This window comes from Streptomyces sp. NPDC021622, from assembly GCF_040640795.1.
Lineage (GTDB): Bacteria > Actinomycetota > Actinomycetes > Streptomycetales > Streptomycetaceae > Streptomyces.
On sequence record NZ_JBFACK010000003.1, the window covers coordinates 572,326 to 629,572 of the forward strand.

Consider the following 57,247-nt stretch of genomic DNA (forward strand, 5'->3'; position numbering starts at 1 on the left):
ATCCCCCTGCGCGAGTTGGCCGCCGACCCCTGGATAGTCGGAGACGCCCGGAGCTGCTGCGGCGCGGTGACCCGTTCGGTCTGCGCGGCGGGAGGCTTCACCCCGGAGATCCGTCACGCGGTGAACGACTGGCAGTCCCTGGCGGCGCTGGTGGAAGCAGGCGCGGGCGTAGCCCTGATCCCCCGCCTCCTCCAACCCCTGCACCGCCCCGGCCTGACCCTCCGCACCCCCGAAGGCGAACCCCCCGCCCGCCACGTCTTCGCGGCGATCCGCACGGGCGCGGAGCAGGACCCGCTGCTGAGGGCGACCTTGACCCACCTGACCCAGGCGGCAGCCACCTTTCAGGCGACAGCTCCCGCGCACTCCGCCCCCGCCCTCACCTCGAACCACAACAACTTCCCTCCACTGCCGAAGAGTTGATCTCCGAGCGGCCACCCGCCCCAAGCATCAGCACACTGCCGTACGAGGAAGAGCCCGCGCCCACCGTCGGAGTCGGTCGGCGGCACGGGAGCCCCGAAGGCACCAGGAGGCTTGTCGAAGGGAGCGGGAATGAGCGGACTGCTGTCCCACACCCCGACACGAAGCCGCCCGGCCCGCACGGACCGCAACCGCAGCGAGGCGGGACCTTTCGTATGCCGATAGGCGTTGGTCACCATCTCGGACGCCAAGAGCTCGGCCACGTCGAGCAGTTCACTCATCCCGTGCCCGGTGAGCGCGGCACGCAGAGTCATGCGGGCGACGCGGGGTGCTCGTGGATCGTGGGGCAGGTGAAGCGCGTACGACCAGCCTTGGGGCGGGACTACGGTGAGCATGAGTACCTCCTGGAGGGGCGGGACTTGGCTCACTCGGCGGCCGCAACTCAGCGGTGGCAGTACTGCAAGAATTTGCTGGGCATGCAGTGCTCTTCCGGCTTATGAGCCACGGCAGTTGGAGTGAGGTGAGATTCACCGTAGCCCCAGGAATGGCCTATATTCCATCGTCAGACAGAAAGGGAGGCCATCACCACTCCTGTGAGTGACACAGCCCCTCCTGTCAGACCCTGAAGGGAGTCCGATGCCGCCCAGCAAGTCACCCACCCTGCGGCAGCAGCGACTAGGCGCCGAGCTGCGGAAACTACGGGAGCGCGCAGGCCTCTCCACGGTCCAGGCAGCAGCCCTGCTGGGCGTCAACCAGTCGCGGATCAGCAACATCGAGGCAGGTCGGTACGCCGTGGGCGCCGAGCGCGTGCGGACCATCGCCCGCAACTACGCCTGCGCAGAGGAGCCATTGATCGACGCCCTCGTCGGCATGACGGGTGGGCGCACTCGCGGCTGGTGGGAGGAGTACCGCGAGCAACTCCCGAACGCCGCACTCGACCTCGTCGAGCTGGAACATCACGCCTCAGCCCTGCGCGTGGCCCAAGCGCTCCACATCCCCGGGCTGCTGCAGACCACCCAACACGCTCGCGCCCTCTTCGGCGACGCGGTCCCCTCTCTCCTGCCGCACGAGATCGAGCACCGGCTCTCCTACCGCATCAAGCGCCAGGCCGTGTTGTACGGGGACGAGCCACTCGCTTACACCGCACTCATCCACGAGGCGGCGCTGCACATGTGTGTGGGGGGTCCAGACATCGCGTCCGAGCAGCTCTCCCACCTCGCCGAGATGAGCGAACGCGACAACATCACGATCCTCGTCATCCCTTTCGGGCGGGGTGCTTTCCCCGGCTCAGGGCAAGGTGTCGACTACGCGTACGGCCCTATTGCCCAACTCGACACAGTGCAGCTCGACACCGACCATGGCAGCGAATTCCTGGACGCAGCCGCCCAGTTGGAACGCTACACAATCGTCTTGGACCGACTCGAGAAGCTCGCGTTGCCCGCCGAGGAATCCCGCCACCTCATCCAGCACACAGCCCACGACGCCTGAAGGGACCACACCCTTATGCCCGCCCCGCACACACTCGCCTGGCAGAAGTCCTCGTACAGCTCCGAGGCCTCCTCCTGCGTCTACATAGCCGCAACCCCGGACGGCACCATCCACCTCCGCGAAAGCGACATCCCAGACGTCATCCTGACCACCACCCCGGACCGCCTCCGCACCCTCATACGCACCCTCAAGACGACCCGACACTGAGGCTGCCCCATGCCCGAACTGCGTTGGCAGAAGTCGACCCACAGCCCCGACGGGTCCAACTGCGTCTACATAGCCGCCACCGCCGAAGGCACAATCCGCCTCCGCGAAAGCGACGACGACCCGGACGTCACCCTCACAACAACCCCCGACCGCCTCCACGCCCTGATACGCACCCTCAAGGCAACCCCCAACTAGCCCCCCGGCAGCGGGGACACCCCGCTCACCCCAAGTGCGTATCCCCGAGCGAGATCAACAACCGCCGCAACACCCCATCCAGCACCCGGCAGTCATCAGCCGACAACGCCCCCAACATCCGCTCCTCGTTGGCGACATGATCCACCACCGCCCGGTCGACCAACTCCAGCCCCGCCTCCGTCAGCCGCACACGAATCGCCCGGCGGTCGGCCGGATCAGGGTGGCGTTCGATCAAGCCCTTGCGTTCCAGCTTGTCCAGGCGGTTGGTGATCGCGCCTGATGTCACCATCGCGGACTTCAGGAGGCCGCCCGCCGTCAGTTCGTGAGGGGCGCCCACCCGGCGGAGGGTCGCCAGGACGTCGAACTCGGCGAACTCCAGGCCGTGTTCAGCGAAGATCGGTTTCATGCCTTTGCTCAGCAGGTGGTCCGCCCGCTTGATGCGGCCCACCAGGGCCATCGCGTCCAGGCCCGCGGCCGCCATGTCCGGGCGCTCGCGGCGCCACTGAGCCCGCAGCTCGTCGATGGCGTCGGTGGCGTCGGCGTCCGCCGCCTCGGGCCGTCGGTCCGTCTCCGTCTCCTGCTCAGCCGCCACGGCTGGCTCCTTCCTCGTCACCGAAGCCCCGGATCCGTCCACGCCTGCCGTCCACATATCTCAACGTTCAGATACTTGACGTTCGCAGACCCTGGGGTCCATATTTATCTCAACGTTGAGAATAACAGCGTTCAGGGGAAACGAGGGAACCGCTATGCCCACCACCGCCAGGACCATCAGCACCGCCACCACCACCCCCACCGGCAGCGCCGCCCGCGGGCCCCGCACCTCCGCCCTCGCCGCCGCGGGCCTCGCCGCCATCGGCCCCGCCACCTGGGGCACCACCTACGTCACGACCACCGAGCTGCTGCCCCCGGACCGCCCGCTGCTCGCCGCGGCGCTCCGCGCGCTGCCCGCCGGGCTCATCCTGCTCGCGCTCACCCGGCGGCTGCCCACCGGCGACTGGTGGTGGAAGGCCGGCGTCCTCGGCCTGCTCAACTTCGGGGCGTTCTTCCCGCTCCTCTTCTTCGGCGCCTACCACCTCCCCGGCGGCGTCGCCTCGACCATCAGCGCCGTCATGCCGCTGCTGGTCGCGGGATTCGGGATCGGGGTTCTGAAGGTACGGCCCACGCGTCGGACCCTCGCCGCCGGGCTCGTCGGAGTCGCGGGCGTCGCCCTCCTCGTACTGCGGGGCAACGCATCCGTCGACCTCGCGGGAATCGTGGCCATGCTGGTCGCCACGACGCTGATGGCCCTCGCCGTCGTACTGAGCAAGCGGTGGGGACGCCCGGAAGGCGTATCGCTGCTCGCCCTCACCGGGTGGCAACTGACCGCCGGTGGCTTGGTGTTGGCGCCCATCGCTCTCACCGCCGAAGGACTCCCCGACCACTTCACCGGCGCCAACCTCGCCGGCTACGCCTACCTCGGCATCATCGGCACCGCCATCGCCTACGCCCTCTGGTTCCGCGGCATCGAGCGCCTCCCCGCCTCGTCCGTGTCGTTCCTCGGACTCACCAACCCCGTCGTCGCCACCCTTGCCGGGCTGGTCCTGCTCGGGCAGACCCTCACCCTCTGGCAGGTGGGCGGGCTCGTCCTCGTCGTGGCGAGCGTCCTGGTCGGGCAGGGCCGCCGCAGCTCGGCCCGGCGACACCGGTAACCCCACCATCAAACCCACCACCCAAGGAGCAGTCCCCATGCGCATCACCGTCTTCGGAGCAGCCGGAAACGTCGGCAGCCGCGTCGTCACCGAGGCCCTCACCCGCGGCCACGAAGTCACCGCCGTCGTCCGCGACGCCGCCCGCTTCGGCGAGCTGCACCCGGGTGCCACCCACCGCACCGGCGACGCCCAAGTCCCCGAGCAGATCGCCGAGTTGAGCGCCGGCCAGGACCTCGTGGTGAACGCCACCAGACCCGCCCCCGGCCGCGAACCCGAACACGCCGCCATCAGCCGGGCGTTGCTCGCAGGACTCGCCAACATCAACGGCGTACGCCTGATGATCGTCGGCGGGGCCGGCAGCCTCACCGTGCCGGGCAAGGAAGGCGTCCTGGCGATCGACGACCCCGCCTACGTCCCCACCGCCTGGCGGCACATTGCCCTCGCCTCCAACGATCAGTACGACGCCGTACGCACCGCCGACACCGAGGTCGACTGGACGTATCTGAGCCCGTCCGCCCTGCTCGAGCCGGGCATCCGCACCGGCGTCTTCCGGCTCGGCACGGATGAGCTCATCGTCGACGCCGAAGGCAACTCCTCCCTCTCCATGGAGGACTTGGCGGTGGCGCTCCTGGACGAGGCCGAACTCCCCAAGCACCGGCGCACTCGCTTCACCGCCGGGTACTGAACGGCACAGAGCCCTCGGCCGCAGCCGCATGGTCAACCGCCGCGGCGGCCAGCGCCCGGATGATCGGGTGGGGCCGGGTGCCGTCGCCCGCGAGCTCGGGCTGGAACAAGGTGGCGAGGAAGAACGGGTGGTCCGGCAGCTCGGCCATACGCACGTCGCCCGCCTCGTCGACGCCGCTGAAGCGCAGCCCGTGCGCACGCAGCACATTCAGATAGGCCGGGCTGAGGCCATACGAGCAGTGGTACCGCTCGACAGTCCGCTCAGCGCCAAGGACATGCTCCGCCAACGAGCCTGCCACCACCTCGACCACGCCTTCGTGCCCGACCAGGGAGCAGGCCAGGGGGACGACGAGCAAGTCGTCCCCCTCCGGTCGGTTCTCCGCGTGGTCAACACCGGAGAGCCCGCACACGCCGCGCGCGAACTCCAGGAGCGCGTGCTGGAAACCACCACACGTGCCGAGGAACGGGATCCCCTGCTCACGCGCGGTGCGGGCCGCCGCGATCGCTCCGGCTTCGCTGCGATACGGACTTCCGGGCACAAGCCAAATGGCATCGAACCCGGTGAGGGCGTCGGCGGCTTCCGCGTCCTGGGTCGGGATCCAGTACGCGTCCAGGACCAGCTGGTCGCGCTGGGCCAGCGCGTCGAGAAGACCGGGGATACGAGTGTGGGCCCGCACGCCGGGCGAGCGGTCACCCACCAGCGCGAGGCGGGCTGTCGAAATGTTCACGTTCACGGGCTCAGGCATGCGAACATCCTGCCCCGGCAGGCGAGTTCAGCACCAACGATGATCCGTGACCCTCCCATTAGCAATACTGATGGCAATACTGATGGGCATGGATCCGCACCTTCTCCGTACGTTCGTTGCCGTGGCGCGCTGCGGTTCCTTCTCCGAGGCGGCTCGCGAACTGGGCTACACCCAGTCGGCGGTGTCCCAGCACATCGCCGCGCTCGAAAGCGACCTCGGAGCGGTCCTGCTGCAGCGGCGACCGGTCTCTCCGACAGGCGTTGGCGTGCGGCTCCTTGAGCACGCGGGGCCGCTGCTGTTGCGACTGGACGCCGCCCGCGCGGACATCGCGCGCCTCACTGCGGCGCCCGCAGCTGCCCGCATCGTCATCGGCGTCTCGCCTCTGGCCCTGACACCACAGCTCACCCGGACTCTTGCCGACATACGCCGGAGGCAACCCCTCTGGGAGATGACCGTACGCGTCGTGACCCGCGAGGTCATCACCCGCCAAGTCGCCACCGCAGCACTGGACATCGGCCTGGTCGACGGCGTGGCCGCGCCCAATGACCCACTCAACCTCCCCGATGTCGGCCAACTCACGACGATGGCTGTCACTGAGCAACGACCGGCCGTTGCTCTCCCCGCTCAGCACCCACTGGCAGGCCGGACCGGCCTCCGCCTGGTCGACCTCGCCGATGCCCGCTGGATCGACGCCCCCGACACCGCCATCCCACTGGCACAGCTGCGCTCCGCGAGCGGAACCGACGGCTTTCGCCCGTCCTTGCGCTACGAAGGAACCGACGTACGCGGCCTCCTCGCCCTCACCGCGGCAGGACACGGCCTAGCGCTACTGCCCCAGCCGACAATCGAGGGCATCCCCGGCATCAACGCGGTCCTGGTCTCCGCACCACGACTGGTACACCGCACCGAGGTCCTGCACAGCAACGCGGCGGACGGTCCCCCGTCACTCCTCGCGGCAGCGCTCAGGCGGGCCGCGGGATGACGTCGGCGAGCGGATCATCGAAGCTGACCAGCTCCGCGACCTGTCCGAGGATGGCGCGGTAGTGCTCCCGGTGATCGACTTCGGCGGTGGCCAGCGTGAGGATGGCAAGTCGCCTGCCCGCCGGGTGCGGAAGATGGGCGTGAATCTGGAGCAGCGGCTGCTGCGGGAGGCCGCTCCCGGGCGAGGGCGTGCGCACGGTCTCGCTTACGGACGCGGGCCCGCAGGGCAGTTCGACGTACTCGACGTGTGTGTGCCCCTCGGACGACGCGACGGCACGGGCGGCGGTGATGGCGGGCGGGGCGAGGGCGATGTCGCGCCAGGAGAGGGTGAGGAGGGAGAGCAGCAGCGGGCCGCCCGTTCCGCCGCCTACGTCGTCTCGATGCAGACCCACGGAGCAGTGGACTGTCCCGGCCTCGCGGAGTGCTTCCAATATCTGCCGCCCTGCTGAAAGTTGGGCGATGAGCTGCTGCCGCGCTGCGTCATCGGGAGCCGCGTCGAGGAGTGGGGCGAGGGCGGCGCGCAGCTTCTCGGTGGCTGGGGAGTCCTGCGGGGCCAGGAACACGTCGAGCGGGATGGCGTTGAAGCCGGCCGGTTCGACGAACCAGATGTCCGCGTCGGGGTCTTGGGCGGATTCGTGGAGGGTGAAGAAGGGGGTGGAGGTGTCGCTACTCATGGGGGCATGCCTCTTCAGGGGCTAGGCCGGGTAGATGCCGACGCGCCGGCCGCGCTCGATGTCCTCGGGGGTTGCGCCCCAGTCTGAGAAGTGGCGGCCGCCCTCGGCGCTCATCTGCTGGTGAAGGACTTGCAGACGCCGGGGTGCTTGGCCGCTGGCCGTTGGAGCGGCGATGAGCCCAATGAATCGGGGGTCACCGGCGAACCACACCACCTCGATCTGGGCCTTCAGCTTGGGCTTGGCGCGGAGGGCCAGCCTTCGGCTCCACCACTCCATACGCATGTGCTGGCCGAATACCAACGGCAGTTGCTGATCTGGATATGCCGGATTGGGGAACTCGAACCACCCGTGCTGACTGCCGACAACATCCGGGTACTTGGTCAGCCCATTCGGGACTCCCCGCAGTACCTGCCATGGGTACGTTCGGAGGATACGCAGCATGCGCAGCGCCGGGGGAAAGTACTTGAACTGGGTGTAGACACGGTAAAACCCGTAGAGGAAGTAGGGCATGAAGACCCAGACGACCCAATTGGGTGTGTAGGTCGAGATGCCCAGGAGCACGATCCAGCCTCCCGCCCAACCGATGAGTCCGAGCACGTTCATACACATGTGCCGCAGCCAAGCCAACCGGGTCGGCGGGTGGTCCCAGGCAGTGGCGAAGTCAGCAGGATTCATGAGGCGCTCTTTTCCGTCGAGAGAATCACGAGAAGGCATGGCGGGCGAGGCTCAGAACGCCACCGCTGTCGAGGCCCAGCCGTGCACCGTCGATCCCGGCGACGGCACCGTCCTTGACCTTGGTGTCGTCGCCGTCCATGGCGCTGTCGATCAGGCCGAAGTTCGCTGTGCCCACACCAATGGCCCCTGAACCGCCAGCTACCGCCTTGGCAGCCTTGGCTGGGTCACTCGCCCCCCGGACCATTCGCGCGATGAACCGGTTGTCCAGTGCTGCGATGGCCCGCGCCTCATCCATGGTCTTGCTGCCGATGGTGGCCATCTTCTGACCAAGGCTCATGGCTTGAGAGCCCCCACGCAGGGCATCCGCAGCCTCTCGACCTCCCTTCACGACAGCCACCAACCCCGGAACCATCCCCACCCCATCCGCCCCCACCGACACCGCATTGCTCCAAAAGTCCGCATCGAACTCCCGCTTGGTAACCCCGTCCATCAACGACGCCCGCACCTCCGGATCCGACACCCTCATCCCAAGCGCACCCGCACTCAACGCCGAAGACGCCAACATCAACGCCGCCACCATCGCGATCCCCAACGGACCGGAAAAGACGATCGCCACCAGGGCGACGACACCAGCCAGCGCACTAAGAATGTCCGGCAGGTTCTCCTTGACCCAGTCGGTCGCCTTGTCGAACCAGCCTGGTTCATTCGGCGCCAGCCGGTGCGTCGCGTCACGGATCTTGCCCGCCCGGTAATTGGCCCGCTTCTCGTGCTCGTCGGCCAGGTCCCGGGCCCGTTTCAGAATCCGGTCGAGTTCATCCTGAGCGTCCTGCACCTGCCCGTTGGCCCGTCGCAACGCCTTCTTCGCGTCGTCGTGCCGGGCCGCGCCCTCCTTGTCCAGGTCCGGGTCGTCACCCGCACGCTCGGCGCGCCCCTTCTCTGCTTCCAGGGCAACACGTGCGTCCTTCGCCGCCTGGTTCAGGCGTTTGGCCCGGCGCTGGAAATCGTCGAGTTCACCGTGCCAGCGGTTCAGGTGCCTGGCCGCTTTACCGATGGAATTGGCCGCGTCCTTAAGGTTTTTCGGGAGTGGACCATCCTCGATCTGCTCCCGGAAGGCGACGGCCGCGTCACCCTTCCAGTAGCTGCCGTCCATCAATCGAGTCACCACACCGTGCGTCTCATGGAGAGTCGCGGCGCAGTCGACCAGTTTCCGGCGCAGCGCCTTCACCGTGTCGGTGTCGCCCGGCACCGGGTTGAACCCGAGATCCGCGTAGTCAGGATTCGGGACCTCCGGAGAGGACTTCATGCCCTGCGGAAGCGGACCGTTGCGGCGGGCCGGCGAATTCGACGGGAGGGTCGTCGCGGCAGCGGGATCGTACGTCAAGCCACACCCCCAGAACCGCCACGCTTCCCCTTGCTCCTGCCCTTCTCCTTCAGGCACTCCTCCAGCGCCTTGTCGACCTCGCGGTAACTCTCCTTGCTCGCGTTGATGATCTTCGCGAGATCCTCGGTCTGCTCACCGATCTGTTCCGTGCCGTACTTCCAGTCGTCCTGAAAGTCCTCGCAGGCCCAGTCGAGGTCGTCCGTCCCGAGGCCCATGGTGGTCGCATCACCCAGCGCCCTGCTCATGCTCTTCAGCGAATCCCTCGATCTGTTGAGCAGCTTCATGAAGTGTTCGAGCTCATCACCGTCGACCACGAGCCGATCCGCCATCGCGCGCGCTTCTCCTCTGCTTGCGAATACGTAGACACTCACACTCACCGGTTGACGGACTGGATCTCCTGCACCACGACGTCCTGCGCCGCCCCGTACACCCCGTCCGGCAGACCGCCCCCGTCACCCGCCGTACTGGTCCAACTGATCTGCCAAGTCAGGGTGGCGTTCAGTTCGTACGAGCCGCCCTGCCCCGAGGCCCGCAAGTACCGCACGCCACACGGAGGCAGCGTCTGCGCCGACGTCCCCTTGGCCCGTGGCGCACCGATCCGCCCGCCTCTGATGGGGCACTCTCCCGAGGCCGGGAACGTCTCGGCATCCGCCGTGCCGGGATCGATCGTGAGGGAGACGGGCCGAGCGGTCGTGGTCGCGGAGAGCCCGGCCCCCGGAATGCTCGCGGTCACCGAGACCTTCTTGAACTTGGCCTTGTCCAGCCAGATCCAGGTCGGCAGATTGACCTTCGTGCCGCCGGGCGGCGCCATGGCGACTTCCGTGTCGGGGACGGGGAGTTCGTCGTACGCGTACGCGGCGAGAACCGCCGGGCTCACGGCGAGAGGCTCATCCGGCGCCTCCCCCTTGTCGACCCAGAACGGCGGCCGGTCGCAGGCCATCGCCTCGGGGTCGTCCTTGCGGTTGGGATTGACCACACGGGCCCAGAACATCCCCTCGCCCTGTTTGTCGAGGTTGTAATTCTTGTAGGGGTGACCGTCTTTGTAGTACGCGTCGAATACGTCCCCCAGAGCGGCGCCGATACCGACCATGAACGGGGCGCCGACACCGAGTCCACGCATTCCCTTGACCATCGCTTCGATTTCCTTGGGCGAGAACGCGGGCTCGTACCAGCACGCCGGAGGAGTCCAGTTGATGTCCGCAGAGGAGAGGTTGCCGGTCCTCCTGGCGGCCCTCGAATCTCCGTTGACGCTCGTCTGAATGCTCGTCCGGACAGTGATGGTCTTGCCCTGCGTGCCACCCCGAGCACTCCCGTGGCTTCCACCCAGGCTCTTGTCACCCGCGTACGCAAGATCGGACGACGCACCCGCAACCAGCGCCAGACCCACGAGCATCAGGGCCCGTCGAGGCAATCCGCTCAAGGCTGACACTTCTGCGCGCCTTCCTCGGAGGTCACGCTCGTCGCCTGCCAGACGCCGTTGTTGTTCTTCTCCATCCGCACGTTGTACGAGATGTAGTCATCCTTGTCGCCGGGGGTCTTCTTGACCGCCCCCGTCTTGCGGTTCGCGCTGTATGCCTTCGTCTCGTCGCCGCAGTAAGTGACAGCCGCGGCCCCGCCCTTGAGGAACGTGACTTGCTGGTCGTAGTACCGAGTCAGTCCCACCCACGTGACGCCTGCGTCATAGAACGACTGGACATACGTGGCAGCGCTGACGAGCGCGTCGCCCGCCGAGTAGAACTCCAGCGCCGGATGCTTCTTGGCATCGACGGTGATGGCCTCATCGATTGAGTTGATCACGCGCTCGTTGTCCGCAAGCACCGCATCCTTAACCGAATCCCCCGTCTCACCACCCTCGAAGACGTTGTCCACGCCCTTCGGCAGCTTGATCTCCGGCCGGTCGATGCCGTCGGCAGACGCTGTTGGGGACGGCGGCCTTCTCCCGCTCTCCCCCACGTCCGCCCCCGCGATCTTCTCCGCGCCCTTGTCCCCCTCGGCACCTCCTCCACACGCAGACAGCGAAAGCACCACGGCAACAGTGACGGCGGCCGCTGCGAACAGGTGGGGGCGACTGGGCATGTTCGGCTCCTGGCGAGGCAAGCGAGGCGAGGCGAAGACCCTCGGGAGCGAGCAAGCTATCCACGAGCCACTGCCGGTGCCAGCGGCATGTTCACCGGGCGTTAGGACATAACAGCACATTCAAGGGCCCCGAATTCACCCTTAGTTGGTAACTTCGCGCCGCCCTGAGCCCCGCACACAAAAGTGGCCGCACACCGCACCAAAGTGCGATCCACGGCCACCCTCACGCCGACGCGCGCGCTACCGAGCGGCCCGCCGCCCCTTCCCCGCCTTCGCCCCGTTCGGCCAGAGCCGAGGCCTCCGCTGCGCCGCCACATCCTCCAGCCAGCCCACGGCAACGATCATCAGCCCGATCAACGGCCACACCAGCACCGTCATCCACAGCATGTACGTCGAGTCCAGCGCCGAGCTCCACTGCTCGTCCTGCATGAACGGCAAGTCGTACGCCATGTCGATGATCGGCACCGTCGCCATGATCAGCAGGTTGTGCCAGAGGTAGATCGTGACCGCACGGTTGTTGGACAGCGTCACCAGCTTGTCCCATTTCCTCAAGCGGCCCGGCAGCTCCTGCCACGACGGCGAGTACTGGAACAGGATGACGACGAAACCGAAGGACCACGCCGCCTGCGCCAGCGGGATGTCGTTCAGGTCCCAGCCGTCCGGGCCCAGATGGCCCGACGCCCACCACAGGCCGAAGGCCATGATCAGTGCCGAGACGGACACCGCCACGTAGCGCGGCACGCGCGCCAGTACGCCCTCCTGGTGGGCGAAGCCAAGCACCCAGCAGCTGCCGTACACCGCGAAGTCCGACACCGCGTTGCCCGTCTCGCCGGGGATCTTCACGACGTCCGTGGCGAGCACCGCCGTCAGCGCCAGCGGCGCGAACAGCGTGACCCACGGGAGCCTGCGGAACGCCCACAGCAACAACGGCGAGGCGATCACGAACCACAAGTACGCGCGGATGTACCAGAGCGGGCCCGCGGCCTGCGCCGGCCAGGTGTCCTCCAGGAGGCCCGCCTTGTCCCCGATGTGCCAGGGGAACGGCGGGGCGCCTATCGGGAACACGTAATTGAGCATCGACACCAGGCCCCAGGTGTCCCCGTGGTCCGGGTCCTTGGTCACGTTCCAGCCGCCGTAGAACAGCAGGAACAGTGCCACCGCGCTGAACGCCCACATCGGCGGGAGCAGTCGGCGTATTCGGCCCCTGATCACGCCCCACGCCGGGCGCTTCAGCGAGCGTGCCATCAGCGCGCCCGCCAGCGCGAACATCACGCCCATCGACGGGAACAGGATCGTCAGCCAGGCCCAGCCGAACAGGTGGTAGATGACGACGCGGACCAGGGCCAGCGAGCGCAGTACGTCGAAGTAGCGGTCCCGGCCCGGCTTCTTGCCGGCAACGGGAGCGGATGCGGGAGCGGGCCCCGCAGGAGGCGCCGCCTGAGGCACCTGCGGCAGCGGTTGCGTGGGATAGGTCATGCGACGGGCCTCCGATCGGCGCCGCCCGCCCGCTGCTGCGGAATCGAGGGCGGCGATCCCAGCACTCCCGTACGCCGGAGCTTCTGCCAGCGCAGGCGGCCTCCGGTCAGGGCAGTGATCCAGGACTGCAGCAGCACGACGTACATCAGCTGCCGGTAGAGGATCTGCTGGAGGGGCAGCGAGATCAGATGGGTCATGCGCTCGCGGTCGAGCCGGAAGGCGTACGCCGCGCACACCGCCTGGATGGCGAGGACGCCGAGCCACGCGATGATCGTCTTCTGGGTGGGGCCGAAGACCAATCCGTAGAGGAGGAATACGTCGATCAGGGGCGCGAGGAGCGGTGCCAGGACCATGAACAGGGACACCAAGGGCATGCCGACCCTGCCGAAGCGGCCCGACGGGCCCGATTCGATCAGCGAGCGGCGGTGCTTCCAGATCGCCTGCATCGTGCCGTACGACCAGCGGTAGCGCTGGGACCACAGCTGCTGCACCGTCTCCGGTGCCTCGGTCCAGGCGCGCGCCTTCTCGGCGTACACGACCCGCCAGCCGTCCCGGTGCATCGCCATGGTGATGTCGGTGTCCTCGGCGAGCGTGTCGTCGCTCATGCCGCCGACCCGCTCAAGTGCCGAACGCCGGAAGGCTCCCACGGCGCCGGGGATGGTCGGCATGCAGCCGAGCATGTCGTACATCCGGCGGTCGAGGTTGAAGCCCATCACGTATTCGATGTGCTGCCACGCGCCGATGAGGGAGTCCCTGTTGCCGACCTTCGCGTTGCCCGCCACCGCGCCCACGCGCGGGTCGCCGAACGGCTGCACCAACTCGCGGACGGTGGACTGCTCGAAGACCGTGTCGCCGTCCATCATCACGATGAGGTCGAAGCGGGCGTTGGCGATCCCGCGGTTGAGCGCCGCGGGCTTGCCCGCGTTCTGCTGGCGTACGACGCGTACGTTCGGCAGGCGAAGGCCCTCGACGATCAGCGCGGTGCCGTCCGTCGAGCCGTCGTCGATGACGATGATCTCGATGGGGTGGTCGCTGGTCATGAGTGAACGGACGGTGGCCTCTATGCACTTGGCCTCGTTGTACGCCGGGACCAGGACCGAGACCGGTTCTGTGACGTCCGGGCCCCAGCGGAAGCCGCGTTTGCGGACCTTGCGCGCGTGCACCGCGGAGAGCAGCAGCATCAGGGCGAAGCGGGCCATCACGAGGAAGCCGATCACTGCCAGTGCGACGACGAGGCCGCCGGTGATCTGCTCCGAGGCGCCGACCAGGAAGACCCAGGCCTTGCCCTTCCACAGCTCTATGCCGGTGACCGGCGCGTGCGCGCTGCGCGTCTCCAGGGCCTCGGTGAGGTTGGTGAAGTGGTAGCCCTTGTCCTGCAGATCGGGCAGGAAGGTGTCGAGCGCGGCGACCGTCTGCGAGCGGTCGCCTCCGGAGTCGTGCATCAGGACGACGGCGCCCTTGCCGCCCTTGGGCGTGGCACGGCGGATGATCTCGTCGACGCCGGGGCGCCTCCAGTCCTCGCTGTCGGTGTTGTTGACGACGGTGAGATAGCCGCGGCTGCCTATGTACTTCGTGACCGGCCAGGACTTGTTGTCCATCGCGTCCGAGAAGGAGGAGTACGGGGGGCGGAACAGGGAGGTGCGGATGCCTGCCGCGCCCGCGAGGGCCAGCTGGTTCTGCGAGAGCTCCCAGTCGATGCGACTCGTGGACTGGTAGGAGAGGTCCGGGTGGTTGAACGTGTGCAGCCCGACCTCGTGGCCCTCGGCGACCATGCGTTCGACCAGGTCGGGGTAGCGCGACGCCATCGTGCCGGTGACGAAGAAGACGCCGTGCGCGTGGTGCTTCTTCAGTACGTCCAGGACCTTGGGGGTCCACTCCGGGTCCGGGCCGTCGTCGAAGGTGAGGACCAGGCGGTGGTCGGGGACGCTCAGCGTCTCCTCGTGACCGCCCCGGGTGTCGATGACCGGGCCGCCGCCTTCGAGGACCTCCTTGGGCACCTTGTCCGTGGCCGCGGGCGGGCGCACGCGGTGGTCGGCGAGGATCTCGCTGTGGGTGTACCCGCGCAGCATCAGCATCGCCATCAGGGCGACGAGAAGCAGCGAGGGCAGCAGATAGCGCAGGGGGAGTCTGCGCCGCCTGGTGACCCGCGCGGGCTTTGCGCGGCGGCGGCCGCCCCCGGACTGGGCGTGGCTGTTCCGGGCGCGGTTGGACCGGCCCCTGTTGGTGCGGGCGTTCATCGCTGTGCGGCCTCCGAGGGCTGCTGGTCAGCGCTTTGCGGGGACTGGTAGCCGACCGACTGGGCGCTCGTGGACTGCTGGTCGGCGGCGGGGTTCACCACGGGGACTTCGCCGCCGCCTCCCGCGCCGCCGCTGGAGGACTCGGTGGGGTCCGGATCCGTGGGCGGGTCCGTCGGCTCGGTCGGGTCCGGGTCGGGGTCGGGCGTGGTGGGCTTGTCCGTGGGGTCGGGATCGCCGCCGTCGTCCGTCGGGTCCGGGTCGGGCTTGCCGTCGTCCGTCGGGTCGGGGCCGGGGGACTCGCCGCCGGGCTTGGTGGTGTCGTCGTCCGGCTTCGTGGGGTCGGCGGGGTCGCTGCCGCCGGGCGCGGGCGCGGTGCCGCCGGCGTCCGTCGCGCCGGGCGACGGTGTCGCGCCGGGCGAGACCGAGGGGTCGGCCGAGTCCGCCGGGCCGTCGGGTGTGTCCACCTGGCTCGCCGGCTTGTCGTCCTTGGGCTTTACCGGCAGCCAGGGCGCGTTGGAGTTTCCCGAGAGCAGGGTGCTGACGATGATCACTGCGTAGACGGCGCAGGCGATGCCCACGATCACGCCTATGCGGCGGTACATCCGGCTGCGGCGGCCCGTCTCGTCGACGAAAACCGGCCCGTCCGGCGCGTCCTGGTCACTCTTGGCGGAGAAGTCCGCCAGCTGTCGCCCCACCCCGTCGATCTGAACGGTGACCTCGTTCGGATCATGGGTGTGTTCCGGTAGGGCATCTTCTCGCCAATTGTCCATGCGTACGCGCAACCCCCCACATAACCTGTCTCGGGCGCGCACGACTCCGGGCAACTCTGCCGTCCGGACCGGGCCCCCACCCGATCCGAGCGCCCCCCTATCACACCGTGCCCGGGCTATGAATGTAGCGCACGGCGGCGACAGTCGTACTAATCCGTCAGTCCAGACTCATCATGATGAGTGCATCTGTGGCCGGAACCCATCCGTCTTCGGGCCTTCGGAGCCATCCCTCGGCGGCGGCGAGCTCGGCGGCGGCCCTGCGCAGCGCGTCCACTCCTGGATGCACCAGGCCCTTCCGCCACACCAGCGACACCGGCGACAGGGGGACAGGGTCGGTCAAAGGCCGCAGAACGGCCCCGGGCATGGCCGGAAAGTCCACCACGGCGAGCACGGGGTTCCGGTTCTTGGCCATGATCCGCCCGAACTCCTCCTGGCCCACCGCGAGCGGCGCGGGCGGCGCCACCTCGATGCCGCGCCCCGCGAAGAGCCGGTGCGCCAGGTCGGTCCACTCCAGCGTCCGGTGATTGCCCGCCCCTGCATACACGCTCTCTCCGGCCAGCGCGTCCAGCGGCACCGCGTCGAGCTCGGCCAGCGGATGGCCGAGCGGCAGCAGCACCGCCATCGGCTCGTACCGCACGGGCTGCTGGTCGAGCCGCGCCCGCAGCGCCGGTTCGAGCCCTGCGTACCGCCCGAAGGACACATCGAGCCGCCCCGCGTCGATCTCCGCCGCGGCGTAGGTGAGGCCGCTCTCGAAGCGGGCCATCAGCTCGCATTCGGGGGCGAGTTCGCGGGCCCGCTCCAGGATCCGCCCGAAGACGAGCCCCGGGCTGTTCAGGTCCACCAGAAGGGGCCTGGCCGAAGCGGCCGCGCCGCCGCGGTCCCGGGGGAAGGCGGCCGCCAGATCGTCCTGCGCCTCCAGGACCCGCCGCGCGTACGGAAGCAGCCGTTCCCCCTCCGCCGTCAGCGTGACCTGCCGCGTCGTGCGCGCGAAGAGGCCGGCGCCCAACTCCCGCTCCAGGCGCCGCACATCACGGCTCAGCGCCTGCTGGGCGACGTACAGTCTGGCGGCGGCCCGGGTGAAGTGCAGCTCTTCGGCGACGACCACGAAGGCCCGCAGAAGGCGCGGGTCCACCAGGTCGCGTACGTCGCGCGAGAGCGGCCCCACCAGGTCATGAGATGTACGAGGCTCTCCGGTCACCCCGGGAACTTACAACGCAGGTGCGTGAATCGGCACCCAGAAGGTGTTGGACCGTGCGCCACCGCCCCGGTGATGGTGATCCCATGCCGCCCGCCGAACACCCCCGCCGCGTCCCCTACGCCCGCCTCTTCCACATACCCGGAGCCGTCGCCTTCACCGTCGGCAACCTCATCGCCCGCCTCCCCATGGGCATGTTCAGCGTGAGCGCCGTCATCATGATCGCCGGGGCCCGCGGTTCGTACGCGCTGGCCGGCGCCGTCACCGCGACGGGCCTCGCCGCGACCGCCGTGGTGGCCCCCTGGACGGCGCGCCTGGTCGACCGTCACGGCCAGGCGCGGATCGCCGTGCCGGCCACCGCGATCGCTGCGCTCGGATCGCTCTCCCTGCTGCTGTGCGTGCACTACGGAGCGCCCGACTGGACCCTGTTCGCCTCCTACATGGCGACGGCCACGACCCCCAACACCGGCGGCATGTCCCGGGCCCGGTGGGCGCATCTCCTGAAGGGCGACGCCAGGGCCCTGCACACCGCCAACTCCTTCGAACAGGCGGCGGACGAACTGTGCTTCATGCTCGGCCCCGTCGTCGCTGCCTTCCTGTGCGGGGCGTTCTTCCCGGAGGCAGGCACCCTCGTGGGCATCGTCCTGCTCCTGACAGGCGTGCTGCTCTTCGCCGCCCAGCGCACCACGGAGCCGCCGCTCCAGGAACGTACGGCCACGAAGGGGAAATCGCCCCTCCACGCGCGCGGGATGCCCACCCTGCTCGCCGCGTTCCTCGCCACCGGCGCCGTCTTCGGCTCGATGGAGGTCGTGACGATCGCGTACGCCGACGCCCAGGGCCACAAGTCCGCCGCGGGCGCGATCCTCGCCCTGCAGGCGGCGGGCTCCTGTGCGGCGGGCCTGCTCTACGGAGCCGTCGGACCGCGCGGTTCGCTGCGCCGCCGGCAGATCCTGTGCGCCGCCGCGATGGCGCTCCTGATGACCCTCCCCCTGCTCGCCGCCGCCCTCACCGGCTCGCTCCTGGTGCTCGCCGGGGCCCTTCTGGTCGCCGGGATGGCGACCGCCCCGACCATGGTCACCGGCATGACCGTCGTCCAACAGCTCACCCCCGAGGGGCGGTTGAACGAGGGCATGACCCTCGCCGTGACCGGCCTCCTCGGGGGCATCGCCTGCGGCGCGGCGGGCGGCGGCTGGGTGGTGGAGCACCTGAGCGCCACCACGGGTTACGCGGTCCCGGTCACCGCCGCGTGCTGCGCGCTGCTGCTCAGCATCGCGCGGGCTTCCGCCACGAGCACTCCAGATCGCCGCTCGGCTCGGCCGCACGCTTCGCACGCGGCTTGACCAGCACGGCCTTGTCCTCGGTCGACTTGGCGAGCGTCACCACGATCGCGTCCTCCAGGGCCTTCACCGAGGAGGGCAGGTAGTTGTTGAGGACGATGCTGAAGACGAGTTCCCGTCCGCCCGCGTCCTTCACGTACCCGGAGAGGGCGGACGCGCCCGTCAACGACCCTGTCTTCGCATGCGCGTTGAGGGCCGCCGGGGTCCCGCACATCCGCGAACGCAGCGTTCCCCCGACAGACTTGCCCGGGCCGCAGGCGACCGGCAGCGACTTGTACCAATCCCCGTACCAGGGCTCGCCCTTCGCCGAGAGAAGGAGCTTGATCAGCTGATCGGCGGGCGCGTTGTTCTTGCGTGAGAGTCCGGAGCCGTCGACGTGGCGCAGCTTGCCCGGATCGACTCCGGCCGTCTTCAAGTAGCCACTGATGGCGGCGATTCCGTCCGTCCAGTTTCCGGACCGACCGGTCGACTCGTACCCCATCGTCTTCGTGAGGTTCTCCGCGTGCATGTTGTTGGAGAGCTTCATGAAGGGGATCATCAGCTCCTTCAGCGGCATGGATTCGTGCTCGGCCAGCTGCCGCGCGCCCTTCGGGGTCGCGATCCCCGCCTTGGTGGGGCCGCTCACCCGCACCCCGTGGCCGGCGAGCGCGTCCCGGAAGATCGCGGCCGCGTAGCCGGTCGGCTCCCAGACGGCGATCCACTCCTTGGTGGCGTCGCCGCCCACGGGGACGGTTCCGGTGACGGTGATGGTGTTGGTGCCGTGCTCCCGCTCGATGGTGAGCGTGTCGTCGCCGCCCGCCGCGACCGTCTCGGCGCTGATGTCGACGTCCACGTAGTCGGTCTTCGGGGACACCGTCACCTTGGGCTTGTCCCCGGCCTTCGCTCCGGGCACGGCCTCGACGATGACCGTTCCGGTGTCGTAGTCGGTGTCCGGGGCGACGCTCAGCGCGGAGATCTGGGCGGCGTAGTACGCGAATTCGTCGTCACCCGCCCAGGTGTCGCCGATGCGCCGGTCGTCGAACCGGGTGTCGTCCGCGACCAGACGCCCCGAGACCCGCCGGACACCCGCGTCGGCGATCTTCGCGGCGAGCCGGTCGTAGTCCGCGACGAGCGTCGTCGGATCGCCGGTGCCGCGCAGATACAGATCGCCGGCGAGCACGGGTCCGTGCTGCTTGCCGTCGGTGAGGACATCGGTGGTGAAGCGGTGATCCGGGCCGAGCCGCTCCATGGCGGCCGCCGATGTGAGGAGTTTGGTGTTGGAGGCGGGCATCAGGCGGCCGCTGGGCAGGTGCTGGTAGAGCACGTCACCGGACGTGGCGTCGGCGACGACGACGCTCGCGGCGCCGCCCTCCATCCGGGGATCTCCGAGGATGGTGTCGATCGCCTCGGGCAGACCACTGCGGTCGGAGTCCGCCCCGGCCGGGGCACTCAGCGAGAGGGAGGCCGCCGCGAGGCCGAGCACGGCGGGCCAGATCCAGTGGCGCATACGGGTGTTGACGCGTCTCACGGGTCTACTCATGGCCCAGGAGCATCCCTGACTCCGGCGCCCGGCGACAGACCCCACTCCGCGGTCCTCCGCGGCCGGCGGCAGCGGACCTGCAGCGCGGCCGCCAGCAAGAGGGCCGGTGCCGGGTCGGCGGGGGCACCGGCAGCGCGGCGGCAGACCAGGGCGTCGGGGTCTTCGGGAGGCTGCTGAAGGCTGTAGCCCTCGGGGCAGGTGGGCCCCGCTTCCCCCTCGGGGCCTCGCTCGCCGGGAGGCCCGGCGGGTCCCGCTGGGCCCGCGGGTCCCGCCGGGCCCGCGGGACCCGAGGCACCGCCGTCACCCGCGGGACCGGGAGGGCCGTCGGACCCTGCCGAGCCGGCCGGCCCTTCGGGCCCCTGCTCGCCGTCCCGGCCGTCCACGCCCGGGGGTCCCGTCGGCCCTGGCTCTCCGGGTTCACCGGACTTCCCCGGCTCCCCGGGCTCGCCCGGATCTCCAGGGTCGCCCTGCTGCCCGCCGCTTCCGCGCGCGCCCTTCTCGCCCGGCTTCCCTTCCGAGCCGTCCGCACCGTCGGCCCCGTCCTCGCCGGGCGAACCGGGCGCCGTGACAGGCACGCGCACCCGGGCCAGCAGGTCGTCGATGGCGTCGGACGGGTCCGGCGCCGCGGGCGTGCCCCCCTGGGACCTGACCTGCGCACGCAGCGTGCGCACGTCCCGGGCGAGGGTGGACACGGCCTCGCCGCGCCGGTCCGCCTCCGCGGCGAGCTGGTCGGCACGGCGGTCACCCGCGTCGATACGGGCCCAGAGAATCGCCGCGACACCGGTGAGCGCGACCAGCACACAGACGAGAAAGACACTGCGCCAACGGCGGGCCAGGAGTCGCTCGAGCTGGATCACGGCGTGCCTCCGAGCCGTTGGTTGTCGATGAGAAGCCGTGCGATCTCGCTCTGGTCATGGGCGTGCAGGGCGTTTAACTCGGCCAGTTTCACGTCGCGTTCGGCGACCTGGCGCTCCAGCCGGTCCCGCTCGCTCTGGAGCTTCTCCGTCAGGCTGGAGAAGCCGGTGAGCGCGTTCTCCCCGCGCTTTCCGAGATACGCAGCCACAGCCGCGCCAAGCACCCCCAGACAGGCGAGAAAAGATCCGAAGAGAGTGACGGTGGCATCCAAAAGCGACTGCCTCCTGCTCTTGCGTACGCAGCCGTCCTCTGCCCCGCCGGCTGCTGTGAACCTCCACTCGGATGCAGTAACGAGTCACATGCCCAGAGGATGTGCCCCACCGATCCGTGCCCCGCACACGGAAAAAGCCCCCTGGCCGGTGGCCAGAGGGCTTTAACCTCACATGGGAATTGTGGAGATGGCGGGAATCGAACCCGCGTCCAACGGTGCTAAAGGAGGGCTTCTCCGAGCGCAGTTCGCTTCGATTTTCTCGGCCCCGGTGATCTCGCGAACAAGTCTCCGACGGGCCCAGCCACTGTTTGATTTCCCATCGAACCCCGTGACCGGGCTCGATGGTTTAGTTCCCTAGATTATGCCAGGATCCGGGTCGGGAACACTCCCGGGCTGACACCCATTAAGGGTCCTTCACTCACTGCTTATTAGGCAGCGAGGGCGAAGGACTGGGAATCGCTCTTAGAATTGGCGATTATTGGTTGCGACATATGGTTTACGAGATCATTGCCGCTTCCTCGGCTCGCTTCCCCTGCTTCGACATCCGCTGTCGAAACCGATCATCCCCATGTTGATTTTTCAATGCTTGCCCCTGCTGTGAGGAGCAAGGCCCATCGTACGTGACCAACGCACGACGATGCCAGCCAATTCCTGGCGACCTCAGGCGGCGAGCACCTCAGGCGCTCCGCTGGCGCCGCTTGACCGCCGCGATCGCGCGGTTCGTCTCGCGGGTGTCCTGCTTCTCACGCAGCGTCTGCCTCTTGTCGTACTCCTTCTTGCCCTTGGCAAGAGCGATCTCGACCTTGACCCGGCTGTCCTTGAAGTACAGGGACAGGGGCACGATCGTGTGACCCGTCTCCTGCGACTTGGACTCCAGCTTGTCGATCTCCGCCCGGTGCAGCAGGAGCTTGCGCTTCCGCGTGGCCGAGTGGTTGGTCCAGGTGCCCTGCACGTACTCCGGGACGTGGATGTTGTGCAGCCACGCCTCTCCGTTGTCGATCTGCACGAAGCCGTCCACCAGGGAGGCCCTGCCCATCCGCAGCGACTTGACCTCGGTGCCCATCAGGACGAGGCCACACTCGTACGTGTCGAGGATGTGGTAGTCGTGCCGCGCCTTCTTGTTCTGCGCGACCATCTTCCGGGCGGGGGCCTTCTCAGCGGCCTTCGCGGCCTTGCGCTTTACCTTTTCCTTCGCCATAGTGCGGCCATTTTCGCACTACGAGGGGGGTCCGAGGCCAGTCAATACTGTCTCGGCCCGGGTCTCCGCCCCGCCGTCGACCTCCAGGTCGGGGGTGATGCCCCGGCCGTCGACCGTTCGCCCCGAAGGAGTGCGGTAGTGCCCGACCGTCAGCTCGGCCACCGAGCCGTCGGGCAGCCGGCTCGGCATCTGGACCGAGCCCTTGCCGAAGGTCTTCGAGCCCACCACGACCGCCCGGCCGCGGTCCTGCAGCGCTCCCGTGAGCAGTTCCGCCGCGCTCATCGTGCCGCCGTCGACCAGCGTGACCACAGGTCTGGAGGTGTCCCCGCCCTGCTCGGCGTGGAGCGCCTTCTGCCGGCCGCGCACGTCGTACGTCGCCACCAGGCCGCCGTCGACAAGGCCGGACGCCGCGGTGACCGCCTCCGACACCAGGCCTCCGGAGTTCCCCCGCAGATCGAGCAGGATCCCGGCGCCCTCGGGGGCCTCGCGCACCGCTGAACGCACCCGCTCGCCCGACCCCTTGGTGAAAGCGTCGACCTTGATCAGTACGGCGCCGCCCGCGATCCGGGTGACCGTGACGGGGTCCGTGGAGAGGCGGGCCCGGTGCAGCGTCTCGCTCCACGCGCGCGTGCCCCGCTCCAGGTCCAGGGTGACGGGGGTGCCTGCGCGGTCGCCGCGCAGCAGGGACACCACCTCGGTGACGGGAAGCCCCGCCACGTGCCTGCCGTCGATGCTCGTGAGCCGGTCGCCCTCGCGTACGCCGGCCCGGTCGGCGGGGCCGCCGTGCTGGACGCGGGACACCTCGATGCGCCCGTCGGCCGCGCGCCTGGCCCACAGGCCGACTCCGGTGTAGGCGCCGTCGAGGGCCTGCTCGAACTCCTGGAACTCCCCGGGGGAGTACACCGAACCCCAGCGGTCACCGCTGCGGCTGACGGCGTCCTCCGCAGCCTTCTTGCCGGACTTGCCGTCGGCCATCGCCTCGGCGGCGGCGTCGGCCGCTTCGTCGGCGGTGTCGCCCGCGTCGCCGGACGAGGCGACGGAACGGGTCGCCGGGGAGGGCGACTTCCGGCCCTGCTGGGCGCCTTCGCTCCAGGATCCGGTGGCCGCGCCGGTGGCGAGGACAGTCGCGAAGACCAATGTCAGCGTGGCCCCACGGCGGATGCGGCGGGGCCGGGAGAGCCGGTCGCAGAACCGGTCGGGGCCTGACATGCCGGTGAGTCTAGGACAACGAAGGGCGCCGTACGGCCGGTTGAACCGTACGACGCCCTTACGTACAGGCGGGTCTTGTCACACCTTGAGGTACTTGCGCAACGCGAAGAACGCGGCCAGCGCGGGCATCAGCAGACCGATGGCGAGCACCAGCGGCAGCTTGGCCAGGACCGCGTCCCACCCGATGAAGTTGATCAGATTCAGCTTCTCGGAGAGCGCGAGACCGTGGTCGATGATGAAGTAACGGCCCACCAGGAGCATGCCGCAGGCGACACCGCCGCCGATGAGACCGGCGACGGCGGCCTCCATGATGAACGGCATCTGGATGTAGAAGCTGGACGCGCCGACCAGCCGCATGATGCCGGTTTCACGTCTGCGGCTGAACGCCGAGACGCGCACCGTGTTGACGATCAGCATCAGCGCGACGACGAGCATCAGCGCCATCACCGCGAGCGCCGCCCAGTTCATGCCGTTGAGCAGCCCGAAGAGGTTCTCCAGGATGCCCTTCTGGTCCTGCACGGACTGCACGCCGTCACGCCCGGAGAAGGCGGTCGCGACCACCTGGTACTTCTCCGGGTCCTTCAGCTTGATGCGGTACGACTCCTGCATCTGGTCCGGCGTGAGCGAGCTGGACAGCGGGGAGTCGCCGAACTGCTCCTTGTAGTGCTTGTACGCGTCGTCGGACGACTCGTACGCGACCTTCTCCACGACGGGCATCTTCTTCAGATCCTGGCGGATCTGTTCCTTCTGCTCGTTCGTGACCGCGCCCTTGGCACACTTGGGGTCCTGCTCGGCGTCGGCCTTGTTGCAGAGGAAGATCGAGACGTTGACCTTGTCGTACCAGTAGCCCTTCATCGTGCTCACCTGGTCGCGCATGAGCAGCGAGCCGCCGAACAGGGCGAGCGAGAGGGCGACGGAGACGATGACCGCGAAGGTCATCGTGAGATTGCGGCGGAGACCGACGCCGATCTCCGACAGGACGAACTGGGCGCGCATGGCTCCCTTTCAGTGGATCAGTGCTGTGGATCAGTACGGGTCGTCAGTGCTGGTAGCCGTATACGCCGCGCGACTGGTCGCGGACGAGACGGCCCTTCTCCAGCTCGATGACCCGCTTGCGCATCTGGTCCACGATCTGCTGGTCGTGGGTCGCCATGACGACGGTCGTGCCGGTCCGGTTGATCCGGTCGAGCAGCTTCATGATGCCGACCGACGTCTGCGGGTCGAGGTTGCCGGTCGGCTCGTCCGCGATGAGGAGCTTGGGGCGGTTGACGAAGGCTCGCGCGATCGCCACCCGCTGCTGCTCACCACCGGAGAGCTCGCCGGGCATCCGGTCCTCCTTGCCGCCGAGACCGACGAGGTCGAGGACCTGGGGCACGGACTTGCGGATCTCGCCGCGGGACTTGCCGATGACTTCCTGCGCGAAGGCCACGTTCTCGCCGACGGTCTTGTTCGGAAGGAGACGGAAGTCCTGGAAGACGGTGCCCAACTGGCGCCGCATGTGCGGCACCTTGAAGTTGGAGAGGCGGGCGAGGTCCTTGCCGAGGACGTGCACCTGGCCGTGGCTGGTGCGCTCCTCGCGGAGGATCAGCCGCAGGAAGGTGGACTTTCCGGAGCCGGACGATCCCACCAGGAAGACGAACTCGCCCTTCTCGATCTCCAGGGAGACATCCCGGAGAGCGGGCCGGGACTGCTTGGGGTAGGCCTTGGAGACGTTGTCGAATCGGATCACGGATGCACCACGGGTAGCCGGGGGTAGGTGTGCGTGACCATACGCGAAGGCGGTGCGCGAGCGCAGTCAGCGTCCTGAGTTGCGCGAATTGTCTCGGATATACCACGGAACAGATCAGTCGGAAACCGACTGTGCCGGGCGGGCCGCGCCGAAATCCGTGGAAGCTGGCACAGTGGAAGGGGAACGGTTGGGTTCCCCCTAGCGTTGGGCAGGCTGTGACTGTGCGGGAGGAGGAGCGCATGACCTATGACAGGTTGGTGTGCGCGAACTGCGCGGCGCCCGTCAGCGAAGGCCGCTGCCCCGTGTGCCGGGCCAATCGCGAGCGCATGCAGCAGCAAGAGGGGCCGTTCGGCGGCCTCAGCCCTGCGGCCCTGATAGGGGTTCTCGTGGTGCTGATCGCGGCGATGGCGCTGCTGGCGCAACAGACCGTTTAGCGCGCCAGGGGCGCGCCAGGACACCCAGAAGGGCCCGGAGCTGTGCTCCGGGCCCTTCTGACGTACGTCGCGTACATCACGTACGCATACCGCGTGCCCTGGATCAGGCAGCGGCGCCGCGGTTGCCGACGAAGCGCGGCAGAACGCGGAAGCCGATGCCGCCGGCGATCATCGTCGCGGCGCCGATCAGCAGGAACGTGGTCTCGGCGGCACCCGTCTCGGCGAGCTCGCCCTTGTCGGCCTTGTCGCCGCCCTGCTCGACCGGGGTGGAGCCCGTGTCGGTCAGGCTGTCCTTGCCCTTGCCCTGCTCGACGGGGTTGGAGCCGCCGTCAGGATCGTTGTCGTTACCGCCCGTGCCGTTGCCGTTACCCGGGTCGCTCGGGTCGGCGGTGGGCTCGTCCGTCGGGTCCGTGGGGTCCGTCGGGTCCGCGGTGGGCTCGGTCGGCTCCTCGGTGGGCTCCGTGGGCTCCTCGGTGGGCTCGGTCGGCTCCTCCGTGGGCTCGGTGGGCTCCTCGGTGGGCTCGGTCGGCTCCTCCGTGGGCTCCTCCGGGTCCGTCGGGATCTCCGTCGGCTCCTCGGTGGGCTCGTCGTCGTCATCGCCCAGGCCGACGTCGACGCCGATGCCGTTCTCGTCGGCGTTGGCGTGGACGCCCGCACCGCCGAGCTCGACGCCGACGTCCAGGGCCGAGGCGGCACCGGCAGCGGTCAGCGAAGCACCTGCGGCGATCACCGCACCGGCCGCTATCCGTGCCACGCGGATCCGCGTCTTCTTGGTCATCTGGCTGCTACCCCCAGTAGCTGAATCGTCAGTGAGGCAGCGTCCGGGACTGCGTTCGCCGGGGGCACTGGATCGGCCCCCACAGACCACACGCGTCCCAGAGATACGCATGCCGCTCGCTAGCCTTTCCACTTTTCATGACAGCGTCAAGGTCGTTGCGGGCGCGATGTCTGAAATGGGATCAGTTGACCGGCGTACGGAGATGTGACTGTGACGTAAGAGGCACAACAAAGGGCAACTGCCGCCACAGGGGCAGCAGTTGCCTTGTCGATAAAGCGGCGCGAGCGCTTTCCGCTACTTCTCCTGCTGCTTGCGCCAGCGAATTCCGGCCTCGAGGAAACCGTCGATCTCGCCGTTGAACACGGACTCCGGGTTGCCGACCTCGAACTCCGTACGCAGGTCCTTCACCATCTGGTAGGGGTGCAGGACGTACGAACGCATCTGGTTGCCCCAGGAGTTGCCGCCGTCACCCTTGAGGGCGTTCATCTTCGCCTGCTCCTCCTGGCGGCGGCGCTCGAGGAGCTTGGCCTGGAGGACGTTCATCGCGCTCGCCTTGTTCTGGATCTGCGAGCGCTCGTTCTGGCAGGAGACGACGATGCCGGTGGGGATGTGCGTCAGGCGGACCGCGGAGTCGGTCGTGTTGACGCCCTGGCCTCCGGGGCCCGATGAGCGGTACACATCGATGCGCAGCTCGGACTCGTCGATCTCGATGTGGTCGGTCTGCTCGACGACCGGGAGGATCTCGACGCCGGCGAAGGAGGTCTGGCGGCGCCCCTGGTTGTCGAAGGGCGAGATGCGGACCAGACGGTGGGTGCCCTGCTCGACCGAGAGCGTTCCGTAGGCGTACGGGACCTGGACGGCGAAGGTGGTCGACTTGATGCCGGCCTCTTCCGCGTACGAGGTTTCGTAGAGCTCCGACTTGTAGCCGTGCCGCTCGGCCCAGCGCAGGTACATGCGCTGCAGCTTCTCGGCGAAGTCGGAGGCGTCGACGCCGCCGGCCTCCGCGCGGATGGTGACGAGCGCCTCACGGGCGTCGTACTCGCCGGAGAGGAGCGTGCGGACCTCCATCTCGTCCAGCGCCTTCTTCACGGCCGTGAGCTCGGACTCGGCCTCGGCGCGGGTGTCCGGGTCGTCCTCCTCCTCGGCCATCTCGAAGAGCACGCCGAGGTCGTCGATGCGCCCGCGCAGGGCCTCGGCCTTGCGCACCTCCGCCTGGAGGTGGCTCAGCTTGCTGGTGATCTTCTGTGCCGCTTCCGGGTCGTCCCACAGGGACGGCGCGGCCGCCTGCTCCTCGAGCACGGCGATGTCTGCCCTCAGCTTGTCGAGGTCCAGGACGGCCTCGATCGACTCCATGGTCGAGGAGAGGGACTTGAGCTCTTCGGATACATCGACGACTGCCACGGGTCCAGCCTAACGGCTGAGCGCAAGCGGTCTGCCCTCCCGGGCGGGGGAACGGTGTCGCCGGGCCTGCGGGGGTGTCGTGCTGCCCTGGGGGCGGAGCCTGCCCCGGCGCTTCGCGCCGGATCTTCCCCACCCACCCGCCCGATTGCCCCGGAGGTACGGGTGGGTGGGCGGGAAGGTCTCGTGGGTGGGAAAGGCCCCGGGTCAGGGGGAATCTGGGGCCGAGTTTTTTGTGTCCTGGGGGGTTGCGTCCGCGTCGTCGTCGCTGGTGGCGGCCCAGGTGCCGATGCCCGCGGCCGCGACGATCACCGCTCCCGCCACGCCGAGCGTGATCCTGCGGCGACGGGCCGAGGCGCGGTGGCGGGCCGAGCCGGGGCGGGCCGAACCCGCGGCACGGGGGGCGCGGGCCGTGCCTCGGGCGCCGCCCGCGAGCTCGTCGGGGCCGGGGACCCGCATCGAGGTATGGGTGTCGCGGTTCGAGTCGGGGGCGGCTCCGGGGACCAGAGGGACCGCTCCCCGGCGGGGGGCGCCCGGGGCCGGGTCCGGCGCGGGCTCCTCGTCGGCCTCCTCCGGCAGCGGCTCCGTGTCCGGCTCGTCCACGTCCAGCGGCGGCATCCCCGCCACCAGCGGCTGCAGCTCCCGCAGGCGCGCGGCCAGCTCGGAGGCGCGAAGGCGGGATGCCGGGGCCTTCGCCAGGCACTGGACCATGAGCTGCCACAGCTCGTCCGGGATGCCGGGGAGGGGGACCACCGTCTCCGTGACGTGGCGGCGGAGCACCGCGCCCGGGTGACCGCCGCCGAAGGGTGTGAAGCCCGCCAGGAGCTCGTACAGGACCGTCGCGAGGGCGTAGATGTCGACCGCCGCGCGCGGGGGCAGGCCCTCGATGATCTCGGGGGCCAGGTAGTCCGGCGTACCGATGATCTTTGTCGCGCGCGTGCGGCGCGGGGAGTCGATCAGCTTGGCGACGCCGAAGTCCGTCAGGAGCGCCGGGTGCGAGCCGCCGGGGCCCAGCGGACCCTGCATGTCCAGGAGTACGTTCTCCGGCTTCACGTCACGGTGCACGATCCCCGCCGCGTGCGCCGCCGCGAGCCCGTCCGCGACGTCCGCGACGATCGCCACCGCCGCCTCCGGAGCGAGCCTGCGCTCACGGTCCAGGCGGGTGCGCAGATCGGTGCCGCGGACCAGGTCCATGACCAGGGCGAGGTCGTTGCCGTCGACCACCAGGTCGTGGACACCCACCACGCGCGCGTGGTCGAGGCTCAGGAGTGCCGTGCGCTCCTGGACGAAGCGGCCGACGAGCTCCTGGTCGGACGCCAGGTCCTCGCGCAGCAGCTTGATGGCGACGGGTCCCTCGGGTCCCTCGCCGAGCCACACCGTGCCGGCGCTGCCCCGACCAAGGATCTGGTGGGCGGTGTACCGGCTGCCGATCTTGCGTGCCAAGACTGCTCCTACGGATGCGTGTTGGCGACAAAACTACGCGGCCTCGACGCCAACCTTCACTCCAGGAGCAGAAATCACCCCACAGGTGTCGACAAATCCCCAGAGTCGGGAGGGGATTCGCCAAGAAGGGGCCGATAAGGACAGGGAAAGAAGGGAAAGAAGAGAGACCGGCCGGGAGCTGGTGGCTCCCGGCCGGTCTCTGATTTTCGGTTCTTGTCCGCGCTAGTTCCCGCCCAGTTTCCCTATCCAGCCGGAAACGGAGTCGTACCAGGAGGTGAGCTGGTCCCAGTACCCCTTCGTCGTACCGATCCACTCCTGGAGCGGGCTCAGCTCCCAGACGAGCCAGCTCGCCACGAAGAGGATGACGATGGTGAACAGGCACCCCTTGAGGCAGCCGAGACCCGGGATCTTCATCGGGTTCGCGCTGCGCTGCCTCGGCTCGCGCGGCGCGCGCCCGGCGGGCGGCTGCTGCGGCGGTGCCTGCTGCGGCGGCGCGGCGTACTGGCGCGGCTGCTGCTGGGGCTGCGGCGCCGGTGCGTACTGCTGCGGACGCTGCTGCTGCGGCGCGTACTGCTGAGGGCGCTGCGGCTGCTGCTGGGGGCGGGCCACCTGGCGCTGGGGGCGGCGGCGCAGCGGGTCCTGGTTCGGGTCCAGGTACTGGACCTGGGTCTGTTCGTTGCGGTCGCGGGCCGCCCGCATCTGGTTCTGCCAGGGGTGCGGGTCGTCCGGGTTCGCGCCGGGCTGGTTCGGCGGCACCGGCGGCATGACGGCCGTCGGGTCGGCGTCCCCGGCACCCGGACCGGAGCCGCCGGTGTTCTGCATGACGCTCGTCGCGGCGTTCGGGTCGTACGATCCCGCGTTGCTCGGCAGGACCTGGGTGGGGTCGGCGGCGCCGGCCGTCCCCGGCACCGTCGCGGGCGCCGGATCGGGCATCAGGAGGGCGCCCACGCCCTCCGCGGCGGCGATCTGCGCGCTGGACGCGTGCACGCCCACGCCGTCGGCCACGGCCCGCAGCCCGCGCGCGAGGTTCTCGGCGCTCGGCCGGTGGTCGGGGTTCTTGCTCAGGCAGCGCTCTATGACCGTCCACAGCGGGTCAGGGACCGTGGAGGGACGGCTCGGCTCGGCGCTGAGGTGCTGGTGGAGGACTTCGAGGGCCGAGCCGCCGGAGAACGGCGGGCGGCCGGTGACCAGCTCGTACAGCAGGATGCCCGCGCCGTAGATGTCGACGGCGCTGGTCTGCGGGCGGCCCTCGGCGGACTCGGGCGCCACGTACGCGGGCGTGCCGACGAATTCGTGGGTGCGGGTCAGACCCGGGGAGTCCGCGAGGCGCGCGATGCCGAAGTCGGTCAGCATCGGGTGCAGCGAGCCGTCCGCCTCCTGCTTGAGCAGGACGTTCGCGGGCTTCAGGTCGCGGTGCACGACGCCGTCCGCATGGCTCGCGGCCAGCGCGTCGGCGATCTGCGCGGTCATCAGGGCCGCGGCGACCGGCGTGAACGGGCCGTTCTCGCGGAGATAGCGGTGCAGGTCAGGGCCCTCGACCAGGTCCATGACGAGGGCGAGGAGATCGCCCTCGACGACGAGGTCGCGGGTCCGCACGATGTTCGGGTGGGTGAGTCTGAGCAGGACGGAGCGCTCCCGGAGGAAGCGCATCACGACGTCCGCGTCGTTGGCGAGCTCTTCCTTCAGGACCTTGATCGCGACCGTCTCGCCGGGCTGGCCGGGGACGGCCGCCTCGGCGCCCGCGGTCTCGCGCTGGCGGGCTCGCCAGACGGTGCCCGTGGCGCCGCGCCCGAGCGGCTCCTCGAGCAGGTACTTGCTGCCTACCGGCCGCACGTCATGCGCTCCCTGCTGATCTGGCTGGTCTGTCCGGACCCGGCTACCCGCCGGAAGGTGTTCCGACCCACTCTAATGCCGCCGTCCGGGGCACCGGCGGGTCAGATTCCGCACCGGCCCCAAGGTGTCCGGATCGTTGTTCGGTGGAAAGACGCCCGACCGGGGCCGTTGGTTGCCGGGTGGCGGCGAATTGACCTCCGTCACCAACAGGCAACCGTTGATCGCAACGGTCCAAGCAGGCACTTTTCCGAGCAGAGCCGACCAATCAAGATCACTTACGGGTGGCCGCCGGGCGTGTTGTCAGTGGCAGGTGCGAGGATGCTTTCCTGATACTGGCCGACGTGCCCGTGTGTGGTGGGGGAATCACAGCGCGAGTCCCCCTGCCCGGCGGCAAGGGCAGAAGGGACCGCTGACGGCGATGCAGATCCGGCTGACCGTCCTCGGGCCGCGCAGCGGCCGGACCGAGCCCCAAGGCGGCCCCGCGCGCGGGGCCAGTGACGTGCTGGTGACCGCCCCCGCAGGGACCGCGCTCGCCGCCGTCGCCTCCGGCCTCGCATCGGCCGTCGCGGGCGGCGAAGGCCCCCTGGTCCTGTACGCGGAGGCGGAGCGGCTCGACGCCCAGCGCAGCACCCTCGGCGAGCCCCCGCTGATCGACGGAGCGGTGCTCTCGCTCGGCTCCCCCGCCGAGCCGGGGCCCGAACTGGCGGGCGCGGCGGCCCAGTTGCACGTGGTGGCGGGCCCGGACGCGGGCGGTGTGCATCTGCTGCACGGCGGGCAGATCCGCATCGGCCGCTCGGCTGACGCGGACGTCCCCCTCGACGACCCGGACGTCTCCCGGCTGCACTGCGCTGTGACGCTCGGCCCGGACGGCCAGGTGACCGTGACGGACCTGGGCTCCACGAACGGCACGACGGTGGACGGCCGCGAGATCACCCGCCGGCCGGTGCGCCTCTCCCCCGGCTCCCTGCTGCGGCTCGGCGAGTCCGCGCTGCGGCTCACCGGCGGGGACGGCGTGGGCGGTGCGCTTGCGACGGCGCCGGACGGCGAGGGGCACGTGCGCGTGCGGACCGCCCAGGACAACGACGCCCCGCCCGCCGGGCCCGCGGCCCCCTCCGAAGGCACGCACCACGCGTACGGCACCTCGGGGTGGGGCGCCTCCGGCGGGGACGGCCGGGACAGCGAGGACGGGGCGTACGGCACGCACGCGTACGGGCAGACGTCGGTCACCGACGTGCCGCTCGTGCCCCAGCAGGGCGGCGCCCCCGACGCCGAGCGGACCCGCGCAGGCACTCCGCCGCGCGGGACGACCGTGCCGCGCGGCCTGCGCAAGCGGGGCGGCCTCTCCGCCTGGGCCCGGCGGCTCACCGGGGGCCGGGACGACGAGCACGCGCCGGCCGACCACGACGATGACGACGACGCGTACGACACCGGCTCCCCGGAACCGGCAGGTCCCACCCCCGAGGACCTCGCGGTGGCCGCCGCCGCGCGCACCCCCGAGTCCTGGCCCGACCCCGCGGCCCTGCTGCTCACCGCGCTCGGCCCCGGCCCCCGCCTCTGGGAGCGCGGCCCCGGCCACCCCGAGACGCTCGCGGTCCGGCTCGGCACGGTCGACAGGGCGACGCCGGACGACCGCGGCCTGCTGCCCGCCGTCCCCGTGACGGTGAGCCTGCGGGAAGCGGGCGCGCTCGGCCTCGCCGGACCGCGCGAGCGGCTCACGGGGCTTGCCCGCTCGGTCGTCGCCCAGCTCGCGGCCCTGCACTCCCCCGACGCCCTGGAGCTCGTGCTGCTGAGCACGGACCGCACGCGGCCCGCGCCGGAGCGCGTCGCCGAGTGGTCCTGGCTCGGCTGGCTCCCGCATCTGCGGCCCGCCCACGGCCAGGACTGCCGCCTCCTGCTCGCCTACGACCGCGAGCAGGCCCTTGCCCGTACGGACGAGCTGTTGCGCCGTCTGGAGGATCACCTGGCGGACACCTCAGGGGCCGGCCGTTCCGACCCCGGCGGCCGACCCTCCGCGCGCACCGTCGTGGTGGTGGACGGCGACCCCGGGGCCGCCGGGCTGCGGGAGGCCGTGGTGCGGCTCGCGCGGGACGGGGCCGCGGCCGGCATCCATGTCGTCTGCCTCGCCGAGACCCCGGCCGCCTCGCCCGCGTCCCCGGTGTCCGCCACGTACGAAGCCGCCTGCTCGGTGTCGCCCGCCTTCCGTGCCTGCGGTGCGGTCGCGCTGCTCAGCGGTGATGTGGCGACGGCGCTGCGGCTGCTGCGCACGGTGGACGGGCATCCGGCGGGGCACGGGACGGTCGCCGCGGTGGACGCGGTGTCGCAGGCCTGGGCGGAGCGGTTCGCCCGCGCGCTTGCTCCTTTCCGTACGGACGGGGCGCCCGGTGACGGGCACGCGCGTGTGTCCGCGCCGTTGCCCCAAATGGCGCGGCTCCTTGACGAGTTGGGGCTTGCCCGCGCCACACCCGCGTCCCTGATGGCGCGGTGGGCCGCGGCAGCCGACGATCCCGAGGCGCTCGGCGGGCGGGCCTGGACCGTGCTCGGGGCGGGGCCGCGCGGTCCCGTGGTCGTGGATCTCGCCGCCGAGGGGCCGCATCTGCTGGCCGAGGGCCCCGCCGGGAGCGGCCGCACCGAACTCCTTCGGTCCGTCGCCGCGTCGCTGGCCGCCGCCGAGCGGCCCGACCGGCTCGGGATCGTGCTGATCGACGGGCGGGACAGTACGGGGAGCGGGAGCAGCGGGACTAGCGGGGGGAACATACGGCTCGGGGAAGGCCTGTCGTCCTGCACCGACCTGCCGCACGTCACCACGCATCTCGCCGCCAACGACCCTGTCCGGATGCGGGAGTTCGCGCAGTCGCTGACGGCTGAGCTGAAGCGGCGGGCGGAGTTGCTCGGGCGCCTTGGGTTCGCCGAGTGGCATACGCAGCGGGAGGTTTCGGGGCGGCTGGTCGCGCAGCGCGCGGGCGGTAGTGGCGGGGTGGGGACGGCTCCCTCCCCCGACGGGGATCTTGATCCGCCGCCGAGTTCCACGATGCGGCTGCGGCCTGCCGCCGCGCGGAAGGGGGCCGAGCCGGGGCCGCCGTTGCCTCGGCTCGTCGTCCTTGTCGACGACTTCGACGCGCTGCTTTCGCCGGCTCTCGGGTCGCCGGGGCGGCCTGCGGCGGGGTCGGTCGTGCGGGCGCTTGAGGCTGTGGCGCGGGACGGGGAGCGGCTGGGGGTGCATCTGGTGGCCACGGCGGGGCGCAGTGAGCGGACTCCGGAGACGGAGTTGGGGCGGCGGGCCGCGCTGCGGGTCGTCCTTGACGCGGTGTCTCCTGGGGCGGAGGAACCTGCCCCCGGGCGGGGGGAGTTGCGGTCTGCCGAGGGGCGGGTCAGTGCCTTCCAGGCGGGGCGGGTCACTGGGCGCATTCCGCGTACGGCGACCTTGCGGCCCACTGTTGTTCCACTGGAGTGGGAGCGGATGGGGGATCCGCCGGCTCGGCGGCCGGTGCGGGAGCTGGGGAACGGGCCTACTGACCTGGCCTTGCTGGCCAGTGCGCTGGAGCGGGCTGCGCGGTCCGTTTCCGCGGAGCAGGTTCCGTCGCTGTTGTAGCGCTGCACCTTGCAGTTGCCGGGCGCCTTGCTGAATCGGTGCCCGGCAGCTGTGCGTTGTGCCCACCCGTTCCGCCGTGCGGAACGCCTGCCCACAACGAAGACGACTGGTCCAGGTCGGGGGCGCCGTGCGGAACGCGCACAACGCGGACGGCCGGCCCGGGCGGGGGCGCTGTGCGGAACGCCTGCCCACAACAAGGGGGGACGCGGAAGTGTCCCGGTCCCGCTGTTCATGACGGCACGTCACAACGGCATCACGATCGGCTAGTTGTCATGGTTGGTGCTCTTGCCGGTGTTCCCCGGGCGGGCGTAGACAAGCCGCACGGGACTCGCTCGCCAGTGAAGAGAACGGGGCAGTGATGCGCAGCACTCTTCGTACACGCAGGGCACCGCACCATCGGCGTACCACCGCCAGGATCGCCGCGGCCGTCGTCGCGGGGGCGCTCACCCTCACCGTCACCGCGTGCGGTGGCGACGACGACAAGGACGACGGGAACGGCGGGGACAAGGGCGGCGGCAAGGAGAGCGCGGCCGCGGTCCAACTGCCCAAGCTGGACGGGCAGAAGGTGTCCGTCGCCGCCGTGTGGGGCGGATCGGAGCGGAAGGTCTTCCTCAAGGTTCTCGACGAGTTCGAGAAGAGGACCGGGGCCGACGTCTCCTTCGTACCCGCGCAGGACCCCATCATCAGCTTCCTGGAGTCGAAGGTCGCCGGCGGCCAGCCGCCGGACGTCGCGATGCTTCCGCAGGTCGGCGCCATCGAGCAGGCGGTCCAGAACAAGTGGGCCAAGCCCGTCGGGCCCGAGGCGCAGAAGCAGTTGAAGAAGAATTACGCGCAGGGGTGGCAGGATCTCGGGGCAGTCGACGGCAAGCAGTACGGCGTGTACTTCAAGGCCGCCAACAAGTCCCTGGTCTGGTACAACACCAAGGTCTTCGAGAACGCGGGCACCGAAGAGCCCAAGACCTGGGACGACTTCATGAAGACGGCCCAGACCGTGTACGACTCCGGCGTGCCCCCGATTTCGGTCGCGGGCGCCGACGGCTGGACCCTCACCGACTGGTTCGAGAACATCTACCTCTCGCAGGCGGGCCCCGAGAAGTACGACCAGCTGGCGAAGCACGAGATCAAGTGGACGGACCCCTCCGTGAAGGAGGCGCTGACCACGCTCGGCGAGCTCTACGGCAAGAAGGGATTCGTCGCGGGCGGCGCGGACGGCGCGCTGCAGACCGAGTTCCCGGCCTCGGTGAAGCAGACCTTCACCGGCGGCGACCAGCCCAAGGCGGGCATGGTCTTCGAGGGCGACATGGTCTCGCTGCCGATCTCGGAGACGAAGGCGAAGGTCGGTACGGACGCCAAGGTGTTCCCCTTCCCGGCGGTCGGGGAAGAGTCCCCGGCGGTCGTCGGCGGTGACGCCGCGGTGGCGCTGAAGGACAGCAAGGGCGCGCAGGCGCTGCTCACCTTCCTGGCCTCGCCGGACTCGGCGAAGATCTGGGCCGAGGCGGGCGGCTTCGTGTCCCCCAACAAGAGCCTCGACCTGGCGGCGTACCCGAACGACGTGCAGCGGGACATCGCCAAGGCGCTCATCGCGGCGGGCGACGACATCCGCTTCGACATGTCCGACCAGGCCCCGCAGGCGTTCGGCGGCACGCCGGGCAAGGGCGAGTGGAAGGCGCTGCAGGACTTCCTGAAGAACCCGAAGGACGTGGAAGGCACGCAGAAGGCGTTGGAGACGGCCGCCGCCAAGGCCTACAAGGACTGACGCGCCATGGCGTCCGCGAACGCCGGGGGCACGCCGAACGTGGCGCTGCCCCCGGCGCCCAAACCGCGCAAGAGCGTGACCGGCACCCGTAAGTCCGTGGCAGCGCTCTTCCTGCTGCCCGCCCTGGTGCTGCTCGGCGCGCTCGTCCTCTACCCCATCGGGTACTCGCTGTTCCGCAGCTTCTTCGACAAGTCGGGCGACTTCACGGCGTTCGGCAACTACGAGACCCTGTTCACCGACGACACCATCCTCACCGCGATCAAGAACAACGCGATCTGGGTGGTGGTCGCCCCGACGGTCGCGACCGGCCTCGGCCTGATCTTCGCCGTGCTCACCGAGCGGATCCGCTGGGGCACGGCGTTCAAGCTGGTCATCTTTATGCCGATGGCGATCTCGATGCTCGCGGCGGGGATCATCTTCCGGCTCGTCTACGAGTCGGATCCCGACCGGGGTGTCGCCAACGCCGTGTTCGTGGCAGCGCACGACACCTTCGCCGAGTCGTCCGCGTTCCCACAGGCGCATCCCAGTACGCAGTCTCCGCTGAAGTCGGCGGGCGGTGGCGCCTTCATCACGCGCAAGCCGGTCGAGGCGGGCACGCCCGTCGCCCTGCCGCTGACCGGTGTGGCACCGGACAACATGCCGGACGACGCCAAATCGGCCGCGGCCGCGAAGCCGGACCCGGACCAGGTGACCGGCACCGCCTGGCAGGACTTCACGCGCGGCAAGGGCCGGGGCGAGCTCAACGCCCCGGACAAGGCCGAGTTCGGCTATCCCGGGATCAAGATCGAGGCCGTCAAGGACGGCAAGGTGGTGGCATCGGCCGAGGCGGCGGGCGACGGCACCTTCGCCCTGCCGAAGGAGGCCGACGGGGCCCAACTCCGGTTCCCCGCATCGAACTTCCGCGAGCCGTACAACGGCGTGGACTGGCTCGGCCCGTCCCTCATCACGCCCGCGGTGATCGGCTCGTATCTGTGGATCTGGACGGGCTTCGCGATGGTCCTGATCGCGGCGGGCCTGGCGAGCGTGCCGCGTGAACTCCTGGAGGCGGCGCGCGTGGACGGTGCCAACGAGTGGCAGGTGTTCCGCCGGATCACCGTGCCGATCCTGGCGCCGGTGCTAGCCGTGGTCGCGGTCACGCTCATGATCAACGTACTGAAGATCTTCGACCTGATCTTCATCATCGCGCCGAACTCCTCGAAGGACGACGCGAACGTCCTGGCGCTGCAGCTCTACAACTCCGCGTTCCTCGACAAGGATTCGGGAGTGGCGAGCGCGATCGCCGTGCTCCTGTTCCTCCTCGTGATCCCGGTGATGATGTTCAACATCCGGCGACTTCGGCGGGAGGCTCGGCGATGACCACCCAGGTCGAAGCAGTGAAGGCCAAGCAGTCGCTCGGCGGGCGGATCGCCGCCGTGCTCAGCGGCAGTGCCGTACGCGTCTTCCTCGTCGTCATCGGTCTCTTCTGGCTGGTGCCGACGATCGGGCTGCTTCTCGGTTCGCTGCGCACCTCTTCCGACATGGCCGAGAGCGGCTGGTGGAAGGTGTTCAGCACCCCGTCGCAGATGACGCTGGACAACTACAGCAACCTGCTCAAGGACGAGACGATCACCGACTCGATCCTGTCCAGCATCATGATCACCGTCCCGGCGACGCTGCTCGTCGTGATCATCGGGTCCCTGGCCGGATACGCCTTCGCGTGGATGGAGTTCCCGGGGCGCGACTGGTGGTTCCTCGGCGTCGTCGGGCTGCTCGTGGTGCCCGTGCAGGTGGCGCTGCTTCCGGTCTCCAAGATCTTCGGCGAGATCGGCATCTTCGAGACGACGGTCGGCGTGGTCGTCTTCCATGTGGCCTTCGGCCTGCCGTTCGCGATCTTCCTCCTGCGGAACTTCTTCGCGGAGATCCCGCGCGAACTCCTGGAGGCGGCACGCCTGGACGGGGCCGGTGAGCTGCGGCTCTTCCTCAGGGTCGTGATGCCGCTCGGCGCGCCGGCGATCGCCTCGCTCGGCATCTTCCAGTTCCTCTGGGTCTGGAACGACATGCTGATCGCGCTGATCTTCGCCGACTCCGAGAGCCCGCCGATCACGGTCGCGCTCCAGCAGCAGGTGCGGTCCTTCGGCGACAACGTGCAGATCCTGGCGCCCGGCGCGTTCATCTCGATGGTGATCCCGCTGGCCGTGTTCTTCGCGTTCCAGCGGCAGTTCGTGTCCGGCGTGATGGCCGGAGCCGTCAAGTAGCCGCCCGACAAAGGCACTTGTAACGCACTTGTACATTCGTTCGGCGAGTGAGGCGGTCCCCGGCGGGGGCCGCCTCACCTGCGCCCATCCCCCGTCTGCCGCACCCGGCGTAACCCGACCGGCCCTCCGGGCGTTTCGGGCAGTATGCCCGCGCCGACCCATGGATGTGCCTTGCCCCGGTTCAGTGTCATCGTTCCCGTGTACAAGGTGCAGGCATATCTGCACGCATGTCTGGAATCGGTCCTCGACCAGTCGTTCACGGATCTCGAACTGATCGTGGTGGACGACTGTTCGCCGGATGCCTGCGGCGCCCTCATCGACGAGTTCGCGGCCCGCGACAACCGCGTCCAGGCCGTCCACCTGAAGGAGAACGTCGGCCTCGGCCGGGCGCGCAACGCGGGCATGGAACACGCCGGCGGCGACTACCTGCTCTTCCTCGACGGCGACGACACCCTCACCCCCGGCGCCCTGCACGCCATCTCCGACCGCCTCAAGGAGACGGACGAGCCGGACGTCCTCGTCTATGACTACGCGCGTACGTATTGGTCGGGCGAGACCGTGCGCAACCAGTACGCGAACCTGCTCGACGAGGACGCCGGCGCCGCACCCTTCCGGCTCGCCGAGCGGCCGAGCCTGCTGAGGCTCCTGATGGTCGCCTGGAACAAGGCCTACCGCCGCGACTTCATCGAGCGCGAGCGCTTCGTCTTCCCGCCCGGCTTCTACGAGGACACCCCCTGGACCTTCCCGGTCATGCTCTCCGCGGACTCGATCTGCACCCTCGACCGGGTCTGCCTGCACTACCGGCAGCGGCGCCGCGGCAACATCCTGAACACCACGAGCCGCAGGCACTTCGACATCTTCGACCAGTACGAGAGGGTCTTCGCGTTCCTCGACGAGCACCCCGAGTTCTCGGCGGACTGGCGGCCCGTCCTCTTCCAGCGGATGGTCGACCACTTCTGCACGGTCTTCACCAAGCGCGACCGGCTGCCGCGCGGCACCCGCGCCGACTTCCTGCGCAGGGCCCGCTCCCACTACCGCCGCTACCGCGTCCCCGGCTCGCGCGGCAGGCCCGGCAGCCGGCTGCGGCACACCCTTGTGCGGCTGGGCTCGCACCGCACCTACCGGACCCTGTGGACGGCGCTGCGGGTGCGGACCAGGGCCAGGCGGTACGCGGCCGACGCCCGCCGCCGCGCCAGGGGCGCCGCGCTCCAGCTGCACTACCGGATCCAGCTGCGCCTGCCGGTGCGCGCCGACCGTGCGGTGTTCTCCGCGTACTGGGGGCGCGGCCACGGCTGCAACCCCGGCGCCCTGGAGGCCGCGGTGCGCGAGCACGCCCCGCACATCCGCACCGCGTGGATCGCCGACGCCCGCCACCACCACTCGGTGCCGACGGCCACCCGGAAGATCCGGCCCGGCACGGCCGCGTACTGGACGGCCCTCGCCCGCTCCAAGTACCTGGTGAACAACGTCGACTTCGACCGCAGGCTGGTCAAGCGGCGCGGCCAGGTGATGATCCAGACCCAGCACGGCACGCCCCTGAAGCTGATGGGCCTCGACCTCCAGGACCGTCCGGCCGCCGCACGGGACACGGACTTCGGGGCGCTCCTGAAGAACGCCGACAAATGGGATTACGTCCTGTCCGCGAACCGGCACTCGACGCTGGTCTGGGAGCGGGTGTTCCCCGCCTCGTACACGACCCTCGAGTACGGCTACCCGCGCAACGACATCTACCAGCGGGCGACCTCCGCGGACGTGGCCCGCCAGCGCGAGCTCATCGGCATCCCCCAGGGCGCGGTCGCCATCCTCTACGCGCCCACCCACCGCGACTACCGCCGCTCCCAGCTGCGCGCCCTCGACCTGGAGCGGGTGCTGCAGGCTCTGGGCCCCCGCTTCGTGATCCTGACCCGCGCCCATCACTCGTACGCGGCACCGCTCGCCTCCTCGTCGGGCCGCCTGATCGACGTGTCGGACCACCCGAGCGTCGAGTCCCTCTGCCTCGCGTCGGACGCCCTGGTCACGGACTACTCCTCGCTGATGTTCGACTACGCCAACCTCGACCGGCCCGTCGTCCTGCACGCCGACGACTGGGAGGCCTACGAGGCGACCCGCGGCACCTATTTCGACGTGCGCGACTTCCCGCCGGGCGCGGTCGCGCGCAGCGAGGACGAGCTCACCGACATCTTCGCGACGGGCCACTGGCGCGGTTCGCGCTCGGCCCAGCTTCGTACGGCCTTCCGAAACCGCTTCTGTGTGTACGACGACGGGCGAGCGGCTGAACGAGTTGTGAGGCATGTGGTGCTCGGTGAGGCAGGGGGTCTACCGTCTGTGGCGCCACTGGCGGAGCGGCACCCCGCGCCGGCCGCGGGGGTGGCCGATGAGCCGCTGCCGCGGGCCGACGTCTCCGAGCCCACTCCGCGCTTCTGACAGCTCCAACAGCATCGTGCGCCGAAACGGCCCCCCACCCGTCCGGCAGCACTGTCCTCCTCCCCCCATCCCCAGGACCCAGACATGCAGCAAGCAACAGCGCACGCGTCCACGAACGGCACGGACACGGATCAGTTGCCGCGGCCGCGCCGGCTCTCCGACGTGAAGGGATGGTTCCATCCGGTCGACCAGGTGCTCTTCGACTGGATCCTGAGCCGGCAGTACGAACGTTCCGAGCGGGGCGACCTCCTCGAACTGGGCGCCTATCTCGGCAAGAGCGCCATCTTCATGGGTACGTATCTGCGCCCGGACGAGACCTTCACGGTCTGCGACCTCTTCGACTCGCCCGCGCCCGACGAGGCCAACTCGGCGGAGATGGGCCGCTCCTACCGGTCCACGCTCACGCGCCGCGCCTTCGAGGCCAACTACCGCTCCTTCCACGACGAGCTGCCGCAGATCGTCCAGGAGCCGTCCGCCGGCATCATCGCGCATGTGGAGCCGGACACCTGCCGCTTCGTGCACATCGACGCCTCGCATCTGTACGAGCATGTGCACGCGGACATCGCCGCGGCCCGCGAGGTGCTCGGCGCCGACGGGATCGTCGTCCTCGACGACTTCCGTGCCGAGCACTGTCCGGGCGTGGCCGCGGCGACCTGGGGCGCGGTGGCGAGCACGGGGCTCAAGCCGCTGTGCATCACGGCCACCAAGTTCTACGGGACGTGGGGCGCCTACGACGCGATCCACGCCGATCTCGCGGCGTTCCTGAAGGAGCGCGACGACATGTGGCACGGCGCCGAGGAGGTCGCCGAGTTCCCGATGATCCGCATCAGCGGCAAGAAGGCACGGCCACCGGAGCAGCCGGTTTCCCGATACGCCGGGCAGCCCCCGAAGCCGGCGCCCGCGCCGGCCCGCACCAAGGGCTTGCTGGCGTCGCTGCTTTCGCGGGCGGGACGTAACTGAGATTCCGGCGCAGAGATAACGGGGCCCGTCCCGGTACGGGCCCCGTCAGGGGCGCGGGGCTGTGACATATGCGGCTCCGCCGCGAAGGGGGTCCCCCCTGTTCGAGCGAAGCCGAGAACTTGGGGGAGCGACAAGCCCCCACCGACCCGCAGCCATCTCCGCGCCCCAGCAAAGCACTCAACGCTCAAGCAACTCGAACAACGCCTCCCAGCGCTCAAGCACAGCCGCCTCCGAGAACCTCTGCACATTCACCCGCGCCCGCTCCCCCATCGCATCCCGCAGCCGGGGATTACCCGTCAGGCGGAGGAGCCGGTCGGCGAGCGCCTCCACGTCACCGGCGGGCGCAAGCAGCCCGTCCTCGCCGTGCCGGACGATCTCCCGTACGCCCGGCGCGCAGTCGAAGGCCGCGCACGGCACCGCACTGGCCATCGCCTCCATCAGGGCAAGCGGGAAACCCTCCCCGCGCGAGGACTGGACGAAGACCGAGCTCTGCGCGAGCACGCCCGGCACATCACCGGTGCGGCCCATCCACTGCACCGAACCGTCGAGGCCGAGGCGCGTGCACTGGCGCCTGAGGCCGGCCTCGTCCGCGCCCGCGCCATAGATCCGCAGCGTCCAGTCCGGGCGCTGCGGGGCGACAAGCGCCCAGGTGTCGACGAGCATGTCGACGCCCTTCTGGTCGGCGAGCCTGCCGATGCTGCAGACCACCTTCTGGCGGCGCTGCGAGGGGACTTCGGGCAGGTGGGCAAGGGCGTTGGGCATCGCTCCCACGTTGTGCATGCCGTCGGCGATCCAGTCGTCGGCGTCCTCCTGGGTGAGCGCGAGCCAGCGGTCCACGGAGGGGTAGTTGCGCTTGACCGAGCGGTAGCGGTGGCAGGCGCGGGTGTAGGCGTACGACTCGTGGCTCATGCCGATGATGCGCAGGCCCGCGGTGTCCGCCTCCCTGATCCACTCCATCGGCCAGACCTGCGTGACGATGGCGACGGCGCCGGGGCGCGCGGTGCGGAAGAGCCCGGAGAGCCGGTCGACCGTCCGCTTCTTGGCGGCGATCCGCGCCGATTCGCGGCGCCACGCCACGACGTTGAGCCGGCCGAGACCGCGTACGGGGCGGGGTGTCGGCGGGTGTTCGCGGTAGAGGCTGGTGACGGGGTAGCCGAGGTCGTCGGGGAGCTCCAGTTTCAGCTCGGCCTCGTGGACGCCGATGACGTGCACCCGGTGGCCGACGGCCGTGAAGAGGCGGGCCATCTGGTGGGCCCAGGCGGTGACTCCGCCCAGCTCGTCGACGGTGTTCGCGACGAGGAAGAGGTCGCGGCCGCGCACCGCGGCCGTGGTCGTGGTGGTCATGTGCCGGCCCCCTTGGCTGCGTCTTTCGTGTTCCCGAACCGCTCCCCGAACAGGGCGTCCACCACGTCCGCGGCGGCCCGCCCCTTGTCGTACGCGCCGAAGCGCCGCGCGAACGTCCGCCGGGCGTCGGCCCACGCCCCGTCGGCCTGCTTCAGCGTGGCAAGCGTCCGCAGCAGCTCCTCCTGCGTCTCGACCACGGGGCCGCCCGCGTCGTCCCGCAGCGCGAAGTAGCTGCCCCGCTCGGCCGCGTACGCGTCGAGGTCCGGGGCGAAGTGCACCAGCGGACGGTCGAGGAGCGCGAAGTCGAACATGATCGACGAGTAGTCGGTCACCAGGATGTCGGCAAGGCAGAGCAGTTCGCTGACGTCGTGATGGGCGGAGACGTCGACGACGGTGCCCGGCGGGCACACGGGGAGGCTCGCGGCCTCCATGTAGTGGGCGCGCACCAGAAGTACGTGGGTGTCGCCGAAGCGGTCGGCGAACTTCCTTACATCCAAGGGGAGTTGAACGGGCTTGTTGCCCTTGGGCAGGCCGCGGAAGGTCGGCGCGTAGAGGACGACCGTCTTGTGGTCGGGGATGCCGAGCGCGGCGGCCGTGGCCGGGCGCGGGAATCGGCCCGACGCCTCGTCGTCGGCGCGTGCGGCGACGAGCCGGTCGTTGCGCGGATAGCCGCAGCGCAGCAGCCGCTCGTCGGGGATGCCGTAGGCGCGGGCGAGGGTGTTCACGTCGTGCTCGGAGCGCACCAGGAAGTGGTCGAAGCGGTCGACGGCGCGCTGCAGCCGGGCGCGCCGGGGGGCGTTCTGCGTCTTGACGCGCGCCTCGTCGAAGCCCATCCGTTTGTACGCGGAGCCGTGCCAGGTCTGCAGATACGTGGTGTGGCGGGGCTTCTCCAGGGCGTGCGGGAAGCCCTGGTTGTCGATCCAGAACTCGGCGCGGGCGAGGGCCCACAGATAGCGGTAGGACCAACGGCGGGCGAGCCGGGCTGACTTGGGGAATCCGTCGGGTGACTTCGCATACGACCAGGTGCAGCGGAGCCGCAGCCCCCGGTCGAGGATCTCCTGGTGGACGGCGCGCGGGCTGTCGCCGTAGCACTTGCCCATATGGCTCTCGAAGACCACCGAGCCCTTGCTGACGGGGAGCCGTCTCAGCACCTGCCGGTAGAAGCGGATCTTGACGGGCTGCGCGCCGAGCCGGTCGAGCCTCTTGCGCAGGGCGCGGATCCGCAGTTTCAGCTTGCGGGCGGGGCGGAAGTGCGTGGCGTAGTGCAGCGCCGCGCGCAGCACGCGGGTGGCCCCGTCGCGGGGGTGCGGGCGCAGCTCCAGCTTGTTGCCGCCGGTGACGGTGATCCCCGGGCTCTGACCCACGGTCTCCCGCTCTGCGACGAGTTCGGTGCCCAAGTCCTGGGCGCCTGCCGTCAGTTGGAGCTGTGGCTCCCACACGCGGTCGCCGGTGCCGAGTTCGCGCAGGCCGCCGGTGAGCCGGACCCTGGCGCGCCAGACGATCGCACCGCCGTCGTGGCGCACCTCCTCGACGGGTACGCGAAAGCCCCGCCGTGCCGTGCCGCGTGCTCGTACGTGGAGCCGGGCGGTGAGCGGCGGGCGCTCCGGGAGCAGCTCGGCCGGCAGCACGACCCGGCCTTCAAGGACCGCTTCGCCGCCCTCAACTGTGCATCGGGTGAGGCGGTTGAGGAGCCGCACGTCGCTCAACTGCCGGTGCTGGTGGCCGAGTTCCGTGACGTCGAGCACCTCGCGTACGCGTGGGTCGTCGAGGCCTTCGGCCCGCCAGTAGACCTTGCCGTCGCGCTCGGTCAGCTCCGAGACCACCGTGCCCGGCCTGGCGAGCGCGTACGCCGCTGTGAGGACGCCCTCCGTGTCGCCCTCCGCGAGCAGCCGTACGCACACCCGCTCCACCGGGGCGAGCTCGTCAAGGGCGCGCAGGTCCATGCTGCCCTTCAGGTGCGGGGCGAGCGCGGATGCCGTCTCGTGACGCTGCTCGGCGGTGAGCCGCGGGAACGTCCGCGCGCACGGCAGCACATGGTCGCCGAGGAAGGCCCGCTCGCGCCGGTCGCAGAGGTCGAGGCGGCCGAGGCCGATCAGGAGCGCGGCGACGCGGGCGTTGGCCTCCGCGAGGGCGGGGGTCTCGCGGGCGGGGGCGGGAGCCGCGCGGCGGGTGGTGATCAGGTTCGGCACGAGGGCGATGCCCTTGACGGCGAGCGCGGCCCGGACGCCGAAGAGGACCTCGCTGTGGGCTAGGTCGTCCGCGTACCGGAGTGAGGCCCTTTCGAGAATCTCTCGGCGGACGCAGAACCCGGTGAGCAGGGAGTCCCTGACGACGAGTTCGGGTGCGTCGGCGAGGTCGCGCACCACCCTTGTCCTGGCGTGCAGTTGGGCCTGCCAGCCGGGGCCGCGTTCCTTCTTGCCGCTTCCCGTGAGCCGCGTCCAGCGCCCCGCCACCAGGTCGGCGCCGGTGGTGCGTGCCGCATCGAAGAGGTTGCGGCAGGCGTGCGCCTGGAGGCGTTCGCCCGCGCCGAGAACAATCACGTACCGGCCGCGTGCCGCGTCGAGCCCGAGGTTGCGCGCCGCTCCCGTGGACAGGTCTCCGTCTACGCGCACGAGGCGTACGCGGTGCGGGTGGTCGGCGGCGAGCACGGCGGCCGCCTCGCTCACCGCGGGCTCGGTGCCGGGGTCGACGACGACGGCCTCGACGCCCGTCATCGACTGGCCGACGACGGACCGCACGGAGGCCTTCAGGGCGGCCGCACTGCCGCCGGCGACGACGACACAGCTGACGTCGTGCAGATCGGGCGTGCTCATGCGCGGCCTCCCTCGGGCAGGCCGTCCCCGCGCACGCCGCCGGCGAGCATGGCGTCCACGACACCGGCGGCCGCGCGCCCGTCGTCCAGGTCGCAGAAGACCTCGCGGAATCTGTCGTACGCGTCGGCGTACGCGGCGGTGGCCGCCCGCGGGTCGCGCAGCGCGTCGATCACCTCGTCGCCCGTCGCGAGCAGCGGACCCGGCGCCTGCGCCGCGAAGTCGAAGTAGAAGCCGCGCAGGGTGTCGCGGTAGTGGTCGAGGTCGTAGGTGTGGAAGAGCATGGGGCGGCCGGTCTGCGCGAAGTCGAACATCAGGGACGAGTAGTCCGTCACCAGCACGTCGCTGATCAGGAGGAGTTCGCTGACGTCGGGGTAGCGCGTGACGTCGCGGACGCAGTCGGACTCGGGGACGGTGCCGCCCACCAGGTAGTGCCTGCGCACGAGGAGCACCTGGTCGTCGCCGATGGCGCGCTCGGCGGCGGCCAGGTCGATCTGCAGGTCGAGGCCGTAACGGCCGCCCTTCTTGGGCTGGTTCTCGCGCCAGGTCGGCGCGTACAGGACGACACGTCTGCCCTCGGGGATGCCGAGCCGTTCGCGTACGGACGCGGCGACCTTCTCGCGGTCGGCGGCGTGCAGCAGGTCGTTGCGGGGGTAGCCGCACTCCAGGACCGCGCCGGTGTGGCCGAAGGCGCCGCGCAGCAGGGGCGTCGAGAAGCGGTTCGGGGAGACGAGGACGCTCCACTGGGCGGCGCGGGCGGGCAGCGTCGCCATGTAGGCGGTGTCCCCGGACGCGTGTCCCGCCAGGTCGCGGCCGATGCGCTTGAGCGGGGTGCCGTGCCAGGTCTGCACGACGAACTGCCCTTCGGCGCGCTCGAACCAGTCGGGCAGCTGAGTGTTGGTCACGATGTGGCGGCAGCGGGCCAGTGCCTCGTACCAGTCGGCGCTCCACATGGCGATCGGCCGTGCGCTCTCGGGCACGTCGACCTGCTGGTCGCGCACCACCCACAGGTGCTCCAACTCGGCGCCGCGGCCCACCAGTTCCTCATGGATGGCGCGGGGCGAGTCGGAGTACTGGCGTCCGTCGAAGCTGGAGTACAGGACGGCGTCCCGCAGCGGCCCGCCGCGCTGTGCCGCGTACGCGTCGCGCAGCCGCCGCTGCCGGGGTCCGCCCCGGTCGGCCAGGGGCAGCGCGGAGCCGGAGCGCAGGTGCAGGCCGTCCTGGGCGTGCCGCTTCAGGGTGATCTCACGGCCGGACAGGGTGCGGGTGAGCGGAAGGCCGCGGTCGGTGCCGGGCGCCACGCACAGCGGGGTGTACTCATCGGGGTCGCTCTCGCCCGGCTCGCGCAGGAAGAGGTTCCAGCGCCCCTCGGCGAGCGGCAGGGTGCCCGCGTGGCCCCGGACGGCTTCGGGGCGCAGGGCCGCCGTGAACCGGCCGCCGTCGATCCGCACCGGAAGGACGGCCTCGTCGCCGTGGCCGCCGTGCACGAGGACAAGCTCCCTGGTACGGGGCTCTTCGCCCGGGTGGCTGCCTTCGAGGACGAGTTCGCCGTCCCAGGTCACGCTGTCGACGAGCGGCCGCACGGTCTGGTCGCGCAGCTCCAGGTTGCCCGACGCGTTGGCGAGGACGAGGAGTTCACGCCCCGGCCGCAGGCCGTACCGCCCCGGCGCCACCTCGGGTCGTACGGCCACCGGGGTGCGCTCCCCGCCGCCACGGACCACCGCGACACCCCACGGGTCGGCCTTGCGCGGCTCGCCCGTGCGCTCGTCCACCTCGGGCAGGAAGAGGCCGAGCGGCACATCCGCGCTGAAATCCCGGCTGTTCACCACGGCCGGGACGTCGTGTGCCTCCTTGGTGTGCCAGTTCTCGACGCGTACGGAGTCGATGGCCTGGGACTCGCCCGCCGCGAGCCGCCCGTGCAGCCGGACGGCACCACCGCACCCCTCGTGCGCGACGAGCCGCGCCGCCACCCGCTCCGTGCGCAGCCGCAGACGTCCCTTGCTGTGCGTGACGGCCACCCGCAGGAAGTCCTCCAGATACCGCACGGGCAGCGCGGGGAGGCCGCTCGTCCTGACCGGCCCTGTGCGCGGCAGGAGCCCGCTGACCATGCCCATCTCCACGTTCCAGGTGGTGCTGCGCCGCTTGGTGACGATCCTCCTGGGGTCGATGACCGTCTCGAACCCGGACCGGTCGTAGCTGTGCAGACCCTGCTTGGAGCGGTACGTCGCCTCGCGCGCCCGCACCGTGCGCAGCTTCAGCGGCAGTACCCGCCGCCGCCCCGACCGCAGCCAGGCGACCCTGGCCCGTGCGCCGATCCGCCCGGCCGGCAGATTGCGGATGTACGCGAAGCCCTTGAGCCGCAGCAGTCCTTCGTCGTCCCACGCGGTGTGCGTGAGCTGCGCGGTGAGCGGCACGTCGGAGCGCTTGAGGGCGACCGTCTCGCGCGGCAGGCCGCCGATCCCGGGGTAGTCGGCCAGGCGCCTGCGCAGGCCGCGGACCCGGAAGGCTCCGGGGTTGGACTTCTCGTATGCCATGAAGGCGATCAGGTCGCCGGCCCTGCGCTGCTGTACGAGCCGCCACCTGACGCGCAGGGCGAGCGGAAGACCGTCCACGACCGAACGGTCGACGGTGGCGACGAAGGCGTTGGCGTGGTCGAGGAACGCCTCGTGGTACTCGGCGTCGCCGTGCGGCAGGGCCTCCATGAACAGCCACAGGTCCCCGGAGAACACCGTCCGGTCGTAGCGCCGCTTGGCCTCGGCCCAGACCTCCCCCTCCGGTGTCCCCGCCGTCTCCCCCGCCTTCCCGGCGAGGAAGCCGCTCGCCGCGAGGACGGCGGCGGTGCGGTCGCGGACGGCGCGCGGCCTGGTGCGGCCCTTGGTGATGGAGCCGTCGCGGTCGCGCCAGAGATAGACGGGGTCCTTGAGCACGTCGACGGCGTCGGCGAGGAAGTGGGCGGGGATCGTCACGGGGGTGTCCTCGAACAGGACGCCCTCCGGGAAGGAGAGGTCATGCCGGTCCCAGAAGGTCCTGCGGAAGACCTTGTTGCAGGCGATGCGGTCGCCGAGCAGACTCCAGTCGCGGGTGACGTGGGTGCCGCTGCGGTCCGTCTCCATCACCTTGCGGAACATCGGGGACTGCCTGCTCACGCCGTCGGACCGCAGCCGGTGGACGTTGCCGGTGACGAAGTCGGAGCCCGACTCCTCGAGCGCCGCCAGCATCCGTTCGTACGCGTCGGGCGGCACGACGTCATCGCCGTCCACGAACGCCAGATAGGTGCCGCGCGCCGTTCTGACCCCCGCGTTGCGGGCCGCGCCGAGCCCCGCGTTCTCCTGCTCGACCAGCCTGAATCTCCCGTCCCGCGCGGCGAACTCGCGGGCGATGCGTGGACTCCCGTCGGTGGAACCGTCGTTGACCATGACCACTTCGAGGTCCGGCATGGTCTGCTCGGCCAGTGACCGTAGGCAGGCGTCGAGGAACTCCTCGACGTTGTAGACGGGGACGACGACGGCGAGTCGGGGTGTCATGCGCTGCGCACATTCCTTCCGGAGAACTGTCGGGCACGGCTGCGCGTCCTGCGGGGGACCTACTGGTTAACAACGGCCGCCCTCGCGGGTCACCCGCCCAGAGCCATTCGAGTGATCACGCGTCGAGCCCCGTGCCCGCGGCCGGTTGGCCTGCGAGACGGGGCTCGATGACAGGTGTGTCCGGTTCAGGGTTTGACGGCGATCCGCCCCTCGTCCATGCGCAGCAGAAGCAGCCGCTCGCCGGTCTTGTCCAGGAACTCGTCGACCGCCTGGCGCGACCCCTGCCAGTAGCCGTAGTCGTCGATGAGCAGTACGCCGCCGCTGACCAACCGGCTGTAGAGATGGTCCAGTTCATGCTTGGTGGAGGCGTACCAGTCGGTGTCGAGGCGCAGGATCGAGATCTTCTCGGGCGCCTTGCGCGGGACGGTCTCCTCGACCTTTCCCTGGACGTAGTGGACGCGCTCCTCGGGGTAAGGCACCTTCGCGAAGCCCGACTTGACGTCGTCGAGGGAGGCGACCGCCCAGATCGGCCGGTCCTTGCCCTGCACCTTGAGCAGTTCCTCCGCGGACTTGCCGTCTCGGCGCAGGTCCTCTTCGGTGGGCGGGGTCATGCCCTCGTACGTGTCGAAGAGGTACAGGTCGCGCTCGGTGTCACCGGCGGCGAGCAGCGTCTTGGCGCAGGCCTGCATCGAACCGCCGCGCCACACACCGCACTCGACGATGTCGCCGGGGATGCCGTGCCGGACGACGTGCCGGGTCGCCAGGATGAAGGCGTTCAGCCGTTCGGGAGAGGTCATCGTGTACGGCTTCACCGCACGGATGATGTCCTTCGCCTCGTCGTCGTAGTCCGCGGGGAGTTTCAGGGCCTTCGACTTCGGGGCTGGAGCCGGCTTCGCCGCGCCCGGCGCGGTCGGCCGCTGGGCCGGCACCGGGTTGCGGGTCAGCTGGTATCCGGTCAGTTGCTTGAGAGCACCGTTCACTGCGCGTCGCCATGCCATGGGAGCGGACAGTACGCGTGACTCATCCGTGATGTCACATTTCGTCAACCTGGTGTCAGCTGGCTTGACTTGGTGCCGATACAGGCTGTTCGTCCCCCGCGCGCGAGGCCACCGCCTTCGGCCTTCCGCAGTCCGCGCGGCCCTCGACGGGCTTGGGCAGCGGGACGGATTCGACGCCGCCGACCTTGTTCGCCCACCACCTCGTCGTGGACCGCACCAGGGCCATCGTCAGCCTCGGGTAGCGCTCGGGCCGCTGGAAGACGCCGACGGAGTCGCCCCAGTAGGCGTGCTTGGCGTCGATGCCTCCGTAGGCGTGGCGGATGCCCTTCATCGGCGGGAAGTCCGTGTAGGCCTCGCGGAGTTCGAGCCGGGTGTACGCGGCCAGGGCGCGGAATCCGTCGGGGTAGTAGCGCCAGCAGTCCTGCGCGTCGTGCACATGGCCGCGCGACGGCGCGGTCACGAAGGCGATGCCGTTCGGCTTCAGGACGCGGGCGATCTCCAGCATCGTCGCCCAGAAGAAGGGGATGTGCTCGAAGGCCTGCCCGGAGATGAGGAAGTCGGCGCTGCGGGACTTCACGGGGATGCGGTACGGCTTGGTCATCACCGCGTCGACATTGCGGCCGTCGAGCACGTCTACGCCCACGTACTCCGTGTCGTGCCCTTCGAGCAGGGCCTTGTGGGTGCGGGTCTGCCCGTCGGAGATCCGGGCCCCGAGGTCGACCACCCGGTGACGTTTCCCCTTGGGCATGTAGTGCTCGACGCAGAGTTCCATCTGTTCGTACGCGGACTGGTGCACGTCTCCTCCAGCACAGGGATTCTTCGGCTCAGGGATTGTTCGATGTGCCCGCGTTCAACGCGTATCCACCCAAAGGGTCACGCCGTCAACTGACGTCTGCGGGCACCCGCTTGGCGGTCAGCCGGCGTGGTGTGTGCCGGGCCCACCACTTCCTCGCCGGTTCCTCGACGTACGTGTACATCGCCCAGGACAGCGCGGTCGCCACGGCGGCGACGCCGATCAGGGTGAACAGGGCGGAGTTCTCGGGCTGCGGGCGGCCCCAGGCCTCGATGGACAGCCGGTTGAGGGTCTGGTGCAGCAGGTAGAAGGCGTACGACCAGAGCCCGAGCAGCACCATGGGGCGCGAGCAGAGCCAGCCCCTGCGGCCGGTCAGCTCGCGCTGGACGTACGCGGTGATGAGGAGGGCGGCGAACACGGCGGCCAACGGCCGGACGGTCCAGGCGAGTTGATCGGCGAGGTGCGGCCACGCCCAGGCTTCGCGGTGGCAGTACGCGACGGCGTACAGGGCGAAGGTGGCGACGATGACGGGCGGTTCGAGCCGGAATCGATGCCCCCGGCGCACGGCGAGGGCGAAGACCATCCCCGCGGCGAATTCCGGCAGCCGGGCCACCGGATGCCGCATGACCCACTCGGCGGTGTGGGCCGGAAGATGAGTGTCCGCCCACCAGTTGAGCGCCCACATCGCGGCGAGGCCCGCCGCCGCGACGAGGGCGAGGGTGCGGGTGCGGTGCCGCAGGGCGGCGCGGATCGCGCAGGGGAAGAGCAGATAGAAGAAGGCCTCGACGCCGAGGGTCCAGGAGACGGGGTTGCCCGGCAGGGTCGGGACGACACCGGGGAACCAGCCCTGCACGAGGAACAGCGAGGCGACGGAGCTGAAGAGGTCCGTCGGGACGCCGCCCCAGAGGTAGAAGACCAGGACGCAGGGCACCGTGGCGGCCAGGTGCGCGGGCCAGATGCGGCCGATCCTGCGCCAGTAGAAGAGGCCGGCGCGGGTGCCGGGGCGGTGCCCCCAGGTGAGCAGGAAGCCGGAAAGGACGAAGAAGAACCCGACGCCGTGCACGCCCATCGTGGAGTAGGGAAAGAGCAGCGGCGCGTGGGCGACACCGCCTTGGGCGCTGAGTCCGGTGAAGTGGTGGGTGAAGACGGCGAGGGCGGCGAGAAAGCGAAGGCCGGTGAGGGAGTCGACGCGGGGAGCGTCGGGACTCCGGCCGCCCTCGCCGTGGGCACGCTGCCGGGCGAGCGACGGACCGGGGCTCGGGGCAAGGGGTACTTGGAGGTGCGGCAACAGCCGAAGCCGCGTACGGGAAATAGCCATTGGAGGCCTATCCCACGCACCCCCGGCCCAGTCACGCCCCCCTGCGCCACCCGGGTGACCCGGACGCGGCCACGCCGAGCCCGCGAGTGAACATCGGGCAAAGTGGTGCAATGCGCCACATTGGGTTCAGGCGGTTCCTCGCCACCGCACGGACGACCCGCTTCCGCGTGGAGCGTGCCGCGGCGGGCCGCGCCAACGGGCGGACGGAGCTGCTTCCGCCGCCCGTGCATCTCTCGCTGCGGGACAGCCGCACGCTCAACCTCGCGGTCACCGCCCCCGACGGGGAGCGGCTCGAACGCGCGCATCTTCTGGTGTCGCGCGGGCACCGGCGCTTCCGCGTACCGCTCGCCTTCGAGCGGCACACCGACGGGGGGCTGCTGCTCACCGGGACGGCGACGCTGCGCGACGTACTCGACGAGGAGAGCGGCGGCGGTCCCGCGGGCTCGCCCCGCCTCGGTGACGGTGTCTGGCGGCTGACGCTGGTCACGGCCGACGCCCGGGGGCGGGTGCGGCGGCGCGGCATCGGGATCGACGGGCACTCCTCGCTGCCGCCCACGCCGACCGTCCTCCATGCCCCCAACCCCCGCACCGGCACGCTCATCCGCATCGTCCGCTGCCGCAGCGGCCGTGCCGTGCTGCAGGTGACCCGGTCGCGGCCGCGTGCCGAGCTGGTGCGGTTCGTGCCCGGCGGTGACGGCATCACCGTGCACGGGCGGCTGGTCAGGACGGCGGCGGGGCGGCGCTGGCGGGCGAGGGCGGTGCGGCGGCGCGACGGGGTCACCGTCCCCGTGGGGGCGCTGTGGGAGGGCGCCGAGTTCAGCTTCCGGCTGCCGCTCGGGGAGATGGCGGGGGCGAGCCCCGGCCAGTGGGTGTGGGACTTCCACGTGGAGGGCGAAGACACGGAAGCGGGCGAGGGCCCGCTGCCGCTGGGGCGCCGGCTCCACGACGTACGCGATCCCGCCACCGCCTTCCCCACACCCTTCCGCGTCTTCGCCCTGCCCGGCGGCGCCCTGGTCCGTGCGCACGCGCACTTCACCAAGTCCGGGGCGTTCGCGGTCACTTGCTGGGACATCACGGAACAGACGTCATGACGGAGTCCGGACCGGACCTCACTCAGGAGACCTCATGAAGATCACGTACCTCCTCGGCTGGGGCGACGAGATGGGCGGCACCGAGCTGGCCACCTACACCCAGGCGCAGCATCTGGCGGACCGGCACGACGTCGAGGTCATCTCCGTCTTCCGGACCCGCCCCGAGCCGTTCTTCCCCGAGGCCCGCAGCCTCCCCGTCCGCTATCTGGTGGACCGCACCGCCACCCCCGAGCGGCCGGTGCGCGGTTCGCGCCTGGACGACACGGCGTGCCGGACGCTTGCCGCGCTGCCCAGCGAGCTGATCAGGCCGGACTGGGAGCCCGCGTTCGACCGGCTCTCCGACGTCGAGATGGCCGCCGCCCTCGCAACGCTGGACACCGACGTCCTGGTCACCACCACGCCCGCCCTGATGGCCGCCGCCGTCGAGCTGGTCCCCGCCCACGTCGTCACCGTGCACCAGGAGCACCGCCCGACACAGCGCCGCGGCCCGTCCGGCGAGCCCCTGCTCCTGCACGCGCCGCGCCTGGACGCGCTGGTCGCCCTCACCGACCGCACCCGTGACTGGATCGCGGAGTCCCTCGGTGCCACCGCCCCCGAGCTCGCGGTCATCCCGAACGCGGTGCCCGACGGCTTCCGGCCGCGCGCCGACGGCGAGAGCAAGGTCATCGTCATGGCGGCGCGGCTCACCGGCGAGAAGCGCGTCGACCACGCCGTACGGGCCTTCGCCGAGCTGGCCGACGCCTATCCCGACTGGACGCTGCGGATCTTCGGCGGCGGCCACCGCGAGCAGCAGCTGCGCCGCCTGGTCGACGGCTTGGGCCTGCAGGACCGCGTCGAGCTCCTCGGCCCCTGCCAGGACATGGCCGCCGAGTGGGCCAAGGCGGGGCTCAGTCTGATGACCGCCGGGCACCACGAGGCGTTCCCGCTGGTGCTGCTCGAAGCGCTCGCGGCCGGGGTGCCCGTTGTCGCGTACGACGTCCTGACCGGGCCCGCCGAGATCGTCAGGCACCGCGTGGACGGACTGCTGGTACCGCCCGGCGAGGTGCGTGAACTGGCCGCCGCGATGAGCGAGTTGATGGGCGACCCGGAGACCCGCCGGTCCTACGCCCGTGCCGCGCGCGAAGGTGTCTACGCCCGCTTCTCCTCCGCCGAGGTCACCGCGCGCTGGCAGGAGCTGTACTCCCGGCTCGTGGCCCGCCGTGCCGCCCCAGAGCGGCTGCGCGACCGGGCGGACCGGGTGGCGCTCGGCGTCGCGTCCGGCGGCAGCGGCTTCCGCCCGACCACCCCGTACACCCTGGACGCCGCCCCGGACACCGACGAGCGCGCCCGCGAGGACGAGATCGCCGCCGCCGACACCAGCGGCCTTCTCATCCGCTCGGTGGGCCGCCTGGCCGAGCGGCGCGACGACGTGCTCGCGCCCGGCATGACCGACTGGAACCTCGAACTCACCGCCACCGCCCTGGAGGCGCAGGACATCCCGTACGTCCTGGTCCGCGACGCAGGCACCGCGCACACGCTCGCCGTGGCCGACGACGAGCGCGACGGCGCCCTCAAGGCACTCGCGGAGTCCCTGCACGGCCAGCCCGTCTACGCCGAGCTGGTCAACCCGCGCGACGCGGCCCCCGGGGTGGTGCTCGCCGAACGCCTCGACCGCATCGGCGAGGTCGCGGGCGTCCGGGTCTTCAAGCCGGTGACCACGACGACGCTCTCCCTGCGGCACGGCGTCGGCCAGGCCTGCACGGTGGCGTTCTGGCCGCGCATCGACCCCGGGTCCGACACCCGCCGCGCCCCCTTCGGCACCACCCTCGCCGGGCCCGAACTCCCCTCGCTCGCCCCCACCGCGACCCTGCGCGTCGCCGACCGCACCTACCCGACCCTCGACGTCTTCTCCCAACTCCTCATGCGAGACGTCGACTTCCCCATCGACGCCGTCTACACCTGGGTCGACGACTCCGACCCCGAGTGGCGTGCCCGCCGCGAGGCCGCGCTCGGCGGCCCCGACGACGGCTCGTCCGCTGACCACGGCGCGGTCCGCTTCCGCAACCGCGACGAACTCCGTTACTCACTGCGCTCGTTGGCGATGTACGCCCCGTGGATCCGGCACATCTACCTCGTCACGGCGGGCCAGACGCCGTCCTGGCTGAACACGGACCACCCGGACGTGACGGTGGTCGACCACCGCGACCTCTTCGCCGACCCGGACGCCGCGCTCCCCACCTTCAACTCGCACTCCATCGAGAGCCAACTGCACCGCATCGAGGGCCTGTCGGAGCACTTCCTCTACTTCAACGACGACATGTTCCTGGGCCGCCCCACCACCCCGGACACCTTCTTCCTCAGCTCCGGCACCGCCCGCTTCTTCTGGTCGACGGCGTCCGTGCCCGCGCTTCCGGTGTCACCGGACGACGAGGGCTATCTGGCGGCGGCGAAGAACAACCGCGAGCTGCTGCGCCGCGCGTTCGGCAGGACGGCGACCCACAGCTTCTTCCACGCGCCCTACGCCCTGCACCGCGGCGTGCTCGCCGAGCTCACCGAGCGGTTCGCCGACGAGCTGGAAGCGACCGCGCGCAGCCGCTTCCGCTCGAACGGCGACCTGGCGCTCGTGTCGTCCCTGCACCACCACTACGCGTATCTCACCGGCCGCGCGGTGCCGGGGGACATCGCGTACGACTTCGTGGACATCGGACGGCGCGCGGACCACGCCCGCCTCGGTCAACTGCTGCAGTCCCGCAACCAGACGGCCTTCTGCATCGGCGAGTCCCCGGACAGCGAACTGTCCGACGAGGAAATGGCACTCGCCATCCGCGCGTTCCTGACGGCGTACTTCCCCGTGCGTTCCCCCTACGAGCGGGGCGCCTGACCTTCGAGGAACAGCCGCCGCACCACCCGCTCGGCGGCGCCCCCGTCGTCGTACGGACAGAACCGCGCCCGGAACGCCGCGCGCAGCTGCGTCGTCTCCGGCGTGTCCCAGCCGCCGCCGCGGAAGAGGTCCGTGAGCTCCTCCTCGGTGGTGGCCACGGCCCCCGGTGTCTCGCCCGGCCGCCCGGAGAGCAGGTCGAAGTAGGTCCCGCGGGCCAGCCGGTACGCCTGCCAGTCGGGGGCGTACGTGATGATCGGGCGGTCCAGGCAGGCGTAGTCGAACATCAGCGACGAGTAGTCCGTGACCAGGGCGTCGGCGGCCAGGCACAGCTCCTCCACGCGGGCGTGCCCGGTGACGTCGATGAGCTGGGGGTGGGCGCGCAGGCCCGCTTCGGCGCCGTAGAAGTAGTGGGCGCGCACGAGCACGACGTACGAGGGGCCGAGCGCGCGCACGAAGCGCTCCAGGTCGACGCGGGGCAGGAAGCCCTTCTGGTAGTCACGGTGCGTGGGCGCGTAGAGCAGCACCGTCCTGCCGTCTGCGATACCCAACCCCTCGCGGATGTAGGCGACTTCGCTCTCGCCTGCCGTGAAGTAGACGTCGTTGCGCGGATAGCCGGCCTCCAGGGCCTCGTACGCCGTCGAGGGGTAGACCC

At 70.3% G+C, this 57,247-nt stretch carries 48 protein-coding genes and 1 other RNA gene (2 of these 49 running past the window's edge); 17 read left to right on the forward strand and 32 right to left on the reverse strand.

Annotation, left to right across the window (positions count from 1 at the left end; translation table 11 throughout):
- On the forward strand, positions 1–420 hold the 3' portion of the coding sequence (locus AB0G47_RS10040; RefSeq protein WP_360766309.1) for a LysR family transcriptional regulator. It extends 582 nt beyond the left edge of the window; the window shows 420 of its 1,002 coding nt (coding positions 583–1,002); the start codon falls outside the window, past its left edge; it ends in the stop codon at positions 418–420.
- On the opposite strand, the gene AB0G47_RS10045 is transcribed toward AB0G47_RS10040, so the two are convergent.
- A complete protein-coding gene (locus AB0G47_RS10045; RefSeq protein WP_360766312.1) occupies positions 342–812 on the reverse strand; it encodes an ATP-binding protein in 471 nt (156 codons plus the stop codon). The two genes, AB0G47_RS10040 and AB0G47_RS10045, sit on opposite strands and share 79 nt — an antisense overlap.
- 241 nt (positions 813–1,053) lie before the next feature.
- On the opposite strand from AB0G47_RS10045, the gene AB0G47_RS10050 reads away from it, so the two are divergent.
- Genes AB0G47_RS10050 through AB0G47_RS10060 form a run of 3 tightly spaced genes read left to right on the forward strand, consistent with a single transcriptional unit; the run spans position 1,054 to position 2,307 of the window.
- Positions 1,054–1,905: a helix-turn-helix transcriptional regulator gene (locus AB0G47_RS10050; RefSeq protein ID WP_360766315.1), complete on the forward strand. Its 852-nt coding sequence runs from the start codon at positions 1,054–1,056 to the stop codon at positions 1,903–1,905.
- 15 nt (positions 1,906–1,920) lie between these two features.
- Positions 1,921–2,112 carry a DUF397 domain-containing protein gene (locus tag AB0G47_RS10055; protein WP_360766318.1) on the forward strand — a complete coding sequence of 64 codons (192 nt, stop codon included), beginning with the start codon at positions 1,921–1,923 and terminating at the stop codon, positions 2,110–2,112.
- Positions 2,113–2,121: 9 nt separating this feature from the next.
- Positions 2,122–2,307, forward strand: a complete 186-nt coding sequence (locus AB0G47_RS10060) for a DUF397 domain-containing protein (RefSeq protein ID WP_360766321.1) — start codon at positions 2,122–2,124, stop codon at positions 2,305–2,307.
- A gap of 25 nt (positions 2,308–2,332) precedes the next feature.
- Here the strand turns inward: AB0G47_RS10060 and AB0G47_RS10065 are convergent, their stop codons facing one another.
- Entirely contained in the window at positions 2,333–2,899 is a 567-nt protein-coding gene (locus AB0G47_RS10065) for a MarR family transcriptional regulator (protein WP_360766323.1), read from the reverse strand.
- 154 nt (positions 2,900–3,053) lie between these two features.
- Between AB0G47_RS10065 and AB0G47_RS10070 the strand changes: the two genes are divergently transcribed.
- Both AB0G47_RS10070 and AB0G47_RS10075 read left to right on the forward strand, forming a co-directional pair.
- The gene (locus tag AB0G47_RS10070; RefSeq protein WP_360766326.1) at positions 3,054–3,995 is read left to right on the forward strand and encodes an EamA family transporter; all 942 of its coding nucleotides are present in this window, start codon (positions 3,054–3,056) and stop codon (positions 3,993–3,995) included.
- A 37-nt stretch (positions 3,996–4,032) separates the two neighbouring features.
- A complete protein-coding gene (locus AB0G47_RS10075; protein WP_360766329.1) occupies positions 4,033–4,680 on the forward strand; it encodes an NAD(P)H-binding protein in 648 nt (215 codons plus the stop codon).
- Here the strand turns inward: AB0G47_RS10075 and AB0G47_RS10080 are convergent.
- Positions 4,664–5,425: a hypothetical protein gene (locus tag AB0G47_RS10080; RefSeq protein WP_360766332.1), complete on the reverse strand. Its 762-nt coding sequence runs from the start codon at positions 5,423–5,425 to the stop codon at positions 4,664–4,666. The genes AB0G47_RS10075 and AB0G47_RS10080 overlap by 17 nt on opposite strands.
- A gap of 88 nt (positions 5,426–5,513) precedes the next feature.
- On the opposite strand from AB0G47_RS10080, the gene AB0G47_RS10085 reads away from it, so the two are divergent.
- Positions 5,514–6,407, forward strand: a complete 894-nt coding sequence (locus AB0G47_RS10085; protein ID WP_360766334.1) for a LysR family transcriptional regulator — start codon at positions 5,514–5,516, stop codon at positions 6,405–6,407.
- Here AB0G47_RS10085 and AB0G47_RS10090 read toward each other — a convergent pair.
- The 10 genes from AB0G47_RS10090 to AB0G47_RS10135 form a co-directional block, all read right to left on the reverse strand.
- Positions 6,388–7,080 carry a hypothetical protein gene (locus tag AB0G47_RS10090; protein WP_360766337.1) on the reverse strand — a complete coding sequence of 231 codons (693 nt, stop codon included), beginning with the start codon at positions 7,078–7,080 and terminating at the stop codon, positions 6,388–6,390. The genes AB0G47_RS10085 and AB0G47_RS10090 overlap by 20 nt on opposite strands.
- A gap of 21 nt (positions 7,081–7,101) precedes the next feature.
- Entirely contained in the window at positions 7,102–7,755 is a 654-nt protein-coding gene (locus tag AB0G47_RS10095; RefSeq protein ID WP_360766340.1) for a hypothetical protein, read from the reverse strand.
- Positions 7,756–7,780: 25 nt separating this feature from the next.
- Positions 7,781–9,136 carry a putative T7SS-secreted protein gene (locus AB0G47_RS10100; RefSeq protein ID WP_360766342.1) on the reverse strand — a complete coding sequence of 452 codons (1,356 nt, stop codon included), beginning with the start codon at positions 9,134–9,136 and terminating at the stop codon, positions 7,781–7,783.
- Entirely contained in the window at positions 9,133–9,465 is a 333-nt protein-coding gene (locus AB0G47_RS10105; protein ID WP_360766345.1) for a hypothetical protein, read from the reverse strand. The genes AB0G47_RS10100 and AB0G47_RS10105 overlap by 4 nt, the downstream gene beginning before the upstream one ends.
- 44 nt (positions 9,466–9,509) lie before the next feature.
- Positions 9,510–10,256: a hypothetical protein gene (locus AB0G47_RS10110; RefSeq protein WP_360766348.1), complete on the reverse strand. Its 747-nt coding sequence runs from the start codon at positions 10,254–10,256 to the stop codon at positions 9,510–9,512.
- 296 nt (positions 10,257–10,552) lie between these two features.
- A complete protein-coding gene (locus tag AB0G47_RS10115) occupies positions 10,553–11,212 on the reverse strand; it encodes a hypothetical protein (RefSeq protein ID WP_360766351.1) in 660 nt (219 codons plus the stop codon).
- Between the two features lie 240 nt (positions 11,213–11,452).
- Positions 11,453–12,688: an acyltransferase gene (locus tag AB0G47_RS10120; protein ID WP_360766353.1), complete on the reverse strand. Its 1,236-nt coding sequence runs from the start codon at positions 12,686–12,688 to the stop codon at positions 11,453–11,455.
- The gene (locus AB0G47_RS10125) at positions 12,685–14,769 is read right to left on the reverse strand and encodes a glycosyltransferase (protein ID WP_360766601.1); all 2,085 of its coding nucleotides are present in this window, start codon (positions 14,767–14,769) and stop codon (positions 12,685–12,687) included. The genes AB0G47_RS10120 and AB0G47_RS10125 overlap by 4 nt, the downstream gene beginning before the upstream one ends.
- Positions 14,770–14,921: 152 nt before the next feature.
- The gene (locus AB0G47_RS10130) at positions 14,922–15,620 is read right to left on the reverse strand and encodes a hypothetical protein (RefSeq protein ID WP_360766356.1); all 699 of its coding nucleotides are present in this window, start codon (positions 15,618–15,620) and stop codon (positions 14,922–14,924) included.
- 232 nt (positions 15,621–15,852) lie between these two features.
- The gene (locus tag AB0G47_RS10135; protein WP_360766604.1) at positions 15,853–16,830 is read right to left on the reverse strand and encodes a LysR family transcriptional regulator; all 978 of its coding nucleotides are present in this window, start codon (positions 16,828–16,830) and stop codon (positions 15,853–15,855) included.
- Between the two features lie 146 nt (positions 16,831–16,976).
- Between AB0G47_RS10135 and AB0G47_RS10140 the strand changes: the two genes are divergently transcribed.
- Positions 16,977–18,230, forward strand: a complete 1,254-nt coding sequence (locus AB0G47_RS10140; protein WP_360766359.1) for an MFS transporter — start codon at positions 16,977–16,979, stop codon at positions 18,228–18,230.
- Here AB0G47_RS10140 and dacB read toward each other — a convergent pair.
- The 8 genes from dacB to ftsE form a co-directional block, all read right to left on the reverse strand.
- A complete protein-coding gene (dacB, locus tag AB0G47_RS10145) occupies positions 18,154–19,746 on the reverse strand; it encodes a D-alanyl-D-alanine carboxypeptidase/D-alanyl-D-alanine-endopeptidase (protein ID WP_360766362.1) in 1,593 nt (530 codons plus the stop codon). The genes AB0G47_RS10140 and dacB overlap by 77 nt on opposite strands.
- A complete protein-coding gene (locus AB0G47_RS10150; protein ID WP_360766365.1) occupies positions 19,743–20,603 on the reverse strand; it encodes a collagen-like protein in 861 nt (286 codons plus the stop codon). Before AB0G47_RS10150 ends, dacB begins: the two co-directional genes overlap by 4 nt.
- Positions 20,600–20,872, reverse strand: coding sequence for a hypothetical protein (locus AB0G47_RS10155; RefSeq protein ID WP_360766368.1), 273 nt, complete (start codon positions 20,870–20,872; stop codon positions 20,600–20,602). The genes AB0G47_RS10150 and AB0G47_RS10155 overlap by 4 nt, the downstream gene beginning before the upstream one ends.
- Positions 20,873–21,051: 179 nt before the next feature.
- Positions 21,052–21,440, reverse strand: a transfer-messenger RNA (tmRNA) gene (gene ssrA / locus AB0G47_RS10160).
- 108 nt (positions 21,441–21,548) lie between these two features.
- A complete protein-coding gene (gene smpB, locus AB0G47_RS10165) occupies positions 21,549–22,070 on the reverse strand; it encodes an SsrA-binding protein SmpB (RefSeq protein WP_266866383.1) in 522 nt (173 codons plus the stop codon).
- 18 nt (positions 22,071–22,088) lie between these two features.
- Positions 22,089–23,279: a S41 family peptidase gene (locus AB0G47_RS10170; RefSeq protein ID WP_360766371.1), complete on the reverse strand. Its 1,191-nt coding sequence runs from the start codon at positions 23,277–23,279 to the stop codon at positions 22,089–22,091.
- Positions 23,280–23,357: 78 nt separating this feature from the next.
- Complete coding sequence (gene ftsX, locus AB0G47_RS10175; protein ID WP_360766374.1) at positions 23,358–24,275, reverse strand: permease-like cell division protein FtsX; 918 nt, start codon at positions 24,273–24,275, stop codon at positions 23,358–23,360.
- Between the two features lie 43 nt (positions 24,276–24,318).
- Positions 24,319–25,008, reverse strand: coding sequence for a cell division ATP-binding protein FtsE (gene ftsE, locus AB0G47_RS10180; RefSeq protein ID WP_266866377.1), 690 nt, complete (start codon positions 25,006–25,008; stop codon positions 24,319–24,321).
- A 239-nt stretch (positions 25,009–25,247) separates the two neighbouring features.
- Between ftsE and AB0G47_RS10185 the strand changes: the two genes are divergently transcribed.
- Positions 25,248–25,442 carry a hypothetical protein gene (locus tag AB0G47_RS10185; RefSeq protein WP_360766377.1) on the forward strand — a complete coding sequence of 65 codons (195 nt, stop codon included), beginning with the start codon at positions 25,248–25,250 and terminating at the stop codon, positions 25,440–25,442.
- A gap of 103 nt (positions 25,443–25,545) precedes the next feature.
- Here the strand turns inward: AB0G47_RS10185 and AB0G47_RS10190 are convergent, their stop codons facing one another.
- From AB0G47_RS10190 to AB0G47_RS10205, 4 genes are all read right to left on the reverse strand, one after another.
- A complete protein-coding gene (locus AB0G47_RS10190; RefSeq protein ID WP_360766380.1) occupies positions 25,546–26,220 on the reverse strand; it encodes an LPXTG cell wall anchor domain-containing protein in 675 nt (224 codons plus the stop codon).
- Between the two features lie 294 nt (positions 26,221–26,514).
- Positions 26,515–27,621, reverse strand: a complete 1,107-nt coding sequence (gene prfB / locus AB0G47_RS10195; RefSeq protein ID WP_360766383.1) for a peptide chain release factor 2 — start codon at positions 27,619–27,621, stop codon at positions 26,515–26,517.
- Positions 27,622–27,825: 204 nt separating this feature from the next.
- Positions 27,826–29,061, reverse strand: coding sequence for a serine/threonine-protein kinase (locus AB0G47_RS10200; RefSeq protein WP_360766386.1), 1,236 nt, complete (start codon positions 29,059–29,061; stop codon positions 27,826–27,828).
- A gap of 222 nt (positions 29,062–29,283) precedes the next feature.
- Positions 29,284–30,894 carry a serine/threonine-protein kinase gene (locus AB0G47_RS10205; RefSeq protein WP_360766389.1) on the reverse strand — a complete coding sequence of 537 codons (1,611 nt, stop codon included), beginning with the start codon at positions 30,892–30,894 and terminating at the stop codon, positions 29,284–29,286.
- A gap of 418 nt (positions 30,895–31,312) precedes the next feature.
- On the opposite strand from AB0G47_RS10205, the gene AB0G47_RS10210 reads away from it, so the two are divergent.
- The 6 genes from AB0G47_RS10210 to AB0G47_RS10235 all read left to right on the forward strand — a co-directional run bounded on the left by AB0G47_RS10210 (position 31,313) and on the right by AB0G47_RS10235 (position 41,857).
- Positions 31,313–34,483 (forward strand): FHA domain-containing protein, encoded by a 3,171-nt coding sequence (locus AB0G47_RS10210; RefSeq protein WP_360766391.1) that lies wholly within the window; start codon positions 31,313–31,315, stop codon positions 34,481–34,483.
- Between the two features lie 358 nt (positions 34,484–34,841).
- On the forward strand, positions 34,842–36,239 hold the full coding sequence (locus AB0G47_RS10215; protein ID WP_360766394.1) for an ABC transporter substrate-binding protein: 1,398 nt from the start codon (positions 34,842–34,844) through the stop codon (positions 36,237–36,239).
- Between the two features lie 75 nt (positions 36,240–36,314).
- Entirely contained in the window at positions 36,315–37,595 is a 1,281-nt protein-coding gene (locus AB0G47_RS10220; RefSeq protein WP_360766607.1) for a sugar ABC transporter permease, read from the forward strand.
- Positions 37,592–38,473 (forward strand): carbohydrate ABC transporter permease, encoded by an 882-nt coding sequence (locus AB0G47_RS10225; protein WP_360766397.1) that lies wholly within the window; start codon positions 37,592–37,594, stop codon positions 38,471–38,473. Before AB0G47_RS10220 ends, AB0G47_RS10225 begins: the two co-directional genes overlap by 4 nt.
- Before the next feature lie 171 nt (positions 38,474–38,644).
- Positions 38,645–40,897 (forward strand): bifunctional glycosyltransferase family 2 protein/CDP-glycerol:glycerophosphate glycerophosphotransferase, encoded by a 2,253-nt coding sequence (locus tag AB0G47_RS10230; RefSeq protein ID WP_360766400.1) that lies wholly within the window; start codon positions 38,645–38,647, stop codon positions 40,895–40,897.
- 84 nt (positions 40,898–40,981) lie between these two features.
- Positions 40,982–41,857 (forward strand): class I SAM-dependent methyltransferase, encoded by an 876-nt coding sequence (locus tag AB0G47_RS10235; RefSeq protein ID WP_360766403.1) that lies wholly within the window; start codon positions 40,982–40,984, stop codon positions 41,855–41,857.
- A gap of 177 nt (positions 41,858–42,034) precedes the next feature.
- On the opposite strand, the gene AB0G47_RS10240 is transcribed toward AB0G47_RS10235, so the two are convergent.
- From AB0G47_RS10240 to AB0G47_RS10265, 6 genes are all read right to left on the reverse strand, one after another.
- Positions 42,035–43,201: a glycosyltransferase gene (locus tag AB0G47_RS10240; RefSeq protein ID WP_360766406.1), complete on the reverse strand. Its 1,167-nt coding sequence runs from the start codon at positions 43,199–43,201 to the stop codon at positions 42,035–42,037.
- Positions 43,198–46,014 (reverse strand): CDP-glycerol glycerophosphotransferase family protein, encoded by a 2,817-nt coding sequence (locus AB0G47_RS10245; RefSeq protein WP_360766409.1) that lies wholly within the window; start codon positions 46,012–46,014, stop codon positions 43,198–43,200. Before AB0G47_RS10245 ends, AB0G47_RS10240 begins: the two co-directional genes overlap by 4 nt.
- A complete protein-coding gene (locus AB0G47_RS10250) occupies positions 46,011–49,535 on the reverse strand; it encodes a CDP-glycerol glycerophosphotransferase family protein (protein WP_360766412.1) in 3,525 nt (1,174 codons plus the stop codon). The genes AB0G47_RS10245 and AB0G47_RS10250 overlap by 4 nt, the downstream gene beginning before the upstream one ends.
- Before the next feature lie 185 nt (positions 49,536–49,720).
- Positions 49,721–50,533 carry a TylF/MycF/NovP-related O-methyltransferase gene (locus AB0G47_RS10255; RefSeq protein WP_360766414.1) on the reverse strand — a complete coding sequence of 271 codons (813 nt, stop codon included), beginning with the start codon at positions 50,531–50,533 and terminating at the stop codon, positions 49,721–49,723.
- Positions 50,534–50,588: 55 nt separating this feature from the next.
- A complete protein-coding gene (locus AB0G47_RS10260; RefSeq protein ID WP_360766417.1) occupies positions 50,589–51,329 on the reverse strand; it encodes a methyltransferase domain-containing protein in 741 nt (246 codons plus the stop codon).
- 85 nt (positions 51,330–51,414) lie between these two features.
- The gene (locus AB0G47_RS10265) at positions 51,415–52,644 is read right to left on the reverse strand and encodes an acyltransferase (RefSeq protein ID WP_360766419.1); all 1,230 of its coding nucleotides are present in this window, start codon (positions 52,642–52,644) and stop codon (positions 51,415–51,417) included.
- Positions 52,645–52,754: 110 nt separating this feature from the next.
- Between AB0G47_RS10265 and AB0G47_RS10270 the strand changes: the two genes are divergently transcribed.
- Positions 52,755–53,735, forward strand: a complete 981-nt coding sequence (locus tag AB0G47_RS10270; RefSeq protein WP_360766422.1) for a hypothetical protein — start codon at positions 52,755–52,757, stop codon at positions 53,733–53,735.
- A 34-nt stretch (positions 53,736–53,769) separates the two neighbouring features.
- Positions 53,770–56,595: a stealth conserved region 3 domain-containing protein gene (locus AB0G47_RS10275; RefSeq protein WP_360766425.1), complete on the forward strand. Its 2,826-nt coding sequence runs from the start codon at positions 53,770–53,772 to the stop codon at positions 56,593–56,595.
- On the opposite strand, the gene AB0G47_RS10280 is transcribed toward AB0G47_RS10275, so the two are convergent.
- A protein-coding gene (locus AB0G47_RS10280) for a CDP-glycerol:glycerophosphate glycerophosphotransferase (protein WP_360766428.1) crosses the window boundary here: on the reverse strand, positions 56,577–57,247 show its end. It continues 1,426 nt past the right edge of the window; 671 of the gene's 2,097 nt are visible here — the last part of the coding sequence; its start codon lies beyond the right edge, outside the window — the gene reads right to left on this strand; its stop codon occupies positions 56,577–56,579. The genes AB0G47_RS10275 and AB0G47_RS10280 overlap by 19 nt on opposite strands.

Excerpts from the sequence above, each read along its gene's own strand:
- AB0G47_RS10045 (WP_360766312.1), bottom strand. The coding sequence starts at position 812 with ATGCTCACCGTAGTCCCGCCCCAAGGCTGGTCGTACGCGCTTCACCTG.
- AB0G47_RS10050 (WP_360766315.1), top strand. The coding sequence starts at position 1,054 with ATGCCGCCCAGCAAGTCACCCACCCTGCGGCAGCAGCGACTAGGCGCC.
- AB0G47_RS10055 (WP_360766318.1), top strand. The coding sequence starts at position 1,921 with ATGCCCGCCCCGCACACACTCGCCTGGCAGAAGTCCTCGTACAGCTCC.
- AB0G47_RS10060 (WP_360766321.1), top strand. The coding sequence starts at position 2,122 with ATGCCCGAACTGCGTTGGCAGAAGTCGACCCACAGCCCCGACGGGTCC.
- AB0G47_RS10070 (WP_360766326.1), top strand. The coding sequence starts at position 3,054 with ATGCCCACCACCGCCAGGACCATCAGCACCGCCACCACCACCCCCACC.
- AB0G47_RS10075 (WP_360766329.1), top strand. The coding sequence starts at position 4,033 with ATGCGCATCACCGTCTTCGGAGCAGCCGGAAACGTCGGCAGCCGCGTC.
- AB0G47_RS10080 (WP_360766332.1), bottom strand. The coding sequence starts at position 5,425 with ATGCCTGAGCCCGTGAACGTGAACATTTCGACAGCCCGCCTCGCGCTG.
- AB0G47_RS10085 (WP_360766334.1), top strand. The coding sequence starts at position 5,514 with ATGGATCCGCACCTTCTCCGTACGTTCGTTGCCGTGGCGCGCTGCGGT.
- AB0G47_RS10090 (WP_360766337.1), bottom strand. The coding sequence starts at position 7,080 with ATGAGTAGCGACACCTCCACCCCCTTCTTCACCCTCCACGAATCCGCC.
- AB0G47_RS10095 (WP_360766340.1), bottom strand. The coding sequence starts at position 7,755 with ATGAATCCTGCTGACTTCGCCACTGCCTGGGACCACCCGCCGACCCGG.
- AB0G47_RS10105 (WP_360766345.1), bottom strand. The coding sequence starts at position 9,465 with ATGGCGGATCGGCTCGTGGTCGACGGTGATGAGCTCGAACACTTCATG.
- AB0G47_RS10110 (WP_360766348.1), bottom strand. The coding sequence starts at position 10,256 with ATGCGTGGACTCGGTGTCGGCGCCCCGTTCATGGTCGGTATCGGCGCC.
- AB0G47_RS10115 (WP_360766351.1), bottom strand. The coding sequence starts at position 11,212 with ATGCCCAGTCGCCCCCACCTGTTCGCAGCGGCCGCCGTCACTGTTGCC.
- AB0G47_RS10120 (WP_360766353.1), bottom strand. The coding sequence starts at position 12,688 with ATGACCTATCCCACGCAACCGCTGCCGCAGGTGCCTCAGGCGGCGCCT.
- AB0G47_RS10125 (WP_360766601.1), bottom strand. The coding sequence starts at position 14,769 with ATGGCGATGCTGATGCTGCGCGGGTACACCCACAGCGAGATCCTCGCC.
- AB0G47_RS10140 (WP_360766359.1), top strand. The coding sequence starts at position 16,977 with ATGCCGCCCGCCGAACACCCCCGCCGCGTCCCCTACGCCCGCCTCTTC.
- dacB (WP_360766362.1), bottom strand. The coding sequence starts at position 19,746 with ATGAGTAGACCCGTGAGACGCGTCAACACCCGTATGCGCCACTGGATC.
- smpB (WP_266866383.1), bottom strand. The coding sequence starts at position 22,070 with ATGGCGAAGGAAAAGGTAAAGCGCAAGGCCGCGAAGGCCGCTGAGAAG.
- AB0G47_RS10170 (WP_360766371.1), bottom strand. The coding sequence starts at position 23,279 with ATGTCAGGCCCCGACCGGTTCTGCGACCGGCTCTCCCGGCCCCGCCGC.
- ftsX (WP_360766374.1), bottom strand. The coding sequence starts at position 24,275 with ATGCGCGCCCAGTTCGTCCTGTCGGAGATCGGCGTCGGTCTCCGCCGC.
- AB0G47_RS10185 (WP_360766377.1), top strand. The coding sequence starts at position 25,248 with ATGACCTATGACAGGTTGGTGTGCGCGAACTGCGCGGCGCCCGTCAGC.
- AB0G47_RS10190 (WP_360766380.1), bottom strand. The coding sequence starts at position 26,220 with ATGACCAAGAAGACGCGGATCCGCGTGGCACGGATAGCGGCCGGTGCG.
- AB0G47_RS10210 (WP_360766391.1), top strand. The coding sequence starts at position 31,313 with ATGCAGATCCGGCTGACCGTCCTCGGGCCGCGCAGCGGCCGGACCGAG.
- AB0G47_RS10215 (WP_360766394.1), top strand. The coding sequence starts at position 34,842 with ATGCGCAGCACTCTTCGTACACGCAGGGCACCGCACCATCGGCGTACC.
- AB0G47_RS10225 (WP_360766397.1), top strand. The coding sequence starts at position 37,592 with ATGACCACCCAGGTCGAAGCAGTGAAGGCCAAGCAGTCGCTCGGCGGG.
- AB0G47_RS10235 (WP_360766403.1), top strand. The coding sequence starts at position 40,982 with ATGCAGCAAGCAACAGCGCACGCGTCCACGAACGGCACGGACACGGAT.
- AB0G47_RS10240 (WP_360766406.1), bottom strand. The coding sequence starts at position 43,201 with ATGACCACCACGACCACGGCCGCGGTGCGCGGCCGCGACCTCTTCCTC.
- AB0G47_RS10245 (WP_360766409.1), bottom strand. The coding sequence starts at position 46,014 with ATGAGCACGCCCGATCTGCACGACGTCAGCTGTGTCGTCGTCGCCGGC.
- AB0G47_RS10250 (WP_360766412.1), bottom strand. The coding sequence starts at position 49,535 with ATGACACCCCGACTCGCCGTCGTCGTCCCCGTCTACAACGTCGAGGAG.
- AB0G47_RS10255 (WP_360766414.1), bottom strand. The coding sequence starts at position 50,533 with ATGGCATGGCGACGCGCAGTGAACGGTGCTCTCAAGCAACTGACCGGA.
- AB0G47_RS10265 (WP_360766419.1), bottom strand. The coding sequence starts at position 52,644 with ATGGCTATTTCCCGTACGCGGCTTCGGCTGTTGCCGCACCTCCAAGTA.
- AB0G47_RS10270 (WP_360766422.1), top strand. The coding sequence starts at position 52,755 with ATGCGCCACATTGGGTTCAGGCGGTTCCTCGCCACCGCACGGACGACC.
- AB0G47_RS10275 (WP_360766425.1), top strand. The coding sequence starts at position 53,770 with ATGAAGATCACGTACCTCCTCGGCTGGGGCGACGAGATGGGCGGCACC.